At 67.3% G+C, this 54,901-nt stretch carries 53 protein-coding genes (1 of these 53 cut by a window edge); 28 read left to right on the forward strand and 25 right to left on the reverse strand.

Annotated features, from left to right (window positions below; all coding sequences use genetic code 11):
- Window positions 1-230: 230 nt before the first annotated feature.
- From AC5W54_RS17030 to AC5W54_RS17040, 3 genes are read right to left on the reverse strand one after another with little or no spacing between them, the layout of a single operon-like run.
- Window positions 231-1,088 (reverse strand): ThiF family adenylyltransferase, encoded by an 858-nt coding sequence (locus AC5W54_RS17030; protein WP_495963292.1) that lies wholly within the window; start codon window positions 1,086-1,088, stop codon window positions 231-233.
- A gap of 29 nt (window positions 1,089-1,117) precedes the next feature.
- On the reverse strand, window positions 1,118-1,828 hold the full coding sequence (locus tag AC5W54_RS17035) for a 2OG-Fe dioxygenase family protein (protein ID WP_495963293.1): 711 nt from the start codon (window positions 1,826-1,828) through the stop codon (window positions 1,118-1,120).
- 29 nt (window positions 1,829-1,857) lie between these two features.
- The gene (locus AC5W54_RS17040) at window positions 1,858-2,904 is read right to left on the reverse strand and encodes an iron-containing redox enzyme family protein (RefSeq protein WP_495963294.1); all 1,047 of its coding nucleotides are present in this window, start codon (window positions 2,902-2,904) and stop codon (window positions 1,858-1,860) included.
- On the opposite strand from AC5W54_RS17040, the gene AC5W54_RS17045 reads away from it, so the two are divergent.
- The 3 genes from AC5W54_RS17045 (at window position 2,882) to AC5W54_RS17055 (ending at window position 8,040) form a co-directional block, all read left to right on the forward strand.
- Window positions 2,882-3,352, forward strand: a complete 471-nt coding sequence (locus AC5W54_RS17045) for a hypothetical protein (RefSeq protein ID WP_495963295.1) — start codon at window positions 2,882-2,884, stop codon at window positions 3,350-3,352. The two genes, AC5W54_RS17040 and AC5W54_RS17045, sit on opposite strands and share 23 nt — an antisense overlap.
- Window positions 3,353-4,048: 696 nt before the next feature.
- Window positions 4,049-5,752: a VRR-NUC domain-containing protein gene (locus AC5W54_RS17050; RefSeq protein ID WP_495963296.1), complete on the forward strand. Its 1,704-nt coding sequence runs from the start codon at window positions 4,049-4,051 to the stop codon at window positions 5,750-5,752.
- The gene (locus AC5W54_RS17055) at window positions 5,749-8,040 is read left to right on the forward strand and encodes an ATP-dependent DNA helicase (protein ID WP_495963297.1); all 2,292 of its coding nucleotides are present in this window, start codon (window positions 5,749-5,751) and stop codon (window positions 8,038-8,040) included. Before AC5W54_RS17050 ends, AC5W54_RS17055 begins: the two co-directional genes overlap by 4 nt.
- A gap of 7 nt (window positions 8,041-8,047) precedes the next feature.
- On the opposite strand, the gene AC5W54_RS17060 is transcribed toward AC5W54_RS17055, so the two are convergent.
- Entirely contained in the window at window positions 8,048-9,865 is a 1,818-nt protein-coding gene (locus AC5W54_RS17060) for a monovalent cation:proton antiporter-2 (CPA2) family protein (RefSeq protein WP_495963298.1), read from the reverse strand.
- Between the two features lie 193 nt (window positions 9,866-10,058).
- Here AC5W54_RS17060 and AC5W54_RS17065 point away from each other — a divergent pair, with 193 nt between their 5' ends.
- Window positions 10,059-10,733, forward strand: a complete 675-nt coding sequence (locus AC5W54_RS17065) for a cupin domain-containing protein (protein WP_495963299.1) — start codon at window positions 10,059-10,061, stop codon at window positions 10,731-10,733.
- Here AC5W54_RS17065 and AC5W54_RS17070 read toward each other — a convergent pair.
- Window positions 10,730-11,539: a DUF2182 domain-containing protein gene (locus AC5W54_RS17070; protein WP_495963300.1), complete on the reverse strand. Its 810-nt coding sequence runs from the start codon at window positions 11,537-11,539 to the stop codon at window positions 10,730-10,732. The genes AC5W54_RS17065 and AC5W54_RS17070 overlap by 4 nt on opposite strands.
- A 104-nt stretch (window positions 11,540-11,643) precedes the next feature.
- Window positions 11,644-12,285: a DUF1326 domain-containing protein gene (locus AC5W54_RS17075; RefSeq protein WP_495963301.1), complete on the reverse strand. Its 642-nt coding sequence runs from the start codon at window positions 12,283-12,285 to the stop codon at window positions 11,644-11,646.
- A gap of 269 nt (window positions 12,286-12,554) precedes the next feature.
- Between AC5W54_RS17075 and AC5W54_RS17080 the strand changes: the two genes are divergently transcribed.
- Window positions 12,555-12,734, forward strand: a complete 180-nt coding sequence (locus tag AC5W54_RS17080) for a PLDc N-terminal domain-containing protein (RefSeq protein WP_495963302.1) — start codon at window positions 12,555-12,557, stop codon at window positions 12,732-12,734.
- A gap of 63 nt (window positions 12,735-12,797) precedes the next feature.
- On the opposite strand, the gene AC5W54_RS17085 is transcribed toward AC5W54_RS17080, so the two are convergent.
- The 5 genes from AC5W54_RS17085 to AC5W54_RS17105 form a co-directional block, all read right to left on the reverse strand.
- Entirely contained in the window at window positions 12,798-13,385 is a 588-nt protein-coding gene (locus AC5W54_RS17085) for a DNA polymerase ligase N-terminal domain-containing protein (RefSeq protein ID WP_495963303.1), read from the reverse strand.
- Between the two features lie 29 nt (window positions 13,386-13,414).
- Entirely contained in the window at window positions 13,415-13,627 is a 213-nt protein-coding gene (locus tag AC5W54_RS17090; RefSeq protein ID WP_495963304.1) for a DUF3565 domain-containing protein, read from the reverse strand.
- Window positions 13,628-13,991: 364 nt separating this feature from the next.
- Entirely contained in the window at window positions 13,992-14,297 is a 306-nt protein-coding gene (locus tag AC5W54_RS17095; protein WP_495963305.1) for a hypothetical protein, read from the reverse strand.
- A 252-nt stretch (window positions 14,298-14,549) separates the two neighbouring features.
- Complete coding sequence (locus AC5W54_RS17100) at window positions 14,550-15,806, reverse strand: ribonucleotide-diphosphate reductase subunit beta (protein WP_495963306.1); 1,257 nt, start codon at window positions 15,804-15,806, stop codon at window positions 14,550-14,552.
- Window positions 15,807-16,002: 196 nt separating this feature from the next.
- Complete coding sequence (locus AC5W54_RS17105; RefSeq protein WP_495963307.1) at window positions 16,003-18,885, reverse strand: ribonucleoside-diphosphate reductase subunit alpha; 2,883 nt, start codon at window positions 18,883-18,885, stop codon at window positions 16,003-16,005.
- A 355-nt stretch (window positions 18,886-19,240) separates the two neighbouring features.
- On the opposite strand from AC5W54_RS17105, the gene AC5W54_RS17110 reads away from it, so the two are divergent.
- A complete protein-coding gene (locus AC5W54_RS17110; protein ID WP_110282716.1) occupies window positions 19,241-19,954 on the forward strand; it encodes a winged helix-turn-helix domain-containing protein in 714 nt (237 codons plus the stop codon).
- Window positions 19,955-19,957: 3 nt separating this feature from the next.
- Window positions 19,958-21,574 (forward strand): ATP-binding protein, encoded by a 1,617-nt coding sequence (locus tag AC5W54_RS17115; RefSeq protein ID WP_495963308.1) that lies wholly within the window; start codon window positions 19,958-19,960, stop codon window positions 21,572-21,574.
- Here AC5W54_RS17115 and AC5W54_RS17120 read toward each other — a convergent pair.
- On the reverse strand, window positions 21,561-22,475 hold the full coding sequence (locus AC5W54_RS17120; protein WP_495963309.1) for a LysR family transcriptional regulator: 915 nt from the start codon (window positions 22,473-22,475) through the stop codon (window positions 21,561-21,563). The two genes, AC5W54_RS17115 and AC5W54_RS17120, sit on opposite strands and share 14 nt — an antisense overlap.
- Window positions 22,476-22,578: 103 nt before the next feature.
- On the opposite strand from AC5W54_RS17120, the gene metE reads away from it, so the two are divergent.
- The 4 genes from metE (at window position 22,579) to AC5W54_RS17140 (ending at window position 26,476) form a co-directional block, all read left to right on the forward strand.
- The gene (gene metE, locus AC5W54_RS17125) at window positions 22,579-24,876 is read left to right on the forward strand and encodes a 5-methyltetrahydropteroyltriglutamate--homocysteine S-methyltransferase (RefSeq protein WP_495963310.1); all 2,298 of its coding nucleotides are present in this window, start codon (window positions 22,579-22,581) and stop codon (window positions 24,874-24,876) included.
- Window positions 24,877-24,977: 101 nt separating this feature from the next.
- Complete coding sequence (locus AC5W54_RS17130) at window positions 24,978-25,397, forward strand: hypothetical protein (protein ID WP_495963311.1); 420 nt, start codon at window positions 24,978-24,980, stop codon at window positions 25,395-25,397.
- On the forward strand, window positions 25,394-25,723 hold the full coding sequence (locus tag AC5W54_RS17135; RefSeq protein WP_495963312.1) for a hypothetical protein: 330 nt from the start codon (window positions 25,394-25,396) through the stop codon (window positions 25,721-25,723). The genes AC5W54_RS17130 and AC5W54_RS17135 overlap by 4 nt, the downstream gene beginning before the upstream one ends.
- A gap of 150 nt (window positions 25,724-25,873) precedes the next feature.
- The gene (locus AC5W54_RS17140; RefSeq protein ID WP_495963313.1) at window positions 25,874-26,476 is read left to right on the forward strand and encodes an FMN-dependent NADH-azoreductase; all 603 of its coding nucleotides are present in this window, start codon (window positions 25,874-25,876) and stop codon (window positions 26,474-26,476) included.
- Window positions 26,477-26,592: 116 nt separating this feature from the next.
- Here the strand turns inward: AC5W54_RS17140 and AC5W54_RS17145 are convergent, their stop codons facing one another.
- The gene (locus AC5W54_RS17145) at window positions 26,593-27,669 is read right to left on the reverse strand and encodes a metal-dependent hydrolase (protein ID WP_495963314.1); all 1,077 of its coding nucleotides are present in this window, start codon (window positions 27,667-27,669) and stop codon (window positions 26,593-26,595) included.
- Between the two features lie 62 nt (window positions 27,670-27,731).
- Window positions 27,732-28,271, reverse strand: coding sequence for a DNA-3-methyladenine glycosylase I (locus AC5W54_RS17150; RefSeq protein ID WP_495963315.1), 540 nt, complete (start codon window positions 28,269-28,271; stop codon window positions 27,732-27,734).
- A 172-nt stretch (window positions 28,272-28,443) separates the two neighbouring features.
- Here AC5W54_RS17150 and AC5W54_RS17155 point away from each other — a divergent pair, with 172 nt between their 5' ends.
- A complete protein-coding gene (locus AC5W54_RS17155) occupies window positions 28,444-28,884 on the forward strand; it encodes a VOC family protein (protein ID WP_495963316.1) in 441 nt (146 codons plus the stop codon).
- Here AC5W54_RS17155 and AC5W54_RS17160 read toward each other — a convergent pair whose 3' ends face one another.
- On the reverse strand, window positions 28,885-29,289 hold the full coding sequence (locus tag AC5W54_RS17160; protein WP_495963317.1) for a DoxX family protein: 405 nt from the start codon (window positions 29,287-29,289) through the stop codon (window positions 28,885-28,887).
- 116 nt (window positions 29,290-29,405) lie between these two features.
- On the opposite strand from AC5W54_RS17160, the gene AC5W54_RS17165 reads away from it, so the two are divergent.
- Window positions 29,406-29,855 (forward strand): META domain-containing protein, encoded by a 450-nt coding sequence (locus AC5W54_RS17165; protein WP_495963318.1) that lies wholly within the window; start codon window positions 29,406-29,408, stop codon window positions 29,853-29,855.
- A gap of 87 nt (window positions 29,856-29,942) precedes the next feature.
- On the opposite strand, the gene AC5W54_RS17170 is transcribed toward AC5W54_RS17165, so the two are convergent.
- The 4 genes from AC5W54_RS17170 to AC5W54_RS17185 form a co-directional block, all read right to left on the reverse strand.
- Window positions 29,943-30,680 (reverse strand): phosphatase PAP2 family protein, encoded by a 738-nt coding sequence (locus tag AC5W54_RS17170; RefSeq protein WP_495963319.1) that lies wholly within the window; start codon window positions 30,678-30,680, stop codon window positions 29,943-29,945.
- 13 nt (window positions 30,681-30,693) lie between these two features.
- Window positions 30,694-33,558: a valine--tRNA ligase gene (locus AC5W54_RS17175; RefSeq protein WP_495963320.1), complete on the reverse strand. Its 2,865-nt coding sequence runs from the start codon at window positions 33,556-33,558 to the stop codon at window positions 30,694-30,696.
- Between the two features lie 320 nt (window positions 33,559-33,878).
- On the reverse strand, window positions 33,879-34,337 hold the full coding sequence (locus AC5W54_RS17180) for a DNA polymerase III subunit chi (RefSeq protein ID WP_495963321.1): 459 nt from the start codon (window positions 34,335-34,337) through the stop codon (window positions 33,879-33,881).
- Window positions 34,338-35,864: a leucyl aminopeptidase gene (locus tag AC5W54_RS17185; RefSeq protein ID WP_495963322.1), complete on the reverse strand. Its 1,527-nt coding sequence runs from the start codon at window positions 35,862-35,864 to the stop codon at window positions 34,338-34,340.
- A gap of 106 nt (window positions 35,865-35,970) precedes the next feature.
- Here AC5W54_RS17185 and lptF point away from each other — a divergent pair, with 106 nt between their 5' ends.
- The 12 genes from lptF (at window position 35,971) to AC5W54_RS17245 (ending at window position 46,004) form a co-directional block, all read left to right on the forward strand.
- Window positions 35,971-37,053, forward strand: a complete 1,083-nt coding sequence (gene lptF / locus AC5W54_RS17190; protein WP_495963323.1) for an LPS export ABC transporter permease LptF — start codon at window positions 35,971-35,973, stop codon at window positions 37,051-37,053.
- Window positions 37,050-38,114, forward strand: a complete 1,065-nt coding sequence (gene lptG / locus AC5W54_RS17195; protein WP_495963324.1) for an LPS export ABC transporter permease LptG — start codon at window positions 37,050-37,052, stop codon at window positions 38,112-38,114. Before lptF ends, lptG begins: the two co-directional genes overlap by 4 nt.
- 15 nt (window positions 38,115-38,129) lie before the next feature.
- On the forward strand, window positions 38,130-38,612 hold the full coding sequence (locus AC5W54_RS17200; RefSeq protein WP_495963325.1) for an RDD family protein: 483 nt from the start codon (window positions 38,130-38,132) through the stop codon (window positions 38,610-38,612).
- Between the two features lie 116 nt (window positions 38,613-38,728).
- Window positions 38,729-38,935 carry a (2Fe-2S)-binding protein gene (locus AC5W54_RS17205; protein ID WP_495963326.1) on the forward strand — a complete coding sequence of 69 codons (207 nt, stop codon included), beginning with the start codon at window positions 38,729-38,731 and terminating at the stop codon, window positions 38,933-38,935.
- Window positions 38,936-39,153: 218 nt separating this feature from the next.
- Window positions 39,154-39,636, forward strand: a complete 483-nt coding sequence (gene bfr / locus AC5W54_RS17210; protein ID WP_495963327.1) for a bacterioferritin — start codon at window positions 39,154-39,156, stop codon at window positions 39,634-39,636.
- A gap of 21 nt (window positions 39,637-39,657) precedes the next feature.
- Window positions 39,658-40,746, forward strand: coding sequence for an ABC transporter permease (locus tag AC5W54_RS17215; protein ID WP_495963328.1), 1,089 nt, complete (start codon window positions 39,658-39,660; stop codon window positions 40,744-40,746).
- A gap of 1 nt (window position 40,747) precedes the next feature.
- The gene (locus AC5W54_RS17220; protein ID WP_495963329.1) at window positions 40,748-41,527 is read left to right on the forward strand and encodes an ABC transporter ATP-binding protein; all 780 of its coding nucleotides are present in this window, start codon (window positions 40,748-40,750) and stop codon (window positions 41,525-41,527) included.
- 37 nt (window positions 41,528-41,564) lie between these two features.
- Window positions 41,565-42,485 (forward strand): MlaD family protein, encoded by a 921-nt coding sequence (locus tag AC5W54_RS17225; RefSeq protein ID WP_495963330.1) that lies wholly within the window; start codon window positions 41,565-41,567, stop codon window positions 42,483-42,485.
- 20 nt (window positions 42,486-42,505) lie between these two features.
- Window positions 42,506-43,111: an ABC-type transport auxiliary lipoprotein family protein gene (locus AC5W54_RS17230; RefSeq protein WP_495963331.1), complete on the forward strand. Its 606-nt coding sequence runs from the start codon at window positions 42,506-42,508 to the stop codon at window positions 43,109-43,111.
- 265 nt (window positions 43,112-43,376) lie between these two features.
- A complete protein-coding gene (locus AC5W54_RS17235; RefSeq protein ID WP_495963332.1) occupies window positions 43,377-44,438 on the forward strand; it encodes an ABC transporter substrate-binding protein in 1,062 nt (353 codons plus the stop codon).
- Between the two features lie 2 nt (window positions 44,439-44,440).
- Window positions 44,441-45,223 carry an ABC transporter ATP-binding protein gene (locus AC5W54_RS17240; protein ID WP_495963333.1) on the forward strand — a complete coding sequence of 261 codons (783 nt, stop codon included), beginning with the start codon at window positions 44,441-44,443 and terminating at the stop codon, window positions 45,221-45,223.
- Between the two features lie 19 nt (window positions 45,224-45,242).
- Window positions 45,243-46,004, forward strand: coding sequence for an ABC transporter permease (locus AC5W54_RS17245; RefSeq protein ID WP_495963334.1), 762 nt, complete (start codon window positions 45,243-45,245; stop codon window positions 46,002-46,004).
- An 18-nt stretch (window positions 46,005-46,022) separates the two neighbouring features.
- Here the strand turns inward: AC5W54_RS17245 and AC5W54_RS17250 are convergent, their stop codons facing one another.
- From AC5W54_RS17250 to AC5W54_RS17275, 6 genes are all read right to left on the reverse strand, one after another.
- Window positions 46,023-47,000 carry a tetratricopeptide repeat protein gene (locus AC5W54_RS17250; RefSeq protein ID WP_495963335.1) on the reverse strand — a complete coding sequence of 326 codons (978 nt, stop codon included), beginning with the start codon at window positions 46,998-47,000 and terminating at the stop codon, window positions 46,023-46,025.
- Window positions 46,997-50,197 (reverse strand): hypothetical protein, encoded by a 3,201-nt coding sequence (locus AC5W54_RS17255; RefSeq protein WP_495963336.1) that lies wholly within the window; start codon window positions 50,195-50,197, stop codon window positions 46,997-46,999. The genes AC5W54_RS17250 and AC5W54_RS17255 overlap by 4 nt, the downstream gene beginning before the upstream one ends.
- Window positions 50,198-50,424: 227 nt before the next feature.
- Window positions 50,425-50,649, reverse strand: a complete 225-nt coding sequence (locus AC5W54_RS17260; protein WP_102628062.1) for a DUF1653 domain-containing protein — start codon at window positions 50,647-50,649, stop codon at window positions 50,425-50,427.
- A 15-nt stretch (window positions 50,650-50,664) separates the two neighbouring features.
- Window positions 50,665-51,513, reverse strand: a complete 849-nt coding sequence (gene tcdA, locus AC5W54_RS17265; RefSeq protein ID WP_495963337.1) for a tRNA cyclic N6-threonylcarbamoyladenosine(37) synthase TcdA — start codon at window positions 51,511-51,513, stop codon at window positions 50,665-50,667.
- A gap of 35 nt (window positions 51,514-51,548) precedes the next feature.
- Window positions 51,549-52,322, reverse strand: coding sequence for a pseudouridine synthase (locus AC5W54_RS17270; protein ID WP_495963338.1), 774 nt, complete (start codon window positions 52,320-52,322; stop codon window positions 51,549-51,551).
- Window positions 52,323-52,437: 115 nt separating this feature from the next.
- Window positions 52,438-53,469 carry a GlxA family transcriptional regulator gene (locus tag AC5W54_RS17275; RefSeq protein WP_495963339.1) on the reverse strand — a complete coding sequence of 344 codons (1,032 nt, stop codon included), beginning with the start codon at window positions 53,467-53,469 and terminating at the stop codon, window positions 52,438-52,440.
- Window positions 53,470-53,622: 153 nt separating this feature from the next.
- On the opposite strand from AC5W54_RS17275, the gene AC5W54_RS17280 reads away from it, so the two are divergent.
- The 3 genes from AC5W54_RS17280 to AC5W54_RS17290 form a co-directional block, all read left to right on the forward strand.
- Window positions 53,623-53,895, forward strand: a complete 273-nt coding sequence (locus AC5W54_RS17280; protein ID WP_495963340.1) for a hypothetical protein — start codon at window positions 53,623-53,625, stop codon at window positions 53,893-53,895.
- Window positions 53,896-53,938: 43 nt separating this feature from the next.
- On the forward strand, window positions 53,939-54,349 hold the full coding sequence (locus AC5W54_RS17285) for a carboxymuconolactone decarboxylase family protein (RefSeq protein WP_495963341.1): 411 nt from the start codon (window positions 53,939-53,941) through the stop codon (window positions 54,347-54,349).
- Between the two features lie 277 nt (window positions 54,350-54,626).
- Window positions 54,627-54,901: the 5' portion of a SpoIIAA family protein gene (locus AC5W54_RS17290; RefSeq protein WP_495963342.1), read on the forward strand. It continues 145 nt past the right edge of the window; only the first 275 of its 420 coding nucleotides appear in the window; its start codon is at window positions 54,627-54,629; the stop codon falls past the right edge of the window.

A 54,901-nucleotide genomic window follows, 5' to 3' on the forward strand; every position in this document is an offset into this window, starting at 1 on the left:
TCGAATACATCGAGATGGAGTACAACAGCTGCCGGCTCCACTCGACCCTGGGCTACCAGACGCCGAGGGAGATTGAATTGGCAGCTGCGGCTTGAAAATGTGTCCGCTCTGGCTTGACCAGAACATTGCTGTCTCCTAGATCAATGTCGTAGCGCCCCTCGGCCTCCTGGAATACCCAGTCACGAATGCTGATGGTTTCCACCGTTACCGCCCCTTATGCGAATGACTGGTTATGCACTGCCAACCGATGTCGCACACTCCGATGATTCGGTGGCCCCGGCCTCGCCGGCACTAGCCTCGGTGAGATTTTCCTTGAAAGCGCCAGCGCGCAGGTCGAATTCATAGGAGTATGGCGTCGGCTTTAGCCCGGGCTCGATATTCAGGAGTTTCATAAGCGCCAGCATGGAGCCAAACGATGTGGCCATCAGGCAGGAGGCACTGAGGGAGGCGACCGATTTGGCCTCGAAATCCAGGCTCGGAGACTCTGTGTAGGCCTTGTACAGGCTGGACGGCGTGAGGCCCTGGCCGAACCGCACCAGCTGCTCTGTCTCGGACTGAGCGTCATTGATCCCGAAGAAGGACTCAAAGGTGATACCGTCGGGCTCGAAGACGTGCGCCGTCACCCCGAAGGCGACCGGACAGCAGATGATGACCGTGATCCCCTTGGCGCGTGCAGCCTTGTAGAGGAGCCGGCGCGGCGCCGCGACGAAAAAGTCCAGGGTATCGCATACCACGTCGACGCCCTCCAGGTACTCATCGATGTTGTCCTCTGAGAGGAAGTCGACCACCTGCACATCCATCTCGGGATTGATCGCTTTCAGCCGTTCAGAGAGCACTTGCGACTTCATCAGGCCGATGGTGTCGACGGTGCAGCCGAACTGGCGGTTCATGTTCTCGGGGCCGAAGGTGTCGGCATCCGCGATATTGATGGCCCCTACCCCCATACGCGCCAGACACTCAGCGTACGTGAAGCCGGTTCCCCCGCAGCCCGGGACAGCCACGCGCTTGCCCGCCAGGGCATCCAGCTCGGACTGCGACACAAGACCAATCATGCGGCTGAAGAGGATGTTGCGATCAAACTGAACCATTGCTGTTCACCTGTCCTATGGGTTTTGGATTATGACACTTCTGCTGCTGGTGACGGCTCACTCTTACCAACCACCTTTTTCTCGAAGTCGTCGCCATGCCATCGATCAGCCCAACGGGAAAAGGCAACGACGAAAATGTCTCGGTGGCCATCCTCTTCCACAGGCTCGATCTCGGAGACATAGTGGAACATGCGCCGGTCATCCAGCAGGGCTGCCTGGCCATCCAGCACAGTAGTCTTGAAGAAGGCCTCCCCCTCTCCCCCCACCGGGAGAAGGCTCATCTCGCCCCCTGTCACACGGTTCCGCCGGATGACGGCGATCATGACGTAATCATGCCCATCCTGATGGGGTCCCTCGGGGACCGTGACACCGACCAACTCCGAAGTCGTGATCACACGGTACTGGTGTACGTTGATCTGCCACTCGTCAGACGTATCGAGAGGGATCGACTTGGCGCCCGCGTCGATAAAAGGTGTGAAGTCCACTTCTAGAGGCTCATAGTAGCGCTTTATCCCACCGGCCACCTTGTTGTACTTCGGAAAGGTCATGTACGGGCGGTGCGGCAGCAGATGGAACTTCCACGCCTCGCCAGAGAAACTCATCTTATATTGAGAGAACCGGCGGTACCGGTTGCCATTCCCGATATAAGGGTCCGCCACAAGCCTGTTGAAACTTTCTATCAATTCCTCCCCAATTTCGGGGAGATCAATGATAGCGTATCCGCCCTCATTTAGAGCCATAATGCATCTCCATGAAACTCGGAATTCTATTATACAGATGCAGCTTCGCGATTCGTCTCGAAGTGCTTCAATAGCTGATCCAGATACCGAGAGGATGTACTCAAGCGAATGGCGGCACCAAGGGCGATATCCCGGCCAATTGCCGGATCTTCATCGACGAGAGGCGCAACGACATGGTTAAACCACCCATTTGCATGCTGCGTATCGATCACGATGTGCAGATCGTGATATTCGATACCGACCTCGGGGAGTTCATTGCGCCGCCAAGCTTTCACGACATGCTTGAACCGTCTTGGCGCAAGGTACTCAGTGACGCCGAAATAGCCGACTGCTTTGAAGTAGTGGCGCCGTGACAAGGCGAGGCATGCCGACAGGTTCCCCTGAACCAGAGCCTCAGGAAGCATCTCGTTTTTAATCCGCTGCGCACTGATGCCCAAGGAATACAGAGCAGACTGGAACAGATGAGAGTGCACTTTTTCAGGCTCTCCATTCCCCATCTCGTCCCAATAGTTCTGACCGAGCTCGAGCTTCTGATCGACAGGCAGGCCGATCTGCATGAGCGCCAGGATGTCGTCGAGGCGGGGGTCCAGGCTGGATTCCTGGATCAGATAGAATGCCAGGTCATCGGCATCTGCATGCTCTGAGATGTAGTCGTTGTATACGGGGTGAACACTAGATTTATGGCTGGAAATCAGTTTTTTAAGCCATTTCACATACTCCTTGCCATTGCGAGGATACGCCGCGAGACTGGACTCCGGAATCAAGCTGATTTCGTAGTCGAGCACTGCCTTTTCCAATACAGAGGCAATATCCCTAAGTATTGGCTGAATCTCGGCATCAATCTTGTCAACGGCAGCAGTTGAGAAGTCAAGATGGTAAATGGCTGCGAGGCATTTATGCACTTTCTCGTGGGCCTTCCAATCACCCTCCTGAAAAGCTGCGTCTGCTAGCTTCCTGCTACTCTCGTTCAGCTTTTTCCTTAACCTGAAGTTGTTATTGAAGTCCTCCCAGTCCTTCGGTGGGAGACACACGCTTTTTTCAATCCAATCCGGAATGTCGTCACTCAGCTGTATCATTTACCCTCCTCCAGCGTTTATCGAAAAATTCCGCAACAAAGCAGGATCAAGCCAGTGCAACAGCGCTATAGTTCCTGCTGGACAAGCTTTGTGTTATTTCAGGCGACTCTTTCGCCAGGCGCTGATTTATATGGGCATACGCCATCTGGATTTTGTCAGCTTCTTCTTCAAAGAATATTGCATCTTCTGGGCACTCGGGCTCGCATACGCCACAATCGATGCAAGTATCTGGACAGATGACGAGCATATCCCTTGCTTCTCGGAACGCATCAACTGGGCATACATCCACGCAATCCGTGTGCTTGCAGTTGACACATTCTTCTCCTACCACATACGCCATGTGCATCCCCCATTTATTCTGACAGCAACCTACCTGATGGGTAAGGTGCTGCACTTGCTCATTGAGGCCGCCCGCTCTCCGCAACTGATTTACCCAGCCTATAGATAAGTATTCGCTTATTCGATGGGTGATATCTCCTCCATGTGTACGTCATTGCATTAATGACGTATGGTCAATAGATGAGTGAAGTGTAATCCATAGCTTATGCAGGGAGTGGCCGATATCCTACAGAGCCAATCCCAGGATCCACCGCGGTTGATGGGCTCCGCCGCTCGAGGCCCCAGCAGGCACACAAAATCGGCAGGGGCGAATACTTCCCGGGATGTCGACGCCAGAGCTATAAGCCCGTAAAGGAGGCGCGGGTCTGTTCTTAGACAACCTTCATAGGTATTTACAAGGCAAGCCGGTCCGAGCGACATCTTCCTCTACCATCCGCCATGGCAATGCTGCACCGGCGGAAGGCTTAAATCTGTAAACCCACCATGTTGTTCACGGAAAGTTCGCCAGCAAAGGTCTTCAACCAGAAAATCCGGAGAAGTCAGCGGCAGTTTCCATCCGCTGGTAAGAGAATATCAACCAGATATTCCGGATGCCATAATTTGATCAGAAAGTCGAGGCGCTCGTAACCACCAAGGGGAACCGGCAAATTCCGCATTCGCTGTCGATGTGGATATCGATGATGGCTCTACCTCATGTGGTGGCAAGGTCGTGACTGGCTGACGGGGGATATCGGCGGACCATGCCGAAAAAGCGGGCCATCCTGTATAATCCGGGCAAGTCACTACTTTCGATGAATATCGGTAGATGAACAGTTCCTTGGATACCAGACCGGTAACGGCTTCCCTCGACGATCCCTTCTACTACCTGACGAACTTCCGCTTCGTGCTGGGCTGGGTGGCCGAGCGCCATGCCGACCTGCTGGGCGACCCCGAGCGTGCCTTCGTGACGGCCTTCGAAGCCCTGCCGCGGGCCGCCCGGGCGCTGCTGGTGCGCATGGTGATGCGCAAGGGTGAGCATTTCCGCGCCTCGAAGCTCGTCTATGGCGAGATCGGCGACACGGCTGCGGCGCTCGCTCCCCTGATCGAGGCCGGCTGGGTCGAGGCCGACCCCGAGCTGTCCCTCGACGAACTGTTTCGCCAACTGCGCCTGGCCGAGCTGCGCCGGGCGCTCGCGGGCGAGATCGCCGCGGCCGGCCTCGCCGGCACCGTCGGCAAGGCGACCCTGTTCTCGACGCTGGCGCCGCGCCTCACCACACCACGCCGCCTGAGCGACTGGTGGCCCGGGGCGCCGGACCGCGTGGTACGGCTGACGGTAATGGAGACCTGCGACCGGCTGCGGCTGATGTTCTTCGGCAACCTGCGCCAGGACTGGGCCGAGTTCGTACTCGCCGAGCTCGGTGTGCAGCGCTTCGAACGGGTCGCCTTCCCGCCCGAATCGCGGGCCTTCCACCGCCGCGAGGAGGTCGACGCCTACCTGCGGCTGCACCGCCTGCGCGAGCGGCTGGCGGCCGGCGAACCGCCTGCCGTCCTCCACGCCGAACTGCCAGCGGTGCCCGGGGACAATGCCTGGCTCAGGGAGCGTCGAAGCCGGCTGCTGCTGCAGCTGGGGGTGGCGGCCGAGCGCGCCGGTGAGGGCGAGCGGGCGCTTGCCCTCTACGCCGAGGCCGGACCGGGCGAGCCGCGCATCCGTCGCCTGCGCCTGCTGGAGCGAATGGGAGCGCATGGCCGTGCCCATGAGCTCGCCGAGCGGGCTGCCGAGGAGCCGATCGGCGAGCCGGAGCACCAGGCGCTGGAGCGCCTGCGCCCGCGGCTGCGACGCCGCCTGGGACTGCCGCCACTGCCGCGAGCGCCCGTCCCCGTGCCCGAGCGCTGGGATCTCGCGCTGCCCGGCCCGGCGGTGAGCGTGGAACTCGCGGTACGCGACCACCTGCACCGTGACGAGGCGCCGGTGCACTACGTGGAGAACGCTCTCGTCGCCGGCCTGTTCGGCCTGCTGTGCTGGGACGCGCTCTTCGCGCCCCTGCCCGGCGCCTTCTTCCACCCCTTCCAGGCGGCCCCGGCGGACCTCGGCCGCGAGGACTTCGTCGCCCGGCGTCGGGCGCGCTTCGACGCCTGCCTCGCCCGGCTCGAGGATGGCAGTCACCGGCAGGCGATCCGGGCCGCCTGGCGCGAGAAACAGGGACTGGCCTCGACCTTCGTGCACTGGGGCGTGCTCACCGAACCGCTGCTCGAGCAGGCGCTCGCCGCTATCCCGGCGACCGACCTGCGCCTCTGCTTCGGGCGGCTGCTGGCCGATCTCAAGGCCAACCGTGCCGGCCTGCCCGACCTGATCCAGTTCCTGCCCGAGGGCGACGATGCCGGGCGCCGCTACCGGCTGATCGAGGTCAAGGGGCCCGGCGACCGCCTGCAGGACAACCAGCGGCGCTGGCTGGCCTTCCTCCAGGGGCACGGCATCCCCGTGGCGGTGTGTCATGTGGCCTGGCGGGCCGGTGGGGAGAACGAACCGTGAGCGAGCCGCCGCGCTATCGGGTGGCGGTCAGGGCGCTCTGCGACTTCACCGCCCGGGAGGGCGATCTCGACCACCGCTTCACCCCCTCGCCCAGCGCCCGGGAGGGAATCGCCGGGCATGCCCTGGTCGCCGGCCGCCGCGGCGAGTGCTTCGAAACCGAGCTGCCGCTGTCGGGCCGTGTCGATGGCCTGGTCGTCGGCGGCCGTGCCGACGGCTACGACCCGGTGGCCAATCGCCTCGAGGAAATCAAGACCCATCGCGGCGACCTGTCGCGCATGGCGGCCAACCAGCGCGCGCTGCACTGGGCCCAGGTGAGGGTCTACGGCGCCCTGCTGTGTGCCGAGCGGGGCCTCGCGGCGGTGACCCTGGCGCTGGTCTACCTGGAGATCGCCACCGGCCGGGAAACGGTGCTCACCGAGGAGGCCACGGCCGAGTCGCTGCAGGCCTTCTTCGAGGCCCAGTGCCGTCGCTTCCTGGCCTGGGCCGGGCAGGAAGCCGGCCACCGCATCCATCGCGATGCGGCCCTGCGCGCGCTGGTCTTTCCCCATGCCGCCTTCCGGCCCGGGCAGCGCGAGCTGGCGGAGAGTGTCTACAAGGCGGCGGCCACCGGGCGTTGCCTGCTGATCCAGGCGCCCACCGGCATCGGCAAGACCCTCGGCACGCTCTTCCCCATGCTCGCGGCCATGCCGCGCCAGGGGCTGGACCGGCTCGCCTTCCTGACCATGAAGACCCCGGGGCGGCGCCTGGCGCTGGAGGCCCTGGCCCGGTTGGGTACCACCGGGAGCGGGCAGGAGGGCCTGCCGCTGCGGGTGCTGGAGCTCGTCGCCCGGGACAAGGCCTGCGAACACCCCGACAGGGCGTGCCACGGCGAGTCCTGTCCGCTGGCATCGGGCTTCTACGACCGGTTGCCGGTGGCACGTGAGGCGGCGGTGGCGCGGGGCTGGCTCGACCGCGAGGCACTGCGCGAGGTGGCGCTGGCCCATGGCCTCTGCCCCTACTACCTGGGGCAGGAACTGGCCCGCTGGTGCGACGTGATCGTGGGCGACGTCAACCACTGGTTCGACGACCATGCCCTGCTCCACGGGCTGGCCCGGGCCGACGACTGGCGGCTCGGGCTGCTGGTGGACGAGGCCCACAATCTGGTGGAGCGGGCGCGGGGCATGTACAGCGCCGAGTTCGATCAGCAGCGGCTCAACCGGCTGCGCCGTTCGGGGCCGCCGGCGCTGGCCACCCCCCTGGGCCGGGTCGCCCGGCAGTGGCAGCAGGTGATTCGCGACGCGGGGGCGGCGGACGAGGGCGCCGACGGCCGGCCGAGCTATCGTATCCTGACGGCGCTGCCCGGGGGACTGGTGGGGGCCCTGCAACGGGCCGCCGCCGCCATCAGCGACCATCTGGCGGAGCATCCGGAGGCGGCGAGCGTCGAGCTGCAGGAGCTGCTGTTCGAGGCGCTGGCCTTCTGTCGGCTGGCCGAGCGGTTCGGCGACCACTCCCTGTGCGACCTGACGCGCCGCGGGCGAGGCCGGACACGGCTGGGTCTGCGCAACCTGGTACCCGCCGACTTCCTGGCCCCGCGCTTTGCCACGGCCCACTGTGCGGTGCTGTTCTCGGCGACCCTGAGCCCCGGCCACTACCACCGCGACCTGCTGGGCCTGCCGGACGAGAGCGTCTGGCAGGCGGTGGCCTCGCCCTTCGCCGCCGAGCAGCTCGAGGTGCGCATCCGTGGCGACATCTCGACCCGGCTGAACGACCGCGAGGCATCGCTCGAGCCCATCGTCGACGAGCTGGCCACGCAGTATCGGCGACGGCCGGGCCACTACCTGGCCTTCTTCAGCAGCTTCGCCTACCTGGAGGCGGTGCTGGCACGCTTTCGCCGGCAGCACCCGGACGTGCCCGCCTGGGCCCAGACCCGCGGCATGCGCGAGGCCGAGCGCGACGCCTTCCTGGCGCGTTTCCGGCCGGGCGGTCACGGCATCGGCTTCGCGGTGCTGGGCGGGGCCTTCGCCGAGGGCATCGACCTGCCCGGCGACCGGCTGATCGGCGCCTTCATCGCCACCCTGGGGCTGCCGCCCTTCGATCCATTCAACGAGGCGCTCAAGGCGCGGCTTCAGGCGCGCTTCGGCCGCGGCGACGACTACGCCTACCGCCTTCCCGGCCTGATCAAGGTGGTGCAGGCGGCCGGCCGGGTGATCCGTGGCCCCAAGGACCGCGGCACGCTGGTGCTGCTGGACGACCGCTTCGCCCGCCGCGAGGTGCGCACGCGGCTGCCGGCGTGGTGGCGGCTCGGCTGAGGGCGTGTCATGGGGTGCGGTCGGGCACTTCCTCCAGGCGGGTGGCGATGTCCTCGTCGGCCTCGTAGAGGGCCTCGAGCTCCCGGGCCGCCTCCTGGATGGTCTGGATCAGCTTCTTCTCGTTGCCGAACACCTCGAGCTGGCGCAGCAGCGCCTGCTCGTCGTGGGGCCGGAAGGTGTCGATGGTGTGCTGGGCCTGCTCCCGGGGGATGCCCAGGCCGACCAGGGCGTCGCGGGTCAGCTCCAGGCTGGCGGGCAGCAGTTCGCGCACGATGTGGGTGACCCCGGCGCGCATCAGCAGATGGGCATGGTAGCGGTTTCTGGCCCGCGCATAGAGCCTGAGGTGGGGAAACCGACGCTTGACCTGCTCGACGATGCGCATCGAGGCCTCGGGGTCGCCCACCGCCACCACCAGCACCTTGGCGCGGCCGGCGCCGGCGGCCTCGAGCAGGTCGATGCGCGAGGCGTCGCCGAAATGGACCTTGTTGCCGTAGCGGCGCACGAACTCGACCTGGTCGGCGTTGATGTCGAGCACGGTATAGGGGATCTTCAGCCCCTGCAGGGCGCGGCCCATGATCTGCCCGAAGCGGCCGAAGCCGGCGATCAGGATCTCCGGCGACTCGTCGGCGGGGCGGTCGTAGACCGGTTTCGTGCCACGGGGGGCGAACAGCCGGCGCAGGCCATGGACGTGCAACTGGAAGAGCAGCGGGGTGGTCGCCATGGAGAGCGAGATCACCAGGATCAGCAGGCTGACCAGGGCCTGGTCGAGCAGCGCCGCGGCGGCGGCCGTGGAGAGCAGCACGAAGCCGAACTCACCCCCCTGGGAGAGCAGGACGCCGAGGTTGGTGGCCTCCTTCCAACTGCTGCGATAGAGCCGGGCGGCGAGCATGACGGAGAGTGCCTTGAGCAGCACCAGGCCCAGGGTCAGGGCGAGGATCGTCAACGGCATCTCCGCCAGCAGCCCGATCTCGGCCATCATCCCCACGGCCATGAAGAACAGCCCCAGCAGCAGCCCGCGGAAGGGTTCGATATCGGCCTCGATGCTGTGGCGATACTCCGAGTCGGCCAGCAGCACCCCGGCGATGAAGGCGCCCAGCGCCATGGAGAGCCCGGCCAGCTCCATCAACAGCGCCGCCCCGATCACCACCAGCAGCGCGGTGCCGGCGAACACCTCGCGGCTGCGGGTGGCGGCGGCGTAGTGGAACAGCGGCCGCAGCAGGTAACGGCCGCCGACGATCAGCCCGGCGAAGGCGCCGGCGGCGAGGGCTACCTCGCGCAGCAGCGGCGTGACACCGTCGGCCATCAGCGCATCGGCGGCGAGGATGGGGATCGCCGCCAGCACCGGGATCGCCGCCAGGTCCTGAAACAGCAGCAGGGCGAAGCCGTGACGACCGTGGCGCGTCTGCAGTTCCTTGCGCTCGCCGAGCAGGTGCAATACCAGCGGCGTGGAACAGAGCCCCAGGCTGAAGCCCACCACCAGGGCGGCGGCCGGCGGCAGCCCGAGCCAGCCGGCGGTCAGGGCGAGCACAGCGGTGGTGACGGCCACCTGCAGGCTGCCGAAACCGAACACCGCCTTGCGCATCACCCTGAGGCGGGCGGGCTTGAGTTCCAGCCCGATCACGAACAGCAGGAAGACGATGCCCACCTGGGAGAACTGCAGCACCCCCTCGGCGTCCGGCACCAGGGCCAGCACCGAGGGCCCGATGACCACCCCGGCGGCCAGGTAGCCGAGCACCTCGCCGAGCCCCAGGCGCTTGAAGATCGGCACGATCAGTACCGCCGCGGCGAGGAAGATCAGTACATTGAGCAGCAGTCCGATGGCCAAGGGCGACTCCTTGCGGGTGGCGGGGGGAACCCCCATTCTACCGATCAGGGGCTTGTCTTGGACAAGCAAGCCGCGGGCCAACCTGGCAGTCGTCCCCCGGGAACGTGCAGCGGGATGCCGGGGTCCGATAGCCTGAACGCCCCGTGCGGTCACGTCGCCGGCGGGCCGAAAGGGCCGAGAAGAGGAGAGCGCCATGCGACTCAATGCCGACTTTTCCCGACGGGCGGTGGTGACCCCCGACGCCTATCGCTGGGTGGCTTCACCCACGCCCGGCGTGGAGCGGATGATGCTGGATCGCATCGGCGAGGAAGTGGCCCGCGCGACCTCGCTGGTTCGCTATGCGCCGAACAGCCATTTTCCCCGCCACGAGCACGGTGGCGGCGAGGAGATCCTGGTCCTGACAGGCGCGTTCGCCGACGAGCACGGCCGCTATCCGGCGGGCAGCTACCTGCGCAACCCCATCGGTACCGCCCATGCGCCGAAGGTCGGCGCCGAGGGTGCGACCCTCTTCGTCAAGCTGCACCAGTTCTCGCCGGCCGACACCGAGCGGAAGGTCGTCGACACCCACACGCTCGCCTGGCGGCCGGGCGGGGAGCGCGGTGTCGAGGTGCTGCCCCTGCACGATTTCGGGGACGAGCGCGTCGTGCTGGAGCGCTGGGAGCCGAGCGTTCGCCTCGCCCCCCGGGAATATCGGGGTGGTGCGGAGATCCTGGTGCTGGCGGGTGACTTCCACGACGAGCATGGCCGCTACCCGGCCGGCAGCTGGCTGCGCTGCCCCCCCGGCAGCCGGCACGCGCCCGTCAGCGGGGCGGAGGGGGCCCGCGTCTATGTCAAGACGGGGCACCTGGCCCCCGCCGAGCGCGGCTAGAGACTAGGCAGCAGCAGCCAGGTCCCGCCGGCGATCAGCAGCAGGCCGGCACCGTACCCGAGCCAATGCCCCCTGGGCAGGGTCTTCTCCAGCAACACGAGCAGCGCCAGCCCGGCGATCCAGTACAGGTTCATCACCCCGCCGAAGAACAGCAGCAGCATCAGGAACCAGCAACATCCCAGGCAGTAGGCACCATGCTCCAGGCCCATGATCAGCGCCCCCCGTCGCCCGGAGCGCCAGTGGGAGGCGAGATACATCACCGGGTGGCGGCAGTGCCGCAAGCAGGTGCGCTTGAGTGGCGTGAGCTGATACAGGCCGGCGGCGACCAGCACGCCTGCGCCCAACAGCTGGCTGTCGATGACCATCCCCGGTGCCATCAACCCGGTGCGCACCAGGGCCCATTGCAGGACGGTGGCCGCGAGGCCGAAACCACCCCATGCCAGCACATACCCCAGGGTGAAGTTCGTGGTCGGCACGTGACGATTGCCGGCCTTGCGCTGCCGCGCATTCACCGCGGCAAACAGCAGGATCATGGGGGTGGCACTGGGCAGCATCATGGCGATCATCATGATCCACCACATGATGAACATCACCGCTCCGTAACCGGCCGACCAGGTCTCGGTCGGTGCCATGTCGCCCATCGCTGTCGCCATCCCGCTCATCCGGGTCATGTCGAGCGCCGACATGCCTGTGCCCGCGCCGGCCAGCAGATACGCCCAGCTCGCGGCGATCACCGCAACCAGCAGGGCCAGGACCACCCACTGGTCGCGGCGCAGGAGCTTCTCCACGGTTCTATCCAGTTCCATGACCCGTTCCTCCCGGCCAGGCGCGAGGGGCATGCGCCCGGCCTTCTCCGGAGACACCGCCCCCGTCCTGCCCTGGGCACGGGCGGGGTCGGTTCACGCTGCACTCAGGCATGCACGACACCCTGTGGTGTCCAGGTGACGCGGGCGAAGTGGGCATGACCCGCGGTCCATTCGAGCGGGATGCGCGCCTCGTGGGTCTTGACCGAGCTGCTGCCATACTCGGCCTCGTGATATTCGAAGCCCTCCGGCAGGGTGACCCGGGCCCGGTGGGGGTCACCGGTCACGGGGTTGCGGATCGGCTCACCGGTGGCCTCGATGAGGTCGGGAATGGCGATACGGCCGGTGCGCGCCTCCACGTCCGTCTGGAGGTCGATGGGCGTCACGAGGGGCTCGTAGTAGGTGTCGATCACATGGCTGAACACATTGAAGATGGTGGCGCCGGGCTCGGTTTCCTCGCCCTTGAAGAGCGCCGTCAGCGCCCGGCGCTGATCCTCCGTCGTGCGTTCGTCCAGGACCAGCTGCGCCTGCCCCCCGCCTTCATGAATGGGGCCCGGCCAGGCGAGCAGGCCGACGAACACCGTCCCATCGAGTGGTGTATCACCGAAGTGGCCGCGTTCGATGCGTATTCCGACCGCAGCCCGGCAATCGCCGTGGGTCGGCAGGGCATTGAACTGGCACGGACAGCTGAAATCGCAGTTGCAGGTCGTGAAGTCGATGGCCTCGATCTTCCAGTCTACGGGTGACATCTCGTCCTCCTGCGCCCTTGGGCGGCTCGGCAGTGCGATGAAGGCATCGCGGGTGGATGACATGGCCGGCGTCCCTGTCACCATCTTTAAGTCTGGAACATGTTGGCAGGGAGGGTAAGGGCCGAACTCATCACAACCGGTCCGTTTGACTCAGGGGGGGCGTCGAGAAAGGCTGGCGCCGGGGCGCATGACGGCCCGCAATTGTGGGGGGCCATGGGGATATGCTATCCATGGCCGGTCAACCCATGGAACTGCAAAGGAGCCTGCGTATGGGTATCGAAGTGACCGGCCTGCTGGGCCTGATCTGGTTGATCATCGTGGTCTGGGCCATCGTCAAGGTGGCGAAGAGCTCGGCGGGGCCAGTGGCCAAGCTGCTGTGGATCCTGATTCTGCTGTTCTTCCCGTTGATCGGGCTCATCGTCTGGCTGTTGCTGGGGCCCAAGGGGTAGCGCTTCCGCGGGCTTCTTCCTTTCGGGGAGGAACGGCTTGTCGAGGTGTCGAGGCGCTGGCCATCAATGTCCCTCTCGTGCCTGCCCCTCGTCGGCCGCGATCTGCTCCAGGGTGCGCCCCGAGAAGACGGATTCTGGCTCGGTGATGGTAGGGTCGTGCCGAACGTCCGCCGCGTCGTCGTCCAGCTTGACCAGCAGCCAATCCTTGCCCTGCGCGATCCGCGTGCGGATCAGGGCATAGCCGCCACGCAGCTTCTCGCCCTCCAGCCAGACAGTGGCGTGGCCGTCGGCGAGCTGCTCGACGACCGAGGGCGGATCCTTGCCTTCCTTCAGGTTACGGTAGTGGCCCCGGTCCCAGATAAGCACGGTGCCGGCGCCGTACTCGCCTGCGGGGATCACGCCCTCGAAGTTGGCATAGGCCAGCGGGTGATCCTTGGTGGGAATGGCCAGGCGCTTGACTCGCGGATCGGTGGAGGGCCCCTTGGGCACCGCCCAGGACTTCAGCACGCCGTCGACCTCGAGGCGGAAATCGTAGTGCCGGGTGGAGGCATCGTGAAGCTGGATGACGAAGATCGGCTCGCCGTCGTGCTGCTCGCGGCGGGCATCGTGCTTTCGCCGGGGGCGTTCGAGGGTGTCGTGGTGCTTGGTCATGGGAGAGGCGCTCGACCGAGACCTGTCGACTAGTCTAGGAGATCGTCCCGGGGCTCGCCCCGGTCGCACTTCACGCACTCGAGGGCCAGGCCGAGCCGTGAGCGACGGCCCGCCTCGCTGGTCACCCAAGGGCGTTCGGTCCAGGGTGGCTGGTGGCGGACGTGCTGGTGGTGGCCGCAGGCCAGCTCCGCCACCCAGTGACCCTCCTCGTCGCGGTGGTAGCCGACGATGGGCTGGCGCATGGTGAGGCTGGAGGGTCAGCGCTGGGGTGGGGCCTTGTAGTGGCCGGGCACCTTGATCCGCTCGCCGTTGGGTAGCCGGCGTACATGAGTGGGGACATAGATCCGCTTGATGACGCTCTTCTCCATGGAAGGCTCCTCTCCGTCACTTGTGAAAAGGCAGGACTCCTGCGAGCCGATCGGGATTTTCGAAGACGCTGATAGTCTGGGCACGAGAGCGGCGGTCTGGCAATACTCCCTCCGGGATAGGCTGGCCGGCCTGACGAGGCTTCCTGCCTGCCCCGGGGAGTGGGCGCCGTGCTGGCGCCCCGCCTCCTCCCGTCCGGGACCCTCACGGGAGGAGGCAACGGGCGGGGATGGCCCGGTCTCAGTGGTAGTGGCTCACCAGCCGGGTGAAGCGTACCGGCGGGCTGTACGCCTCGCCCTCGGGCGCGCGCTCCGGGGCCGGCCGGACCCGCCAGCCGCGCGAGCTTGCCCACTCCTTGAGCTCCCGGTAGTTGAGCAGCGGATACTCCCGCGAGTAGGGGTTGGGGGACGACGAGGGGAAGGCGAAGGCCACATGGGGGTAGTGGGCCAGGGCATCTTCGCTGTCGTGGGCGGCCAGCGCCCGATCCAGGGCGGACTGCCACGCCCGGGAGTCGCGAGGTGCTGCTACGGAACGAGTTGCATGCATCGGATTGCCCTCCGTTGATCTGCTTTTTCCGGGGCCATGAAAAACGCCCCGCCCGGCGTGGCCGGACAGGGCGTCATCATTGGGGGCGGCGGGATCGGCCCGAAGCGTTCGGGAGCCGTGGACCCGCCTGCAGGAGGCCGGTGGACGCCGGCGGCCTGCCGGGGCCGTGCGTCGAGAATCGGGGCTTGGTGGTCGACCATCACGAGCCTCCTGATGTCACGCCGGGGAGCGGCTCCCCGGCCGGGTCTTCGCTCAATCCCAGCTCAGCGCGCCGCCGACCTGGTACTCGGTGACGCGGGTCTCGAAGAAGTTCTTCTCCTTGCGCAGGTCGATGATCTCGCTCATCCACGGGAAGGGGTTCTGCGCCCCGGGGAACTGCTCCTTGAGGCCGATCTGGGCCAGGCGGCGGTTGCAGATGAAGTGCAGGTACTCCTCCATGATCGCCGCGTTCATGCCCAGCACGCCGCGGGGCATGGTGTCCCTGGCGTAGGCGATCTCGAGCTCGGTGCCCTCGAGGATCATCTGGGTGACCTCGTCCTGGAACTCGGGCGTCCACAGGTGCGGATTCTCGATCTTGATCTGGTTGATCATGTCGACGCCGAAGTTCAGGTGCATCGACTCGTCGCGCAGGATGTACTGGAACTGCTCGGCGACCCCGGTCATCTTGTTGCGCCGGCCCATGGAGAGGATCTGGCTGAAGCCACAGTAGAAGAAGATGCCCTCGGTGACGCAGTAGAAGGCCACCAGGTTGCGCAGCAGCTCCTGGTCGGTCTCGGGGGTGCCGGTGTTGAAGTCGGGGCGTGCCAGCGACTGGGTATGCTTGAGGCTCCAGGCGGACTTGGCGGCCACCGACGGCACCTCGCGGTACATGTTGAAGACCGCGCCTTCGTCCATGCTCAGCGACTCCACGCAGTACTGGTAGGCGTGGGTGTGGATCGCCTCCTCGAAGGCCTGGCGCAGCAGGTACTGGCGGCACTCGGGGTTGGTGATCAGGCGGTAGAGCGCCAGCACCAGGTTGTTGGCGACCAGCGAGTCGGCGGTGGAGAAGTAGCCCAGGCTGCGCTCGACGATGCGCCGCTCGTCCGCGGTGAGGCCATCCTGGCTCTTCCACAGCGCGATATCGGCGTTCATGTTCACTTCCTGGGGCATCCAGTGGTTGGCGCTGCCGTCCAGGTACTTCTGCCAGGCCCACTCATACTTGAACGGCACCAGTTGGTTGAGGTCGGCGCGCGCGTTGATCATCTGCTTGTCGTCGACCTCGATGCGCGCCGCGCCCATCTCCAGCTCTTCCAGGCCGGCGGCCACGTCGAGCTCCTCGAGCGACTTGCGGGCGCGTTCGAGGCGGCCGTTCTCCAGGGCCTGGTAGTGGCCGCGGCTCTCCTTGACCTCGGGGGGGGCCGCGGACGGCGCGACGGTGGGTTGCGGCTTGGCCTCGGGGGCCGGTGCCGGCTGGCTCGGTCGTTCGGCGACGGAGGTCTCGTCCTCGTGGAATTCGTCCCAGTTCAGCATGAGTCGTCCTGTTCTTCGCTGATGGCGTCAACGCATGACGCCGGTGGCTATATATTGGCTTCGGGCTTCGGGCTTCGGGCTTCGGGCTTCGGGCTTCGGGCTTCGGGCTTCGGGCTTCGGGCTTCGGGCTTCGGGCTTCGGGCTTCGAGCCATTGGCGGCTCGCTGCCCGAAGCCCGGGGCCGGCGCGGAGCGCCGTTACTGACAGGCCTCGCAGCCCAGTTCGTCGATATCGCCGGCGGAGGGCGGGCGCTGGCCGCCCTTGCCGGTCAGGAAGTCCTCGATGCCCCGTGGCTCGGCGGGCGTCGGGCTCGGCTCGGGCGCCGGGGCCCCGCCATTGCTCACCGCGTTGAGGGTGCCGCGGTCGACGGTGGATTTCTCCACCGAGGTGGCCCCCAGGGCGCGCAGGTAGTAGGTGGTCTTGAGGCCACGGAACCACGCCATGCGGTAGGTCACGTCGAGCTTCTTGCCGGAGACGCCCTGGATGTAGAGGTTCAGCGACTGGGCCTGGTCGATCCACTTCTGGCGCCGGGCGGCGGCCTCCACCAGCCACTTGGGCTCCACCTCGAAGGCGGTGGCGTACTTGGCCTTGAGGTCGTCGGGGATGCGCTCGATGGGCTGGGCCGAGCCGTCGTAGTACTTGAGGTCGTTGATCATCACCTCGTCCCACAGGCCGCGTTCCTTGAGATCATTCACCATCTGGGCGTTGACCACGGTGAACTCGCCGGAGAGGTTCGACTTCACGTAGAGGTTCTGGTAGGTCGGCTCGATCGACTGGGTCACGCCACAGATGTTGGAGATGGTGGCGGTGGGGGCGATGGCCATCACGTTGGAATTGCGCATGCCCTGGCCGGCGATCTTGTCACGCAGGCGGTCCCAGTCCTGGGTGGCGGAGGTGTCGACCTCGATGTACTTCTCGCCGCGTTCGGCCTTGAGCCTCTCGATGGAGTCGATGGGCAGCACGCCCTGGCTCCACAGCGAACCCTCGAAGCTCTGGTAGCGGCCGCGCTCGGCGGCGAGGTCGCTCGAGGCCTCGATGGCGTGGAAGCTGACCAGCTCCATGGAGCGGTCGGCGAATTCCACGGCTGCTTCCGAGGCGTAAGCGATGTCCTGGGCATAGAGGGCATCCTGGAAGCCCATGATGCCGAGCCCCACCGGGCGGTGCTGGAAGTTGGAGTTCTTCGCCTGGGGCACCGCGTAGTAGTTGATGTCGATGACGTTGTCGAGCATGCGCACGGCGGTGCGCACGGTCTTTCTCAGCTTGTCGCCGTCGATCTCGCCGCCGACGATGTGCTGGGCCAGGTTGACCGAGCCGAGGTTGCACACCGCGATCTCGTCGGCACTGGTGTTCAGGGTGATCTCGGTGCACAGGTTGGAGGAGTGCACCACCCCGGCATGCTGCTGGGGGCTGCGCAGGTTGCAGGGGTCCTTGAAGGTGATCCAGGGGTGGCCGGTCTCGAACAGCATCGAGAGCATCTTGCGCCACAGGTCCTTGGCCTTGACCCGCTTGTAGAGCTTGAGCTGGCCGGTACGGGTCATCTCCTCGTACTCGGCATAGCGCTGCTCGAAGGCGGCGCCGTAGAGGTCGTGGAGGTCGGGGCAGGTGGCCGGCGAGAAGAGCGTCCACTCCTGGTCGTCGAAGACGCGCTTCATGAACAGGTCCGGCACCCAGTTGGCGGTGTTCATGTCGTGGGTACGGCGGCGGTCGTCGCCGGTGTTCTTGCGCAGTTCGAGGAATTCCTCGATGTCCAGGTGCCAGGTCTCGAGGTAGGCGCACACCGCCCCCTTGCGCTTGCCGCCCTGGTTGACCGCCACGGCGGTGTCGTTGACCACCTTGAGGAAGGGCACCACGCCCTGCGACTTGCCGTTGGTGCCCTTGATGTAGGAGCCCAGGGCGCGCACCGGCGTCCAGTCGTTGCCCAGCCCCCCGGCCCACTTGGAGAGCAGGGCGTTGTCGCGGATCGCACTGTAGATGCTGTCGAGATCGTCGGGTACGGTGGTCAGGTAGCAGCTCGAGAGCTGGCTGCGCACGGTGCCCGCGTTGAACAGGGTCGGCGTGGAGGCCATGTAGTCGAAGCTGGACAGCAGCTCGTAGAACTCGATGGCCCGCGCCTCGCGGTCGTCCTCGTTGAGCGCCAGGCCCATGGCGACGCGCATGAACATCACCTGGGGCAGCTCGTAGCGCACCTCGTCCCGGTGGATGAAGTAGCGGTCGTAGAGGGTCTGCAGGCCCAGGTAGGTGAACGCCAGGTCGCGGCTGTGATCGAGTGCCGCGCCGAGACGCTCGAGGTCGAACTCGGCGAGCCGCGGGTCGAGCTGCTCGAACTCGATGCCGCGGGCCACGTAGGCCTTGAAGGCGGGGGCGTAGAGCTCGGCCATCTCCTGGTAGGTGGCCTCCTCGGCCACGCCGAGGAACGACAGCGCCTCGCGGCGCAGGTTGTCCTGCAGCAGGCGGGCGGTGACGTAGGTGTAGTTGGGCTCCTTCTCCACCAGGGTGCGGGCGGTCATCATCAGCGCCTGGGAGACGCCGTCGATGGTGACGCCGTCGTAGAGGTTCTTCAGGGAGTCCTCGACGATCTTGCCCGGCTCGACGTTGGCCAGGTCCTCGCAGGCGTCGAACACCAGAGTCTCGACCCGGCCCAGGTCCAGCGGACGGGTGCTGCCGTCGGCCAGGGTCACGTTCAGCGTCGGGTGCGGCTTCTCGATATCGCCGGCGGCGGCACGGGCGCGGGCGTGCTCCTCGCGGTAGAGTACGTAGGCGCGGGCAACCTTCTGCTCGCCGGCGCGCATCAGGGCCAGCTCGACCTGGTCCTGGATGTCCTCGATGTGCAGGGTGCCGCCGTCGGGCATGCGGCGCAGAAAGGCCTGGGCGATGGCCTCCGACGAGTGCCGGACGAAGTCGCGCACCCGCGAGGAGGTGGCGGCGTTGTCGCCCTCCACGGCGATGAACGCCTTGCTCATGGCCACGGCGATCTTGCCGGCATCGAAGGGCACCACGTCGCCGGTACGCTTGATGACGCGCAGGGTGCGGGGTGCAGTGACGGAGACGGATGTCTGATCCGGGGTTGCGGTGGTATCCATGGCGCCGAAGAGTCCCTGTCTGAGAGTCGAAAAACACGCGAGTGAAGCCGCTGTTGACAGCGGGTGAAGCGGTTGCTATGGCACAGTATATGGTGTGCGTGCCGTGACGAAACACAAGATAGTGTGCTTTTGTGGTCCCATCAAGTGGATAAGTTGTGGATGGCCTGTGACCATCCGGCGGGAGTTTCACGACGGCCTGTCAGGCCGCGTGGTTGGGCCTTCCGTCCCCGACTCAGCGGGTTTCGTGAAGGCGAAATCGTGGTTTTCGGGTATCCTTTAGCCAGTGGCGGTAGGCGACTCCTCTTCGGGTGGCTTGCCGTACCCGATCACCAGCCCATCAGGATGGATACAGAGGATGGATGACAGCTTGGAACCCCAGGAACAGGATCATGTGCTGATCATCGAGGACGATGAGCGGCTGGCCGGGCTGACCCGTGACTATCTGGAGGCCAACGGTTTCCGGGTCACGCTGGAGGCCGACGGTGCACGAGGCGTCGAGCAGATCCTGGCACTGCAGCCGGATCTGGTGATTCTGGATCTGATGCTACCCGGCGAGGATGGCCTGTCGATCTGCCGCCGCGTGCGCGCCGACTACCCTGGCCCGATCCTGATGCTCACCGCGCGTACCGACGACATGGACCAGGTGCTGGGCCTGGAGATGGGCGCCGACGACTACGTGCCCAAGCCGGTGCAGCCGCGGGTGCTGCTGGCGCGCATGCGCGCCCTGCTGCGGCGTACCGATCCCAGCGAGCCGGGGGGCGAGACGCGGCTGGCCTTCGGCAACCTCGAGATCGACAGCGCCACTCGTGAGGCCTGGCTGGAGGGCGAGCGCATCGACCTGACCAGTGCCGAGTTCGATCTGCTGTGGCTGCTGGCCAGCAATGCCGGCCGGGTGCTCACCCGCGAGGAGATCTTCTCCCAGCTGCGTGGCATCAAGTACGACGGCCAGGACCGCTCCATCGACGTGCGTGTCTCGCGGATCCGCCCCAAGATCGGCGACGACCCCAACCAGCCGCACCGCATCAAGACGGTGCGCAGCAAGGGCTACCTCTTCGTCAGGGACAGTTGATCCATGCGTCGAGCGCTGGGCGACAGCACCTTCCTGCGCGTCTATGTGTTGCTGGCACTGGCGCTGTTGTTGACCTTCGGCCTGGCGCTGCTGGGCCTGGCCATGGTCGACCAGGTGCGTCGTGAGCACCATCGCGAGCAGCTCGCCGACCCCCCCATGCGCCTGCTGGTCGAGAAACTCGCGATGTTGCCCCAGGAGGAGCGGGAGGCGTGGCTGGATCACCGCGCCGAGCGCCTCGACATGACCCCGACCCTCTATCCCGTCGACACCCTCATGCTGAACTACTTCGACCGCACCCGGCTCGAGAACGGCCGGGTACTGGTCACCTCCCGGGGCGAGCATGGCTGGCGTCTGCAGCGGCTGCTGCCCGGCGGCGATTGGCTGCTGGAGATCGATCTGGCGGGCTTGAGCGAGCAACAGCTGCGCGGACTCGCCGAACTGTTCGGCGATTGGCTGACCGAGGTGCAGGGAGCCGAACGCCAGCAGCGCCTGGCGCGGGTCTCCGGCGCGGGCATTCCGGTGACCCTGACCGACCAGGCGCCGGAAGGGCTGGATGCCCGTCAGCTGTCGCGGCTGGCCGAAGGCGAGGTGGTGATTCGCCTGTTGCCGGGACGCTGGTCCATCACGATCTATCTGGAGTTGACGGATGCCGGCAACGAGGCACGCTGGCTCGCCATCGGACCGGTGCAGGCCTTCGAGCCGATGCCCGGGGCGCTGCAGTTACTGCTGCTGCTGATCCTGCTCGGCGTGCTGGCCGTGATCATCTACCTCATCGTGCGCGGCGTGGAAGCGCGCATGGCGCGCCTCGAGCTGGCCGCCACGCGCATCGCCGGCGGCCGCCTCGACACCCGGGTCAAGGTCGAGAGCGGCGATTTCCTGGGGCGGCTGGGCATGGCCTTCAATGGCATGGCCACCCAGGTGCAGTCGCTGCTGCGCGCCCAGCAGGACATGATTCGCGCGGTTTCCCATGAGCTGCGCACCCCGGTGGCGCGCATCCGCTTCGCCGTGCAGATGGTCGAGGACATGACCGATGATCCGGCGATCCGCCGTCAGCTCGAGGGCATCGATGGCGATATCGAGGAGCTCGACGGGCTGATCGACGAGATCCTCACCTACGCGCGGCTGGGCAACGAGTCGGTCAACAGCATGGAACTCGAGACCTCGCTGGTCGACTGCCGGGCCATGGCCAACCGGGTGATCGAGGCCCTGAGACCGCTGCACGGCCACCTGCGCCTCGAGCTGGCCGAGGGGCCCGAGGTAGAGATCGATGCCGAACCCCGTTACCTGCAGCGGGCATTGCAGAACCTGGTGGCCAACGCCTGCCGGCATGCCCGCAGCCGGGTGCTGATCCGCCTGCATTCCGAGCCGCACCTGGTGCGTATGGACGTGGAGGACGACGGCCCCGGGGTGCCCGCCTCGGAGCGCCTGGAGGTCTTCAAGCCCTTCGCCCGCCTCGACGACAGCCGCACCCGCAGCTCCGGGGGCTACGGCCTGGGGCTCTCCATCGTGCAGAAGGTGATGACCTGGCACGGGGGCAGCGTCGCGGTCGACGACAGCCCGCAACTGGGCGGTGCCCGTTTCACCCTGTTGCTGCCGCGTCGCCCCGTCACGCCGGCTTGATGCCCTCGAGTACCGCGAACGACGTTTCCCGGGCGGTGCGCAGGAAGTCCTCCATCCAGGGGGCGTCACGGCTCTCCTCGCGAATCGCCGCGAACAGCGTGCTCCACACTCCCTTCTCGCCGAGCGCCACGGCGCTCACGTAGCTGCGCTCCAGGTACTCGGTCAGTGCCCAGTTGGGCAGGGCGCAGACCCCCCGGCCGCTGGCCACCAGCTGCATCATCATGATCGTCAGCTCGGCGGTGCGGACTTCCTTGGGCCTCACCCCCACGGGGTCGAGGAACTGGGTGAAGACGTCCAGCCGCGAATGCTCCACCGGGTAGGTGATCAGGGTCTCCTCGGCGAGGTCCTCGGGGCGCACGAAGGATTTGCTCGCCAGGGGGTGTTGGCGGGCCACCGCGAGCAGCCCCTCGTAGCGGAACAACGGCTCGTAGAATATTCCCGCCAGTGGCTGGGGATCGGCGGTGATCACCAGATCGAGCTGCTCCCGGGCCAGGGCCGGCAGCGGGTCGAAGTGGTGACCGCCGGGAATGTCGATCTCGACTTCCGGCCAGTGGTCTCGGAAGTGATCGATGGTGGGCATCAGCCACTGAAAGCAGCTGTGGCATTCGATGGCCATGTGCAGGCGACCCTGCTCGTTCCCGGCCAGGCGGGCCAGGTCGCGCTCGGCCATGCGCACCTGGGGCAGCACCTGCTCGGCCAGGGCGAGCAGCCGCTGTCCGGCCCGGGTGAACTCCACCGGGCGGGTCTTGCGCACGAACAGCGGGGTGCCCAGGCGCTCCTCCAGGTCCTTGATCTGGTGAGACAGGGCCGACTGGGTCAGGTGCACGCGCTCGGCGGCCTCGACCAGGGAGCCGGCGTCGCGCAGGGCGACGAGGGTGCGCAGATGGCGGAGCTCGAGCATATGAGTGAACCAATTTCATCTTCAAGATTAGGAAGTTTAGTTTGATTCACTAGCTGGGGCCAGCGAGACTTCGTTGCATCATTCATGAAGAAAGGATCACATCATGACCATGGCTCATATTGCCGGCTATCCGCGCATCGGGGCGAACCGAGAGCTGAAAAAGGCCACCGAGGCTTACTGGAAGGGGGAGATCGACCTCGACGCCCTGGAGAGCACCGGCCGTGAGCTGCGCGCACGCCACTGGGCGGCCCAGCGCGAGGCGGGGCTCGACCTGGTGACGGTGGGCGACTTCGCCTTCTACGACCAGGTGCTCGACGTCTCGCTGCTGCTCGGTGCGGTGCCGGAACGCTTCGCGGCCGACGACGAGGTGGCCCGCGGCGAGGTGACGCTGGATACCGCCTTCCGCATGGCCCGCGGGCGGGCACCGACCGGTACCCCGGCGGCGGCCTGCGAGATGACCAAGTACTTCGATACCAACTACCACTACCTGGTGCCCGAACTCCACGCCGGCCAGACCTTCCGCCTGGCAAGCTCGCGGCTGTTCGATCAGGTGGCCGAGGCCCGGGCCGCCGGCCACCCGGTCAAGGTCACCCTGCTTGGCCCCCTGACCTGGCTGTGGCTGGGCAAGGCCCGGGACGAAGGGCTCGATCGCCTGAGCCTGCTGGAGGCCGTGCTGCCGGTCTACGGCGAGATCCTCGCGCGGCTGGCCGAGCAGGGCGTGGAGTGGGTACAGCTCGACGAGCCGGCGCTGGTACAGGACCTGCCGCTGGTCTGGCACCAGGCTTTCGAGGCCGCCTACAGCGTGCTCGGCCGAGCCCCCGTCAAGCTGCTGCTGGCCACCTGCTTCGGCGGCCTGGGCGACAATCTCAACCTGGCGGTGAACCTGCCGGTGGAAGGCCTGCACATCGACGTGGTGCGCGCCCCGGAGCAGCTCGACACCGTGCTCGACCGCCTGCCCGCCTACAAGGTGCTGTCGGTGGGTGCCATCGATGGCCGCAACATCTGGCGGGCCGACCTGGCGCTGCTGCACGAGCGACTCGCGGCGGCCCGCATGCGCCTGGCCAGGCGGCTGTGGCTGGCGCCGTCGTGCTCGCTGCTGCACGTGCCGGTGGACCTCGCCGCCGAAACCGAGCTCGATGTCGAACTGAGGAGCTGGCTGGCCTTCGCCCGCCAGAAGCTCGACGAGGTGGTGACGCTGGCGCGCCTGCTCGACGGCCGTGCCACGGCTCAGGACCGAGAGCGCGTCGAGGCCGCCACCCTGGCGTTGCAGGCGCGCCGGGACTCGGTGCGCATCCATCGACCGGCGGTGGCCGAGCGCCTGGCCCGGGGGAGGGCGGCCGACGCCGAACGCGTCGGTTCCTACCCGCTGCGGGCAGCCATCCAGCGGCGGGTGCTGGAGCTACCGCTGTTTCCCACCACCACCATCGGCTCCTTCCCCCAGACGGCGGAGATCCGGGCGGCCCGGCGGGCCGTCAAGGCCGGCGAGCTGGAGGCTGAGGTCTACGAGGCGCGCATGCGCGAGGAGATCGCCCACGCCGTGGCGCGCCAGGAGGCGCTGGGGCTCGACATGCTGGTGCACGGCGAGGCCGAGCGCAACGACATGGTCGAGTACTTCGGCGAGCAGCTCGAGGGCTACGCCTTCACCCGCTACGGCTGGGTGCAGAGCTATGGGTCGCGCTGCGTCAAGCCGCCGGTGATCTTCGGCGACGTCAGCCGCCCCGGCCCGATGACGGTGCGCTGGAGCCAGTACGCCCAGTCGCTCACCGACAAGCCCATGAAGGGCATGCTGACGGGCCCGGTGACCATGCTGCAGTGGTCCTTCGTGCGCGACGACCAGCCCCGCGAGACCACCTGCCGCCAGATCGCCCTGGCCCTGCGCGACGAGGTGCGGGACCTGGAGGCGGCCGGCATCCGGGCCATCCAGATCGACGAGCCGGCGCTCCGCGAGGGACTGCCGCTGCGCCAGGGCGAATGGCAGGCGTATCTCGACTGGGCCGTGGAGTGCTTCCGGCTGACGGCGGCTGGGGTCAGGGACGAGACCCAGATCCACACCCACATGTGCTATTCGGAGTTCAACGACATCATCGCCTCGATCGCCGCGCTGGACGCCGACGTCATCACCATCGAGACCTCGCGTTCCGACATGGAGCTGCTCGATGCCTTCCGCGAGTTCTCCTACCCCAACGAGATCGGGCCGGGGGTCTACGATATCCATTCGCCGAACATCCCCGAGGTGGACTGGATGGTTCAGCTGATGGAGAAGGCGGCCGAGCGCATTCCGCTGGAGCGGCTCTGGGTCAACCCGGACTGCGGCCTCAAGACCCGCGGCTGGGCCGAGGTGGAGCCGGCGCTGGCCAACATGGTCGAGGCCGCGCGGGTGCTGCGGCGGCGTCACGGCTGAGCCCGGGCGTTGAGCAGGAGGGGGCGGTTGGCGGAGCACCAGGCATCGAGCGCTGGTATTCTGGCACCACTCAGGAACACGACACCCTGCAAGGAGCCGCCATGTCTCGTCCTTCTGCTGTTTCTCTTCTGCTGTTCGGTGCCACCCTGGTGCTTGCCGGCTGTGCCGCCAGCCCGGGTGGAGAGGGGGCGCGCCCCGAGGTCGCCGACCTTGCCGCCGCCGACGGCAAGGTCGTGCAACCCGCGGCGCCCCTGATGCCCTCGGCCTTCTTCGCCGGCGGCGCCGAGGCGTTCGTCGGCTGGCGCTGCGCCCCGGCCCAGGACCTGGTCACGGCGCTGCCCGATGACGAGCTGCGGCTCTGGTCGGCCCACGGCGCCTGGCGGTTGCCGCCGGCGGTGGTGGCCAGTGGGGCCCGTTATCAGCAGGGCGAATCAGTTTCTGGAACAAGGGCGAGGAGGCCGTGGTGGAGGGGCCCCGCGGCCGTCTCGACTGCACCCGCGATCAGGTACGCAAATCCTTGACCCGACGGGACCGTCCCGGCGTGATGTTCCATGCCCGGGGCAACGAGCCGGGCTGGGTGGCCAGCCTGCCCAGCGACGTGCCCGAGATCGACCTGCTGCTCGACTACGGCAGCCGGCAGCTGACCCTGCCGTATCGGGTCACCACCCTGGACAACGGTGCAGGGCGGATGATCCTGGCCAGCGGCCGGGCCGACACCCCGTTCGAGCTGCGCATCGAGGGGCAGGCCTGCTTCGACGACATGAGCGGCGAACCCTTCCCGGCCCGGGTGACGCTGACCATCGACGGCGAGCAGTACAGGGGATGCGGGCAGGGCATCGCCCCTTGACGCGCACGACCTGTGTTCGCTCGTGGCGCGCCTAACGGTCCCGAGCTTTCGCTTTTATCGAATGAATTGCGCGGATTTTTGCGCTTTTCGTTGTAAAAAAACCACCTAGAATGGCGATCATTATCCTGTTAACGACACAAGGAGATCGCCATGACCACCCGCGCCCTCGTTCTCACCTCTTCCATTCTCGGCGGTCACTCCCAGACCCTGGCCGGGCACTTCATCGATCGTGCCGCCGCACGCGACGACCTCGACGTGACCACCCGCGACCTGGTGGCCGAGGAGCTGCCCCACCTGGGCCTGGCCGAGCTCGGCAGCTGGCAGGTGGCGGCCGCCGAGCGCACGGCCGAGCAACGCGAACTGGCGGCGCGCTCCGATGGCCTGATCGGCGAGCTGCTCGACCACGACGTGCTGGTGCTGGCGGTGCCCCTCTACAACCTGGGCATCCCGTCCCAGCTCAAGGCCTGGTTCGACCGGGTGCTGCGTGCCGGCGAGACCTTCCGCTATACCGAGAACGGCCCCCAGGGGCTGGTCGAGGGCAAGCGGGCGGTGATCCTGGCGGCCCGCGGCGGCCAGTACGCCGGCACGGCGCTGGATAGCCAGACCCCGCATCTGAAGGGCATGCTGGGCCTGATCGGTATCACCGAGGTCGACGTGGTCTACGCCGAGGGTCTCGCCATGGGCGAGGGCCACCGCGAGGCCTCGCTGAAGGAGGCGAAGCAGGCCATCGATGGCCTGGTGGGACGCCTGTAGCCTCGACGACCGAGTGGAGCACGATACGCGAGCGGGGCGGCCATTCGGCCGCCCCGTCGGCGTATGGCACCCGCCGCCGGCCAGGATATCGAGCGCAGCAATAAATCAGCGCTTCCCTAACAGGCCTCGGCGCGCTCGACCACCCACTGCCCGGTCACGAAGTCGCTGGTGCACAGCGGTGGCTCGGGGCGGCGGATGCGCTGCACCAGCCGGCCGAGGGCCGCGCGGCGTTCGCCGTCGGCCTGGTCGGGGCTGGCCAGCTGCACGCTCTCGGCCACCGGCCGCCACGCCCCGTCCTCGTGGGTCGCCAGGGTGAAGGCGAAGGGGTGGAAGCCGGGGAAGCCCAGGCGCAGGTCGGTGGCCACCAGCGTCTCGTGGCCGTCGAGCTCGCGCACCTCGTAGCGCAGGAAGGGGCCGGCGAACCAGTCCAGGCGTCGGCCGCGCTCGCTCTCCAGGGCCAGCGGTTCCAGTTCGGCCCTCCGGGTATAGGTCTCCAGCAGCGGCGAGGTGGTACCGTCGAGCAGGCCGACCAGGATCTCATGGTGGGCGTCGCCGTCGATCACGGTGGCCCGCCACAGCAGGGTATTGAAGGGCGTCGGCTGCACCAGGCGCGGGGCGTCCTGCAGGTCGTGCTCGGCCAGCAGCGGCTCGAGGCGACTCTCCACCCACAGCCTGGTGCCGAAGGCGAAGACCAGGTAGGCGCTGGCCAGGGCCAGGCCCCAGCCCGGGCCGCGCCGGCCGTTGCCGGTGATCAGGGCCACGCCGAGGCCGAGCAGCAGCGGCAGGGTGTAGAGCGGGTCGATGATGAAGACGATGGGGTAGGCCGTGGGCCTGAGGTCCAGCGGCCACCATAGCTGGGTGCCGTAGGTGGTCAGGGCGTCGAGCAGCGGATGGGTGACCAGGCACAGCACATAGAAGCCCCACCAGTGCCACAGCGGGATCGCCCGGGCCGCGCGCAGTCGCCAGGTAAGCAGCGCCAGCAGGGTGCCGAGCCCGGTGAGCACGAACAGCGAGTGGGAAAAGCCGCGATGCTCGGTGACGCTGGCCACGGCATCGCCATAGTCGATCAGGGCGTCGAGATCGGGCAGGGTGCCCAGCGCCGCCCCGATCAGCAGCGACTTGCGGCCGAGCCGGCGCCCCAGTACCACACCGCCGACCGAGGCGCCCAGCGCCACCTGGGTGACAGGATCCATGGTTCAGCTCCCTGGCGAGTGTCGGCCTTGTGGTGATACGCCGGGCCGCGAGCGCTTCCCGCTCACGGTCGCCGCACCCAGGCCGGGCCGGCGGCCAGGATCCGGGCCTGCACCGGGCAGGCCTCGTGGTGGGCGCCGGGCAGGTAGCCGGTGCTCATCAGGAACTCCTTCACGATCTCCGGGCCGGTAAAGCGGAAGGTGCGCTTGAAGAGCTTCACCCAGTCGGCGTGGGGCCGGGGATGGTGCTGGTCGAGCCAGGCGCGGAAGCTGCCGTGCTCGTCGCGCAGCCGCTGGATCACTCGCGCATTATGGATCGTCGCCTCGACCTTGAGGCGGTTGCGGATGATGCCGGCATCGGCCAGCAGGCGTTCGCGTTCGGCCTCGCCATAGGCGGCGATCCGGTCGATCGCGAAGCCGTCGAAGGCACGCTGGAAGGCCTCACGCTTCTTCAGCACGGTGAGCCAGGAGAGGCCCGCCTGGTTGATCTCCAGCACCAGGCGCTCGAAGAGCGCGGTGTCGTCGGCGACCGGGAAACCGTATTCGTGGTCGTGGTAGGGGCCGTGAAACGGATGGCCCGGCGCCAGGTCACAATAATGGCTCATCGATGGCTCTCGATCTTGGCAGGGAAAGGTCGGATTGCCGACAATACCAGTCTACCTTATTACACCCCGGGAGCAGGCGTCATGACACACAGCCCCCGGCCGTGTCGACCGCCCTTCCGAGATATTCAACGCCTGCACTCGCCGATCCACGACCCAGGAGAAGGACATCGCCATGCAGTACCTGCACACCATGGTCCGCGTCAGCGACCTCGACGCCTCGCTGCACTTCTACTGCGACCTTCTGGGGCTCAAGGAGGTGCGGCGCAAGGAGAACGCGAAGGGGCGCTTCACCCTGGTCTTCCTCGCCGCGCCGGAGGACGAGGGCCGCTCCGCCGAGCTCAAGGCCCCGGAGCTGGAGTTGACCTGGAACTGGGACCCGGAAACCTACACCGGCGGCCGCAACTTCGGCCACCTGGCCTATCGGGTCGACGACATCTATGCCCTCTGCGAGAGGCTGCAGGCGGGGGGTGTCACCATCAACCGCCCGCCCCGGGACGGCCACATGGCCTTCGTCAGAAGCCCCGACGGGATCTCCGTCGAACTGCTGCAGAAGGGCGACGCCCTGCCCCCGAAGGAGCCCTGGGTGTCGATGGAGAATACCGGCACCTGGTGATCAATCCGGGCGCCAGGCCATACGCCCGCTGCCGAGGAAGACGATGGCCACGGCGCCGAACAGGAAGAGCCCCTGCAGTTCCAGGGCCCAGCCGCCGTTGCTGGTGAACTCGGTGAGCTGGTGCATATGGGCCAGGAAGATCGCCACCACCATGTTAATGGCCATCAGCAGGCCGGCGATGCGGGTCTGCCAGCCGATCAACGCCATCAGCGGGGCCAGCACCTCGCCGATCAGCACCCCGTAGGCGAGGAAGCTGGGTAGTCCCTGGGCGGAGAGGGTATTGCCGATCCAGGTCAGGCTGCCCGGGTTGAGCAGCTTGGTCAGGCCGTGGGGCAGCAGCAGGCCGGCTACCGTCAGGCGCAGGATCAGCTTGCCGAGGGCGTCGTTGTGGAGGGCATGGAGCATGACGGGATCCTTGTCGGGCAGCAGGGGGGAATTGTCTGCGGGCGCCGGCTGATGCAAGCTTGGCGCTCGGTGCCGAGCATCGGCATGAACCGCTGTGAAGCCTCAAGGAAGATACCATGACGATCAATCGCTTCGCCAAGCCGCTCGTCGTGCTGCTGGGGGCGCTCACGCTGGCCGCCTGCAGCAGCCGCCCCGCGCCCGACCCCGGCGGCCGGACGGCCGCGCTGGAGGGGCCGGTCGTGGGGCCGCGCTGGAACCTGCTGCTGGTGGGGACCGACGAGCGCCTCTCGATGCCCGAATCCCCTCATTTCGTGGTTGCGCCGGACGGCCGGGTGAGCGGCAGCGACGGCTGCAACCCGCTGAATGGCCGGGTGCGACTGGGCGAGGGCAATCGCATCGAGTTCACCGAGCTCGCGACGACCCGCCGCGCCTGCCCCCAGGCGGCCGATGCCCGGCGCGTCACGGGGATGATGGAGAACGCCTACCGCTACCTGATCGACCATGACCGGTTGGTGTTCTTCGGGCCGGACCAGCGGGTACTGGGCGGCTGGCGCCGCGCCGACTGAGAGCGCGCGGCGTCTTGTGCGTGGCAGCCTGCTTCCCGCAGAAGGCAAGCGCGGGCCGAGGCCCGCGCTTGCGCTTGCTGGCTTGATTCAGCGTCCGGGCAAGGCGTGACGCACCTTGATCATGCCGGCGGTGATCGCGCGTGAGAGTCCCGGGCCCAGCGGTGTGAGCAGGATCCAGGGGGCGATGACCAGGTTGATGGCCATGGCGGCGAAATAGATGTCGCTGAACCAGTGGGCACCGCTGAGGATGCGCGGGGCGCTGAGCAGCACGGCCGCCAGGATGCCCGCCAGCGCCACCTTGCGGCCGGCGAAGCGCCACATGAAGGCGGTGAAGAGCAGCAGGTTCACGCCGTGGTCGCCGGGAAAGCTGCTGCTGGAGCTGTCCTTGGTGGAGAAGCCCACCATCTGGGTCACCAGGTTGACGTCCTCGTACACCACCGTCGGGCTCGGATGGGTATAGGGCACCACCAGGCGGACCCCCTGGGCGATGAAGACCGCGGCCAGCAGCATGGTGATGCCGATCCCCCCCCAGCGCAGCATCCGGTGCCGAGGCTCCGGGTCGCGGTCGATCGCCCACAGGTAGATGCTCAGCAGTACCAGCAGGCTGAACACGTCGAACAGCCGGTGGTTGCTGGCGGCCACGATCGTCACCCACAGGGTGTTGACGTCCTCCAGCCAGGCATTGGTGAGGAAGAAGACGGCATCGTCGAGCTCGTCCCAGAAGGTCAGGCTCGGGTAGAGCCAGCTCGCGATCAGGATCGCCCCCAGCAGGTTGCATAGCAGGATGCGGCCGGGTGAGAAGGAGGGCTTGGTCAGCGTCATCATGTGTGGCGTTTCCTCACAGCGCGGCGATCTTGTCGCGCTGTTCGACCAGCAGGTTGCGGGTGGCCTGGAAGTCGGCGAGCTTGCTGCGCTCCTTCTCGACCACCGCCGCCGGCGCCTTGGCGACGAAGCTCTCGTTGGCGAGCTTCTTCTCGATGCCGCCGATCAGCTTGTCCTGCTTGTCGATCTCCCGGGCGAGCCGGCCCAGCTCCGCCTCCTTGTCGATCAGGTCGGCCATGGGCACCAGCACCTCCAGCTCGCCGACCAGCTGGGTGGCCGAGAGGGGCGCCTGGGCGGGATCGTCGAGCCAGGTGGCGCGCTCGAGCTTGGCCAGCTTGGCGAGGAACGGGCGGTTGGCCTCGAGCCGCTCGCGATCCGCCGGGCCGCCCTTGGTCAGCAGCACCTCCAGCGGCTTGCCCGGGGCGATGTTCATCTCGGCGCGGATGTTGCGCACGGCGACGATCACCCCCTTGAGCCACTCGATGTCGCGGGTGGCGGCCTCGTCGAGCTTGTCGCTTTCCGGCTGTGGCCAGGGCTGGTCCATGATCGACTCGCTGCCGTCGCCCGCGGCCTTGCCGGCCAGCGGTGCCACGCGCTGCCAGATCTCCTCGCTGATGTAAGGCATCATCGGGTGGGCCAGGCGCAGGATCGCCTCCAGCACGCGCACCAGGGTGCGGCGGGTGCCGCGCTTGGCCTCGGCCGAGGCCTCGTCATCCCACAGCACCGGCTTGGAGAGCTCCAGGTACCAGTCGCAGTACTCGTTCCAGACGAACTCGTAGAGCCCCTGCGACGCATGGTCGAAGCGGAACTCCTCCATGGCGCGGGTCACCTGGGCCTCGGTCTGCTGCAGGCGCGAGACGATCCAGCGGTCCGCGAGCGACAACTCGACGGACGCGTCGCCTTGCCCTTCGAGAGAGAGACCGGTGTCCTGCCCCTCGGCGTTCATCAGCACGTAGCGCGAGGCGTTCCACAGCTTGTTGCAGAAGTTGCGGTAGCCGTCGAGGCGGCCCATGTCGAACTTGATGTCGCGCCCGGTGGTGGCCTGGGAGAGGAAGGTGAAGCGCAGCGCATCGGTGCCGTGGGGCTCGATGCCCTCGGGGAACTCGTCGCGGGTGGCCTTGGCGATCGCCTTGGCCTTCTGGGGCTGCATCAGGCTGCCGGTACGCTTCTCGACCAGCGCCTCCAGGTCGATGCCGTCGATCAGGTCGATGGGGTCGAGCACGTTGCCCTTGGACTTGGACATCTTCTGGCCCTGGCCGTCGCGCACCAGGCCGTGCACGTAGACCTGCTTGAAGGGCACCTCGCCGGTGAATTTCAGGGTCAGCATGATCATTCGCGCGACCCAGAAGAAGATGATGTCGAAGCCGGTGACCAGCACGCTGGAGGGATGGAAGGTCGCGAGCTCCGGGGTCTCTTCCGGCCAGCCCAGGGTGCCGAAGGTCCACAGCCCCGAGCTGAACCAGGTGTCGAGCACGTCCTCGTCCTGGGTCAGCGCCACGTCCGCGCCAAGGCCGTGCTTGGTGCGCGCCTCGGCCTCGGTGCGCGCCACATAGACGTTGCCATCACAGTCGTACCAGGCGGGGATGCGGTGGCCCCACCACAGCTGGCGGGAGATGCACCAGTCCTGCAGGTCGCGCATCCACGAGAAGTACATGTTCTCGTAGTTCTTCGGCACGAACTGGATGTCGCCTTTCTCCACGGCCTCGATGGCCGGCTTGGCCAGCGTCTCCACCGCCACGAACCATTGATCCGTGAGCAGCGGCTCGATGACGTCGCCGCTGCGGTCGCCGTAGGGCAGAGTGTTGCTGACCGTCTCGATCCGCTCGAGGAGCCCCGCGGCCTCCATGTCGGCGACGATGCGCTGGCGGGCCTCGAAGCGGTCGAGGCCGGCGTAGGCCTCGGGCAGGGTCGGGTCGATGTCCGGCAGTGGCCGGCCCTGGATATCGAAGGCCTCGGCGCGCTCGAGGATCGCAGCGTCCTGGGTGAAGACGTTGATCAACGGGAGACCCTGGCGGCGCCCGACCTCGTAGTCGTTGAAGTCGTGGGCCGGGGTGACCTTCACGCAGCCCGAGCCCTTGTCCATGTCGGCGTGCTCGTCGGCGACGATGGGGATGCGCCGCCCCACCAGCGGCAGGATGATCTCCTTGCCCACCAGTGACGCATAGCGCGGATCCTCGGGGTTCACCGCCACCCCGGTATCACCCAGCATCGTCTCGGGGCGGGTGGTGGCGACGACGAGATGATCGAGGCCGGTGTCGGTGGTCACGCCGTCGGCCAGCGGGTAGCGGAAGTGCCAGAACTGGCCCTGCTGGTCGCGGTTCTCCACCTCGAGGTCGGAGATCGCGGTGTGCAGGGTGGGGTCCCAGTTGACCAGGCGCTTGCCGCGATAGATCAGGTCCTCTTCATAGAGGCGCACGAAGACGTCCTGCACCGCCTGGTAGAAGCCGTCGTCCATGGTGAAGCGCTCGCGGCTCCAGTCGACGCTGGCCCCCATGCGGCGCAGCTGACGGGTGATATGGCCGCCGGACTCGTGCTTCCACTCCCACACCTTGTCGATGAACGCCTCGCGCCCCAGGTCGTGGCGGCTCTTGCCCTCCTCGGCGGCGACCTTGCGCTCGACCAGCATCTGGGTCGCGATGCCGGCGTGGTCGGTGCCCACCTGCCACAGGGTGTTGCGGCCCTGCATGCGCCGCCAGCGGATCAGGGTGTCCATGATGGTGTCCTGGAACGCGTGGCCCATGTGCAGGCTGCCGGTGACGTTGGGCGGCGGGATCATGATCGAGTAGGGCTCGCCCTCGCCCGAGGGGGCAAAGCGGTTGTCGGCCTCCCAGCGCTCGTACCAGCGGGATTCGATCTGCTCGGGTTGGTAGGTCTTGTCCATGGGGGTCTGGATCCAGAAATGATCACCTCCGGCTAGCTTAAGTGGCCGGATGGCAGGAGATGGCGACGAAAAATGGCGGTAATTATAACGCGAGGGGGCACCTGGCGTCAGCCTCACTGCCCGCGCAGAGAGTGAGCCTCCAGCGTTGGCGGTCCCTTTGGGGTCAGACCCCGGCGGTGTCGAAGCCGCTCGTCATGTGCATGACAGAGGGCTTGCTGGTTCGGCTGGGGTCTGACCCCCAAGGGGCCATGCCGCCGACATATGCAGCGAAAATACCGCAAACGTCGAGCAAGACGGGCGGCCCGGAGGCGCTAACGTTGCTAGCCCTGGCCGCGCAGCTGATGGGCCTTCACCGGATACCCCCGCTGCTTGTAGGTCTGCCAGCACTCGCGCTTGGCAGTCAGCACCTGCTGGTGCTGGTTGATGATCTCGGCGACCCGCTCGAAGCGCGAGAACCACTCGGGGATGCCGGGGTGCAGGTTGAGCAGCGCCTGCATCGGGGCATCCGGCGCCGGCGGGCCCTCCCAGCCGATGGTGACCGGCACGTCCTGCCCCGGCTCGCTGCCGAGCAGGGGACTGTCCACCAGGGCGTGGGGCAGGTAGGCGTCGGGACGGAAGGTCCAGAGCCGGTCGTCCAGCTCCCGGGCCATGGCCTCGTCCTCGGCGTGCAGGTGCAGCCGGTAGCCCTTGCGCTGGATGGTCTCGGCCAGGCGGCAGGCGAAGCCGAGACGCGCGTCCAGGGTGGTGTCGGGCAGGATGTAGAAGTCGATGCGGGTCATCTACAGCTCGTTGCCGTTCTCCACGCTACGGGCCTCTTCCTCGCGGTCGAGCAGGTACTGGGTCAGCAGGCCGACCGGGCGCCCGCTGGCCCCCTTCTGCTTGCCGGAGGTCCAGGCGGTGCCGGCGATGTCCAGGTGGGCCCAGGGGAACTTGTCGGCGAAGCGCGAGAGGAAGCAGGCGGCGGTGATGGTCCCCGCCGGGCGGCCACCGATGTTGGCCAGATCGGCGAAGTTGGAGTCGAGCTGCTCCTGGTACTCGTCCCACAGCGGCAGGTGCCAGGCGCGGTCCCAGGCGGTCTCGCCGGCATCGAGCAGGTCCAGCGCCAGGTCGTCGTCGTTGGAGAGCAGGCCGGTGGCGTGATGCCCCAGGGCGATGATCGCGGCCCCGGTGAGGGTGGCGATGTCGACCACGCTGGCGGGTTCGAAGCGCTCGGCATAGGTTAGGGCGTCGCACAGCACCAGGCGGCCCTCGGCGTCGGTGTTGAGCACCTCCACCGACAGGCCCTTCAGCGTCTTGATGATGTCGCCGGGCTTGGTGGCGCGGCCGTCGGGCATGTTCTCGGCGGCGGCGACCAGGAACACCAGGTTGAGCTTCGGCTTGATGGCCAGGATCGCCTTGGCGGTGCCGAACACGCTGGCCGCCCCGCACATGTCGAACTTCATCTCGTCCATGGCCTCGCCGGGCTTGAGCGAGATGCCGCCGGTATCGAAGGTGATGCCCTTGCCCACCAGCACGTGGGGCGCCTCGTCGGGGCTCTCGGCGCCGTGGTACTTCATCACGATCAGCCGCGAGGGCTCGGCGCTGCCACGGCCCACCGAGAGCAGGCTGTGGGCCCCCAGGCGCTCGAGCGCCTCCTCGTCGAGGATCTCCACGCTGAGCGCGCCGCCGGAGGCCTCGCCCAGGGCCTCGGCCTGCTCGGCCAGGTAGCGCGGGGTGCAGACGTTGCCCGGCAGGTTGCCCAGGGTGCGGGTATAGGCGACGCCTTCGCCCACGGCCTTGCCGATGCGGGCCCCCTCGCGGGCCGAGTCGGCATCGCCGTTCTCGCTGACCAGCAGGGTGACGCGCTCGAGCCGGGGGGAAGGTGCCGGCTCCGACTTGAATTCATTGAAGCGGTAGACCGCACGCTGGACGGCCTCGGCGACCATGCGAGCCTTCCAGTCGCAGGTGCGGTCGGGCAGCGGCACGTCGGTGAAGGCCACGGCGGCGTCATCCACCCGCAGCCCGGCCAGGGCAGTGAAGGCGGCGTCCAGGGCCTTGCGGAAGGCGCCCTCCCGACACTTGTCACGTTCCCCAAGCCCCACCAGCAGCAGGCGCTCGGCGCTGACCCCGGGGGCGAAGGGAATCAGCTGCACGTTGCCCAGTCTGGCCTCGAAATCACCGCGCTCGATCAACTGGCCGATCAGCCGCTCGCTGGCATCGTCGAGCTTGGTGGCGGCGGGCAGCAGGTCGCCATCCTTGAACACCGGTACCACGATGCAGGCCGTCTCGGTCTTGACGGGATTGCCCGTCTGAACTGGGAATTCCATGGTGTCTCCACAAGACAAGCGTAGGGGGATTCTGGATAATGCCGGCTCTCGGCCGTGTCACGCCAGTGTACCCAAGGCATGGCCCGAATGCATGGAAGGCGGCAGCATGATCATCTTTCGTTACCTGACCCGCGAGATCCTGCTCACCATGGCCGCGGTGGCCGGCGTGCTGCTGCTCGTCATCATGGGTAGCCGCTTCATCCGCTACTTCACCGATGCGGCCGAGGGGGAGATCCCGGCGAGCATCCTCGGCACCCTGATGCTGTTCCATCTGCCAGGCTTTCTCGAGCTGATCCTGCCGCTGGCCTTCTTCCTCGGTATCCTGCTGGCCTATGGCCAGCTCTATCTCAACAGCGAGATCACGGTGCTGGTGGCCTGCGGTACCAGCCCCAATCGGCTGCTGCAGGTGAGCCTGGTGCCGGCCACCCTGGTGGCGATCCTGGTCGGGTTGTGCAGCCTCTGGTTGACCCCGGCGGGCGCCCTGCACAATGCGGTGACGCTCGAGGAGCAGCGCAGCCAACTCGACTTCTCGGCGCTGGCGCCCGGCCGCTTCCAGGACTTCGGCGGCGGTCGTACCGCCTACATGGAGTCCATGAGTGACGATCAGAGCCTGATGCAGGGCGTCTTTATCAGCGAGCGCCAGCGCCGCCGCGACGGCACGCCGGAAAGCACCGTCACCCGGGCGGCGAGCGGTTACCAGACCGTCGATCCGGATACCGGCAGCCGGTTCCTGGTACTGGCCGATGGGGAGCGCTACAGCGTCGACCCCGGGCGCTTCGAGGCCGAGCGGCTGGTGTTCGAGACCTATGCGGTGCGGCTCTCCCAGGCCGATGACATGCGCGAGCTCGATTCGCCGGAGTACGCCACCACGGTGGCCCTGTTCACCGACGATTCGCTGCGCGCCAAGGCCCAGCTGCAGTGGCGGCTCGGCCTGCCGCTGATGGTCTTCATCCTCACCCTGTTGGCCATGCCCCTCTCCCGGGTCAACCCGCGTCAGGGACGCTTCGCCAAGCTGCTGCCGGCGATCTTCCTGCATGTCGCCTACCTGAGCCTGCTGCTGGCGGCGCTGGATGCCATCGGGCGCGGATCGCTGCCGGCGGCGGTGGGAATGTGGCCGATCCACGGGGCCTTCCTGGCCCTCGGCCTGGCGATGATGGCCCGTGCCCAGCACAAGGGGATCAGCGGATGATTGCCGATCGCTTCGATCGTTACCTGGCCCGCAACGTCCTGGCCGCCATCATCGTGGTGCAGGTGGTACTGCTCGGCCTCGACCTGGTGATCACCTACATCAATGACCTGGACGACGTGGAGGGCGACTACGGTGCCTTCCAGGTGCTGCTCTACCTGCTGATGCGCCTGCCCTGGCGCTTCTACCAGTATGCGCCGGTGGGAGTGTTGATCGGCGCCCTGATCGGCCTGGGCAGCATGGCCTCGAGCAACGAGCTCACCGTGATGCGTGCCGCCGGCCGTTCACTGACCCGTATCCTCTGGGGGGTAATGAAACCGATCATTCTGGTGGTCGCCGTGGTGCTGTTCATTGCCGAGTACGTCAGTCCCCGCACCGAGCAGTTCGCCAGCGCCTGGCGCCTGGAGCAGATGCAGGGGGAGGGGGCGGTGCTCACCGAGCGCGGTGGCTGGCAGCGCGAGGGTGACAGCTATTATCGCTTCGGTGCCATCCGCGCCGACGACACCGTGCTCGACCTGACCCGTTACCGCTTCGAGGACAAGGTGCTGAGTGAGGCCACCACCGCCGAGCGAGCGGTCTGGCGGGAAGGCGGCTGGGTGCTCGAGCGGGTCGAGGTGACCCGCTTCGAGGACGAGCGCACCGAGGTGGAACATCATGACACCCGGCAGTGGGAGACCACCCTGACCCCCGAGCAGCTCAGCCGCCTGCTGCGGGCGATCAACAGCCAGGCGCCCAGCGAACTCTGGGCCTATGCCCGCTATCTACAGGCCCAGGGGCTTCAGGCCACCCAGCCGCTGCTCTACTTCTGGCAGAAGATGCTGATGCCCCTGACCATGGGCTCGCTGGTGCTGGTGGCGGCCTCCTTCGTGTTCGGTCCGCTGCGCAGCGTGGCCGCCGGCACACGGGTGTTCTACGGCGTGGTCACCGGCCTGGTGTTCAAGTACCTGCAGGACCTGCTGGCGCCGGCCTCCACCGTATTCGGCTTCTCGCCGGCCTGGGCGGTGCTGGCACCGACCCTGATCTGTGCGGGGTTGGGGCTCTACCTTTTACGACGAACCGGTTGAGGGTGTTTCCTCCCCATGCAACGACGCTTCGGCAATCTCGACGATGTCTGGCCCGCCGGCCTCGGGCGGCGGCTGGGCGCGATGCTCTACGACAGCTTCCTGGTGGCGGCGATCTGGCTGCTGATCACGGCCCTGCACCTGGTCGTCGTGAGGCAGGGGCTGGGCCTTTCGGCCGAGCAGGTCGGCGCCGGCCTGCTCCAGGTGATCAGCCTGCGGTTGCTGCTGCTGGCCGGGGCCTTCGCCTTCTTCGCCTTCTTCTGGGTCCGGGGCGGCATGACGCTCGGCATGCAGGCCTGGCGACTGCGGGTACAGACTCTCGATGGCTGCACCATCACCCTGGGCCAGAGCCTGGTGCGCTTCCTGGTGGGCGGCCTGTCACTGGCCGCCTTCGGGGTGGGCTATCTCTGGATCCTGTTCGATGCCGAGCGGCGCAGCTGGTCGGATATCGCCTCGGGCACCCGGGTCGTGGTGCTGCCCAAGCCGCAGCGGCGTCGCTGAGGCAACTTCGTTCTCATCCTTAGGTCGAATGAGAACAAATTTCTTCTTCCTATGCTTGCGATAGGCTATGCGAATCATTTACATTCGTCACGGTAATCAGAGCCGAGGTGAAGTCGATGTACGTGTGTCTTTGCAAGAGCGTGACTGACCACCGGATCCGTCAGGCGGTCGAGGATGGTGCGCGCAGCTGGCGCGAGGTGCAGCAGGAGACCGGCTGCGGTACCCAGTGTGGCAAGTGCGCCTGCATGGGCAAGACCATCACCCGCGACGCCGTGGTGAGCGAAATGGCGAGTTCCTCCGCCGACCTGGCCTACGCGGTCTGATTGCCTTCCGGCTTCCCTGGCCCTGAGCCACTTCCGCAAGACGTCAATCGCTATTATTCTTGTTGGCTTTTCTCCCCAACTCTTTGTCGCTGTTGGACTTTTTTGCTGTCATGGCCAATACTGCGGATTGTCCGTAGAGCGCCGATACGCTCGGACGACGGGCTCGCACCGTGCGTTGCCCCCTGACACCCGACCCAGACGACATAGGGAGAGACGCAATGAAAGGCGACAAGAAGGTCATCGAGCACCTCAACAAGGCGCTCGGCAACGAGCTGGTGGCCATCAACCAGTACTACTTGCACGCCAAGATGTACCAGGACTGGGGCCTCAAGGCGCTGGCCAAGTGGGAGTACGACGAGTCCATTGACGAGATGAAGCACGCCGACAAGCTGATCGAGCGGATCCTCTTCCTCGAGGGCGTGCCCAACCTGCAGGACTACGGCAAGCTGTTGATCGGCGAGAACACCCGCGAGATGCTCGAGTGCGACCTCAAGCTCGAGCAGGCCGGGCGCGACGACTACATCGCCGCCATCGCCCACTGCGAGAAGGTCAAGGACTACGTCAGCCGTGATCTCTTCCGCCATATCCTCTCCGATGAAGAAGAGCACATCGACCACCTCGAGACCGAGCTCGGCCTGATCGACAAGGTCGGCCTGGAGAACTACCTGCAGACCCAGATGCAGGAAGCCGGCGACGAGTGACCGCCGCCCCGCGGGATGGACGTGGACGCCGCCCCTGCCCCAGGCTTGAGCGTTGCGGGCGACCGGCTGCGGCTCGAGGGTGACTGGACCACCCTGACGCTGTCCCCGGTTGCCGAGCGCGCCCTGGCGCTGAGCCGTCAGGGGCCCTGGCGGCTGGAAGCCGGGGGCATCACGCGGCTCGACAGCAATGGCGCCCGGCTGCTGGTACTGCTCGGTGACGGCACCATGCCGGCCGGGCTCGACGCTCGCTGGCAGCCGCTTCTCACCCTGGTGCAGAAGGCCCTGCACGAAGCTCCGCAACATCCCCTGTCCCGTCCCGGCTGGCTCGAGGGCTTCGGCCGCCGGGTGCTTCTCTCGCTGGACCAGTTGCATCACCTGTTGGCGACCCTCGGCCAGCTGTGCCTGGCCCTGATCGCCCTGCTGCACGCGCCCCATCGTCTGCGCTGGCGCGAGACTCTCAACGTGGTGGTCACCAGCGGTGCTCTGGCGGTGCCGATCATCGCCCTGCTGGCCTTCCTGCTCGGCGGGGTACTTGCCTACCAGGGGGGTATCCAGTTGCGCACCTTCGGGGCCAACATCTTTATCGTCGAACTGGTCACCCTGACCCTGTTCCGCGAGTTCGGCCCGTTGATCACCGCGATCATCGTCGCTGGCCGCTCCGGTGCCGCCTTCACCGCCGAGCTCGCCACCATGCGGGGCAACCGCGAGATCGACGCCCTGCTGACGCTGGGCATGTCGCCGGTGGAGCGGTTGCTGCTGCCCAAGTGGCTGGGGCTGGTGATCGCCATGCCGCTGCTCACCGTGCTGGCCAATGCCGCCGGCCTGGTGGGCGGCGTGCTGGTGGCCGATCTCATGCTGGGGGTGGACTTCGATACCTTCCTGCGGCGCGTGCCCCAGGTGGTGGCCAGCCATCACTTCTGGGTCGGCATCGGCAAGTCGGTGGTGTTCGGCATGGTCATCGCCCTGGTGGGTTGCAGCGAGGGCATGCGCGCCCGGGGCGATGCCGAGAGCATCGGCCGCAACACGACCTCCAGCGTGGTGCAGTCGATCTTCTGGGTGATCGTGCTGGATGCCCTGTTCTCGGTCCTCTTCAACCAGCTGGGGTGGTGAGTTGGCCTCACATGACGCGAGCGTGCCGGTAGCGCTGGCGGGTCTGGAGACCCGCTTCGGCGACCTGGTGGTGCACCGGGGGCTCGATCTCGAGGTACGTCGCGGCGAGGCGCTGGGCATCGTCGGTGGTAGCGGCAGCGGCAAGTCGGTGCTGCTCTCGGTGATCAGTCTGCTCAAGGCGCCCCATGCCGGCCGGCTCAGGCTGTTCGGCGAGGAGGTGGACCTCGTCATGAGCGAGTCGCGGCTGATGCCGCTGCGCCGGCGGCTCGGGGTGATGTTCCAGCAGGGGGCGCTGTTCTCGTCGCTGACGGTGCTGGAGAACGTGATGCTGCCGCTCACCGAGCATACCCGGCTGCCGGCCCTCTTGATCGAGGAGTTCGCGCGGCTGAAGATTGCCCTGGTGGGGCTGCCGCCGGAGGCGGCCGAGCGCTATCCCCGGGAGCTCTCGGGCGGCATGCTCAAGCGGGCCGCGGTGGCCCGGGCCCTGGCGCTGGACCCGGAACTGCTGCTGCTCGACGAGCCCAGTGCGGGCCTCGATCCGGTCAGCGCGGCCGAGCTGGACGCCCTGTTCAACACCCTGCGCCGGGCACTGGGCCTGACCCTGGTCCTGGTGACCCATGACCTGGACTCGCTGTTCACGGTCACCGACCGGGTGGCCTACCTGGGCCAGGGGCGGGTACTCGAGGTGGCACCGCCGCGGGTGCTGAGCGAGAGCCGCGAGCCCGAGATCGCCCGCTACTTCGGCAATGCCCGGGCGCAGCGCTTCCGGGGAGAAGCCTGATGCCCGAGCGGGCCAGCGTTGTTCCGAGGAGAGCGCCATGCAGACCCGAGTGAATCCCGCCCTGGTGGGCGCCTTCGTGCTGGGGCTCGCCGCCCTGCTGGTGGCGATGGTGGTGTGGCTGGCCGGTGAGCGTGACCAGCACGACTATCTTCCCTACCGGGTCGAGGTGGAGGAGTCGGTGGCCGGGCTCTCCGAGCGTGCCACCGTCACCTATCGTGGCGTCGAGGTGGGTTTCGTTGAGCGTATCGCCCTCAGCGGTGACCTGGCGCGGGTCGTGGTTACCCTGCGGGTGGCGCCCGCCTACCGGCTGCGCGAGGGCACCAGCGCCACCCTGCGCAGCCAGATGCTCACCGGGCGCACCTCGGTGGAACTCTCCGGTGGCGAGGGCCCGGTGCTCGACCACGGCGCTCGCGAGCCACCGACGCTCGCCTACCAGCCCTCGCGGCTCTTCCAGCTCGACCAGGCCCTGGGCGATGCGCTCGACCGGGTCGATGTGATCGCCGAGCGCACCGCCAGCATCAGCGAGCGCATCGACGACCTGCTGAGCGACGAGAATCGCGAGTCGGTGAGCCGGCTGCTGGCCAGCATGACCCAGAGCGCCGAACGCCTCGAGCAGGTGCTCGACGACGACAACCTGGAGAGCTTCCTGGCGACGCTGCACAACCTGGAGGCGCTCACCGCCAGGCTCGAACGCTTCTCGGGCGGTGCCCTGGACGATCTCGACGGCCTCGGCGACGACACCCGCGAACTCCTCACCAGCCTGCGCGCCACCCTCGACCAGCTCAGCCGAGGGGCCGGCGAGAACCTGGCCATGACCGGCGAGCAGGTGCGGCGCACCCTGGGACGTTTCGACGACCTGGTGGAGCAGCTCGGTGATCTCACCCGCGAGCTGGAGCAGAACCCCCGGCAACTGCTGTTCGGCCCCGATCGCCATCCCCCCGGCCCGGGAGAGCGCTGAGCATCCACAGGGAGTCTTCCATGTTACCAAGGACGTGCCTGCATTGCCTTCGGCTGTCGTGCCTGCTGCTGCTCGCGCTGCTGGTCGGCTGCGTGACGCCCGGCAGCCGCGAAGCGGCGACGCCGTTACGGCTGGAGACCCCGGCGCCTCCCGCAGAGCGGTCGCAGCGCTTCGCGGCCATGAGCGTGGAGACGCCGCGCATCACGGCCGGTATCAGCGATACGGCGCTGCTCTATATCGAACGGGACTTCCAGCGGCGTCCCTATGTCCAGTCGCACTGGGGGGCGCCGCTGTCGCGCCAGCTGGGCGACCTGGTGGCCGACGAGCTCTCCCGCAGCGGGCTGGTCGGGGTGGTGCAGCGGAGTGGCGCGGCGGGCCTGCAGCTCGAGGTCGAGGTGCTCGAATGGCTGCACGATTATCGCGGCGACGCGCCCGAGGCACTCATCGCCCTGCGTACCACCCTGCGTGGCGAGCGGGGTGTGATCGCCCAGTGGCGCTGGAGCGAGCGGCGTGATTTCCGCCCAGCCGGGGCGGAAGCGGGCCTTGCCGCCCAGCAGGCGCTGCTGGAGGTCTGGCTCGAGGCACTGCTCGAACGGCTCGACACCCTGGCCGACGAGGCCCGTTGAGGTCCGTTGAGGCCCGTTGAGGCCCGCGTGAGCGCGTCGCCCGCCCTGCGCCGGCCAATGATCTACGCTGGTGCAGAGGCCTCTCGTCGCGGCACCGGCGAGGCCCCGCCCGGTGTCCCCCGCGATGGCCCCCCGCCATGGCCCCGGGGCGTACGTTCCCCCTATCGGTGCTGCGTCGGCCCATCCCCGACCGGGACGCGACGGGGTGGCAGGAAAGCTGCATCTCAACAATGACAACTCACATGGTTACGAGAGGGCTGGATCCATGAGTCGAATCTCTTCCCGCACGTCCTTGCTCGGGGCCGGCCTGGTGGCCGGTGCACTCGGTGCCTCTCTGCTCGGCGCCTCCCTGGCCCAGGCCGACGAGACCCGCATCCGCTTCCAGCTCGACTGGCGCTTCGAGGGGCCCTCGGCGCCCTTCCTGATGGCGGTGGAGCGCGGCTACTTCGCCGAGGAGGGGCTCGACGTGCAGGTGGATTCCGGCAGCGGCTCCGCCGGCGCCATCAACCGGGTGGCGTCCGGTGCCTACGAGATGGGCTTCGGTGACCTCAATGCCCTGGTGGAGTTCCTGGCCGAGAATCCGGAGGCGCCCGGGATCCAGGGCGTCTACGTGGTCTACGACGGCACCCCGGCCTCGGTGTTCGCGCGCAAGGATCGCGGCATCGAGTCGCCCTCGGACCTCGCCGGCAAGGCCCTGGCCGCCCCCGCCTTCGACACCGGCTATCGCGCCTGGGGCATCTTCGCCGCGGCCAACGAGCTCGATGCCGAGGCCGTCGAGTGGCAGAACGTCGACCCCGCCCTGCGCGAGACCCTGCTGGTGCGCGGCGACGTGGACGCCATCACCGGCTTCTACTTCACCAGCCTGCTCAACCTGGAAGGGCGTGGCATGGGCGAGGAGGAGCTGACCATCCTGCCGTTCCCCGACTACGGCGTACCGCTCTACGGCAACGCCATCGTCGCCAGCGAGGCCTTCACCGAGGCCAACCCCGAGGCCGTCGAGGGCTTCCTGCGCGCCTTCAACCGCGCGCTCGCCGAGACCCTGGCCGATCCGGACGGCGCCATCGAGTACGTCCGGAACCGCGATGCGCTGATCGACGTGGAACTCGAGACCCGGCGCCTCAAGCTCGCCATCGACAGCGTGATCGATACCGAGGATGCCCGCGCCAATGGCGCCGGTGCCGTCGATGAGGAGCGCCTGCGCAACGCCATCCAGCTGGTCGCCGACGCCTACGACCTGCCCTCGATTCCCGAGCCCGAGCGGGTCTTCACCTCGCGCTTCCTGCCGCCCCGGGAGGAGCGGATGATCTTCCCGGGCCAGGGAGACTAGGCATGGGGGAGCCCTTCGTCGCCTTCGACCAGGTGAGCCTGGCCTATGACGACTCCGGCAACGCCATCGAGGAGATCAGCCTGACTATCGAGGAGGGCGAGTTCGTCGCCTTCGTCGGCCCCTCCGGGTGCGGCAAGTCGACCTTCATGAAGCTCTGCACCGGCTTGCATGCGCCCACCGCGGGCCAGGTGAGGGTCGACGGCGCGCCGGTGGGCGGGCCGCTGAAGATCTCCGGCATGGCCTTCCAGAACGCCAACCTGCTGCCCTGGCGCACCACCCTCGACAACGTCCTGCTGCCGCTGGAGATCGTCAAGCCGTACCGCCACCAGTTCCGCCGGCGCCGTGCGGAGTTCGTCGGCTGGGCCCGCGACCTGCTGCGCACCGTGGGGCTCGAGGGCTACGAGGAGCAGTACCCCTGGCAGCTCTCCGGCGGCATGCAGCAGCGTGCCTCGATCTGCCGGGCGCTGATCCACCGGCCACGCCTGCTGATGCTCGACGAGCCCTTCGCCGCCCTGGACGCCTTCACCCGCGAGGAGCTGTGGTGCGTGCTGCGCGACCTCTGGGAGGCCCAGCACTTCACCGTGGTGCTGGTGACCCACGACCTGCGTGAGGCGGCCTTCCTGGCCGATACCGTCTATGTGATGAGTCGCCGGCCGGGACGCATCATCGAGCAGCGCCGCATCGACCTGCCGCGGCCGCGGGAACTGGCGACGACCTATGAGGAGCCTTTCACCTCACTGGTGCAGGCACTGCGCGCGCAGATCGGCGAGATCCGCAGCCGCTGAACGAGGAGGCGACATGTCAATGAGCGAGAAGACCCGTGAGCGCCTCGCCCCCTGGGCGGCGGTGGCGATCCTGGTGGTGGTCTGGGAGGCGGTGATCCGTCTGCTCGACGTGCCGGAGTTCATCTTCCCCGGCGCCTGGGCCACCGCCCAGGCGCTGGTGACCTTCGCCGGGCCCATCGGCATGCACTCCTGGCAGACCTTCTGGACCACCATGGCCGGGTTCGGCATCGGCGTGGTGGTGGGGCTGGCGCTGGGCTTCATCATCGGCTCGTCGCGCTTCCTCTACCACGCCTGCTACCCGCTGCTGGTGGGCTTCAACGCCATCCCCAAGGTGGCCTTCGTGCCGATCCTGGTGGTGTGGTTCGGCATCGGCTCGGTGCCGGCGATCCTCACCGCCTTCCTGATCTGCTTCTTCCCCATCGTGGTCAACGTGGCTACCGGCCTGGCGACCCTGGAGCCGGAGCTCGAGGACGTGCTGCGGGTACTCGGGGCACGGCGCCTCGACGTCCTGCTCAAGGTGGGGCTGCCGCGTTCGCTGCCCTACTTCTTCGCCTCGCTGAAGGTGGCCATCACCCTGGCCTTCGTCGGCACCGTGGTCTCCGAGACCGTGGCCTCCAACCAGGGCATCGGCTACCTGATGATGAGCGCCGGTTCGCAGATGCGCATGGCGCTGGTGTTCGCCGGGCTGATCGTGATCAGCGCCATGGCCATGGTGATGTACGAGCTGTTCGCACTGATCGAGAAGCGGATGACCGCCTGGGCCCACCGCGGCCAGCGCTGACACCGATCCACGGCATCGTCAAAAGCCGAACCGGGGCGGAAACTCGGACAGCGGCGGCTCCTTGGCCAGCCACTCCTCGGCCAAGGCCTCGGCTTGCTCGCGTTGTTCGGCGGTTAGCTGGTCTTGATAATCTTCCAGGATTCCCTTGGCCGTTCGATTATCGGTTTCTTCAACAACAGCATGTAATATCGCCCAACCTTTAACGCCATCCCGTTCGTTTTGGCATCTTTTTTCTGTTTCTGGATCAAAGAAACACCAGCCTGTAGCTAACCGGCCGTTCATATGTCCGGCCTCCGAAGCTCTGACAATCCACTCCCAGGCCTCGTCATAACGCCCCCGCTGGCTCAAGAGGGCCGAGAGGCGATTCATCGCCGGCGGGTAGCCCTGCTCGGCGGCCCGGCGATACCAGTCTTCGGCTTCCTCTCGCCGCTCGGCCTCGCTTGGGTAATCGCCATAGCCGTCATGAATCAGGTGGCCCATCCGGTACTGTGACTCCGCGTGGCCGGCCTCGCTGGCACGCTCGAGCCAACTGACGGTCTCCTCCGGCTGGCCGAATGAATTGTAAACATCGAACAGTACGCCCATGGCGGCGGCGTCTCCCGCCTCCGCTTGAGGCAAGGTCGCCTCCAGGGCGGCCTGACGCCAGTCGTCGCCCTTGTCGGGGCAGACATCGCCCAGGTGGCAGGTGCCTCCCTGATGCAACCGCAGCATGGCGTAGGGCTCGCCGTGCTCGGCGGCACGTCGGTACCACGCCAGCGCCTCGCGGGTCATGCCCATATGCCGCAGCCGGTGGATTTCGCCGAGGTAGTACATGGCCTCCGCATCGCCAGCCTCGGCGGCGGCTTCCAGGTAGGGCGGAGCCTGGCTCCGGAGATGGGCATTATAAAGGCGCATGCCCTCGTCCTTGGCGGCCTGGGTCTCGGCATCCAGCGCCCAGCCGCTGACCGGGCCAAGCAGCAGGAGGGCGAGTGCCAGGGCTTTATACCCTTTGATCATCGGGGTTCCTCGTAGATAACGCGCATGCCTCCCTGCCCATCGGGCAGGTATTCGCAATGGGTGTCGGCATGTCGGCCCAGACTCTTAGCGGCAGTGAAGTAGTCACTCCTCGCCCTTCTGACCACGGTATCGCCGGTACCAGAGTCAATTTGCATAAACCGATCCAATAGGTAGCGGTTACGGCAATAGCCGAGCCCGCGCACCGCATGGGTGCGTTGGCCGTGACGATCCAGCCGCAGCAGTGCCTTCTCGAACAGCCGGTTTCCCGGGTTGGGGCCGGAGGCCGGGCGAACCGGGCCGTAGACGCCGCCGAGCACGCCCTCGTGAATCCAGCCCACGCAGTTGGCGATGGCCATCTGCTGCAGGTCGCGCGCCTCGGGCTCGCTAAAGCTCGTCTGGATCCCAAGACCGCCAAGGGCACTGTCCGACGAACTGATCTCGAATGCGCGGGGTGGGCTGCAGAGCAGCCAGAGCAGCGCTCCCAGGGCCTCGGGGGTCAGCTGCTGGACCCAGGCACGCAACTGACGCTCTTCCTGGCCATCACGAGAGGTCAGCACATAGGCGATCTGGCCGGCGCGGTCCGTCTGCGCCAGCTCATCCCGCAGTTGCCGCAGCCAGGTGCGCCCCTTGGCCATCACCAGGCCGGCATTGAGCAGGGTCATCATTAGCACATAGCCGAGGTCGCTGAGCTCGTTGAAGGCCTCGTCATCCAGCCAGTCGACCCGTTCGAAACCACTGGCCACCAGGTCGCGGTGCAGCATGGTCAGCCACAGGTCCAGGTGGCGATTGTCGAGCTCCATGGTCACGCCGCCACCGACCCCCCGCCCGCAGAACAGGGCGGCCTTGGCCCGCAGCACGAACCTGCCGCCCCGCAGGCCGATATGAAAGTCGGTGTTCACGCCCCAGGCCCAGCCGCGTTCGCGGTGCCACGCGACCATGCCCAGGCTGCGCCACTCTTGCAGTTCGTCCAGCCGGTTGCGCCGGGTGAAGGCATCCACCGCCTGGTGCATGGGGGCGCGCATGGCGATGTCCTCGGGCGGTTCCCAGCGCAGCTCGCAACGATGCTCGATGCCGCCGCGAACTCCCACAAACGCGTTGAGCTGACCGCCGATGCCCAGACGGTGCACCGGCTCCTCGGCGGTAATGTTCGGTTCGCCGTCGAAGGAGAGGTGCAGCGCGCCGGACAGGGCCAGGCTGGCGCCGGCGAAGCCCTTGGCCACGGTCTCCAGGCGCAGGGCATAGCGGCCCAGGTCCAGCTCGCTGCCATCCTTGAGCGGCAAGTTGGCATGCAGCGCCTCGTCCTCTTCGGGCAGCTCCAGTACGCTCAGGGTTAGCTCGCCACGGGCCAGGTGGTAGGCCCCCTCGAGCTTCCATTCGCGGCGCAGGGGGCCCCTGGAGCTGGATGCTTCAATGCTGCCTTGCCGGGTCTCCCACTCACCTTCCGCAGTGGTGGTGTCGGCCAGGCGTAGCGGTTCGGGGAAGTCGAGGGTGATCAGCGATGACAGCTCTCCCCGGGTCAGCCCGATCAGGCGCAGGGCCTGGGCCTGCGCGCTGGCGTCGAACAGGCGCAGGGTATCCCTGGCGGGGCCGGTGAACAGCAGGCGCTGCAGGGTTTCGCCCCAGCGGGCCCTGGCGTCGTCGCTGGCCAGGCTGGCGATCTCGTAGCCCGCCTCGTCGAGATGGGCATAGAACGCCTCGGGCTGGAACAGGCCCAGGTCGTCGTCGTGCCATTCGCCGCGCCAGTCGATGGGCTCGCAGCCCTTGAGGTCGAGCCAGTGGGAGAGCACCGTTTCTGGGGCCTCCCACAGGGTCGCCGGGAGCACACCGTCGGCGTCGAGCAGCGGTGCGATGCGATTACGCTCGGCAAGGTTCATATAGTCCATCAGCAGGTGCAGGCTGATATGGCACAACTCGCGCTCGCCACCGGCGGAGGTGAATTCACGCAGTGGCCAGTCGTTGCGGACGAGCATGTCGAGGCGGCGCCTTTCGTAGCCGAAGGCGTTGCGCTCATCGGCCAGGTAGGCCTGCCAGAACAGCACGCGCCGCGGCCTCATGGCCTCCACGGCTCGCTTGGCGCGCTCGTGCAGGGCATCGAGCCGTTCGGTGAGCTCCTGGTAACGCTCACGCTCATCGGCGAACAGGAACAGCGGCAAGGCGGTGTGGCCCGCGGTGCCGGTCTGCCACTCCTCCAGCTTGGTCTCCACCGCCGCGAGCAGGTCGGCCTGTTCGCGGAGCAGGTCGTTGTAGTGGTCGAAGTCGCCGACGCCATCCCGCATGGTGGCGCCCGATGCGGAGGGGTTGGCCAGGGCGTATTCCGGCGTGGCGATCCCCAACGCCGCCAGCTGGAGGATACTTTCCAGATAGGCGGCGTAGAGGGTGCCGCTGCGCAGCTCCGCCATGCGGATCATCTCGGCGAGATGGCACTGCGCACTGGCGGCATTGGGCGTCTGCGTCTCGCAGCGCTCGAGGAACGCCTGGTACTCGGCGAGGACCTCCTGCAGGGTGAAGCGCCGCTCGCGGTCGTCATCCGCGGCGCGGTTCACGCCCGGCAGCAGGGCGTGCTGGCGCATGGCCTCCCGGCGGGTGCGACGGTAGGTCTCCAGGGCCTGCTGGATCTCACTCTCCCAGGGGCCGTAGTAGGCATCGCCGTCGACCACATAGCCCGCGTCACGCGCGGCCCGGCGTCCCGCATTGCGCAGGGCGTGCAGCTCATCCTCGAGGCGCCGTATCTCGGTGGCCTGCTGTTGGCGTTGGTAGCGCAACCGGCGGTGACGATCGTCGGCTTCGCGTCCGACAGGAGGAGGCGAGGTCTCGATGGTGGCATCCAGGCCGCTGTGCCACACGCGTGCCTTGGCCAGTTCCCGTTCCAGCTCGCCGTAGCGGTCGCGGTCGTCCTCGGGGAGGAAACTGTCGGGGGTGGCCGGCAGGAAGCACTCCATGATCCCGGCCTTCTCGGACAGCGTGGCGTTACGCTGTGCGGGATCCTCGATGCTGGCCCATCGGTGAAGTTCATGGGCGGCCTCGTCGAGATCCTTGGCGACGTCGCGGGTGAGTAGCCAGAATCGCCCGGTGCCGACGAGGTAGAGGATATCGACCCACTCAGGCGGCTGGCAGGGAAAGCGGCGTTCGCACTCACGGCCGCCGTCTTCTCGGCTCGGGATGAAAGGTGGCCATTCGGTAGCGGTTTGTTGTGACACTGCGACGCCTCCCCTGCGTCAGTTCACTTCCGTGTGGCGAGCGAACGCCTGCCGTGACGGCTCGGTATGTTGGGGACCCTATGCAAGTCAGCCGGGAAAAGGAATGGAGGAGGGGAAATTGACGATGGGGCTTACGGTAGTTGTCGGCAATATCCTACACGGAGTGTACCGGTGGTCACCGTCACTCTCTCGCGTGTCGCGTGGGAATCTGTGCCATGGATTCCTGCTCAGAACGCCTTCTCGAGCTCGAAGCGTGGCACTGGTTCGCCCTGGACCTCGACGGTCTCGGTGAACATCTCCAGCGGCCTCACCCAGAGGCCGTACTCGCCGTAGAGGGCGCGATAGACCACCAGCGGCTCCTCGGTCTCGCTGTGGTGGGCGACGCCGAGCACCTCGTAGTGGTTGCCCTTGTAGTGGCTGTAGATGCCGGGGACGGGAAGCGGATGGGTCATCTCGGGCTCCAGGAGTCAGGAGGAGGGGGTCGGGCCGGCGGAGGCCTGTTTCGCCAGCCGGGCCAGCACCCGGGAGGCGGCAACGAAGCCGAAGCTGCCGGTGACGAAGGTGGCCGCGCCGAAGCCCGCGGCGCAGTCGAGCCGGGTCGCCTCGACATGGCCGGGTTTCTGCAGGCACACCTCGCCGTCGCTGTCCGGGTAGACCAGCTGTTCGTCAGAGTAGACGCATTCCACCGAGAAGCGCCGCTTCGGGTTGCGCGAGAAGCCGAAGTCGCGGCGCAGCCGCGCGCGCACTTTGGCCAGCAGCGGATCGTGCTCGGTGCGGGCCAGGTCCGCCACCCGGATGCGGGTCGGGTCGGTCTGGCCGCCGGCGGCGCCGGTCACGGTGATTGCCAGCTTGCGCCGCTTGCACCAGGCGATCAAGGCGGCCTTGGCCAGCACGTTGTCGATGGCGTCGACCACGTGGTCGGCGTCCTCGGGGATCCGCTCGGCGAGGTTGGTGGCGGTGACGAAGGCGGTGTCGGCCACCACCTCGTGGCCGGGGTAGATGGCCCGGCAGCGCTCGGCCAGCACCTCCACCTTGGGGCGGCCGATGGTGCCGTCCAGGGCGTGGAGCTGACGGTTGACGTTGGAGACGCAGACATCGTCGAGGTCGATCAGCGTGAGCTTGCCGATGCCGGAGCGGGCCAGCGACTCCACCGCCCAGCTGCCCACGCCGCCCACGCCGATCACCACCACGTGGGCGTGGCGGAAGCGCGCGAAGGCGCGGGCACCGTAGAGCCGGCGGATGCCGCCGAAGCGCAGGCCATGATCGTCCGTGGTGGCGGCATCGTGGGCGCTGGAGAAGAGGGGCAGGTCGGTCATGGCGGTCGGTATCGGTCGCTAGTGGGAGGGTAAGCTCAGCCCGAGGGCTCGAGGCCGGTGCTGGCGTCGACCCGGTGCGCGGTGTCCACCGGCAGATGGCCGGCCCAGCCGAAACGCTGGAACAGCGCCGTCATGGTGGCATCCAGGGCGCAGGAGAGTTCCAGGCGATGATCCATCACCGGGTGGTCGAAGGCCAGCCCCACCGCGGCGAGCAGCAGACGCGGGCTGTCGAGGCGCTCGGCGAAGAAGCGGTTGTGGTTGCCCTTGCCGTGCTTGGCGTCGCCGATGATCGGGTAGCCGCGGCTTGCCAGGTGGCGGCGGATCTGGTGGCGGCGGCCGGTCGAGGGGCGTGCCTCCATCAGCGAGTAGCGACTCTGTGGGTAGCGGTCCACCTGCACCGGCAGTTCCACGCTGTCCAGTCGCCTCACCTCGGTCAGCGCCGCGAGCGCCGGCATCTCGGCCTTGGGGCGGCGGCCATCCTCCTCGCGCAGCGGGTAGTCGAGCCGCTCGCGCTCGGGGCCGATGCCGCGCACCACCGCCAGGTAGCGCTTGGCGACTCGGCGTTCGGCAAACGTCTCGCCGAGCCGTGTGGCGCTCTCCGGCGAGAGGGCGAACACCATGAGGCCCGAGGTGGGCCGGTCCAGCCGGTGCACCGGATAGACCCGCCGGCCGAGCTGGTCGCGCAGCCGCTGCAGCAGGAACTCCCGCGCCCCGCCGGCCAGCGCGGTGCGATGCACCAGCAGGCCCGCCGGCTTGTGCACGGCGACCAGGTGGTCGTCCTGATGGAGGATCGTCAGCGGTGAAGCCATCACGGTTCCGGGCGGTGGAGCGAGGCCGGCCATTGTCGCCGTATGGCGCGGCGCTGTCACCCATGCTCGGGCAGAACCCGGCCCTGCCCCGGGTGCTAGCGATGAACCTGCGCCGTCACCTCGGCGTGGCGGCCGGGATGGCGGGAAAGCGGAACTTGCGGCGGAACTCCCCGGGGCTCAGGCGGGTGATCCGCTTGAAGGTGCGCCGGAAGGCGGCCGTTTCCTCGTAGCCGACCTGCCAGCTGATCTCGTCCACCGGCTCGTCGCTGCCCTCGAGCAGTTGCTTGGCCTTCTCGATGCGCAGGTGTTGCAGGTAGTGCACCGGGGAATAGCCGGTCGCCTGCTTGAAGCGACGGTAGAAGGTCGGGCGGGGCAGCCCGCTGTGACTGGCCATCTCCTCGACCGAGACATCCTTGGCGTCGCAGGCATGGAGCCACACCTGGAGCTGCCGGATGGTGCCGTCGCCGTGATCGGTGGGCGGCACGAAGGGCACGAAGGGCGCCTGGCTGCGGGAGTCCCAGTGGTAGAGCAGGAACTTGCCGATGGCCTGGGCCGCCGTCGGGCTGACATGGCGCGCGATCAGGAATAGGATCAGGTCCTGCCAGGAGCTGGCCGCGCCCGACATGACGAGCTCGCCACGCTGGCCGGCGACGATCAGCAGCTCATCGATGCGCAGGCGGATATGCGGGAAGTTGCGGCGAAAGGTCGGGGCGAAGGCCCAGTGGGTGGTGGTGTCCAGCCCATCGAGGAGCCCGGTTTCGGCCAGCAGCAGGGCGCCGGCGCAGGCCGAGCAGAGGTCGGCCCCCTGGCGGTGCATGCGCCGCAGCCAGGCCACCGTGTCCGGATGCTGGCCGGTCTGCCACTCCTGATTCTCGAACAGCATGGACGCCGTGATCACGATGTCGGTGGCTTCCACCTCGTGCATGGCACGGTGGACCTCGAGCGGCAGGCCACAGGCACTGGGGAAGATGCCGCGCTCCGGGCCGACGATCTCGGCCTCGAAGAGCGGGGCGGCACCGGCATCCGGCCCCTGGATCACGGCATCGGCGAGGATCAGGGTCTCGTACAGGCCGTGGATGGGGGTGCCGGTGGACTCGGCGGGCAAGGCCAGCAGGCTGACCCGCCTGGGGAAAAGGCGCCTCTCCATGGTGTGTCAGCCCCGGTGAGCAGAATGGGCCGTTTCCGAACAGTCTGGCTCTCGCCGCTGGGCCCCGCAAGGCACATCGTGGGCACAGGAGGACGGCGGACGTCTTGTCGGCCGGAATCCTGTCCACCCACGATGAAACACGAGGAGACGATCATGTTCATCGCCATCGAGCACGACATCCACGACCCGGCCCGCTTCCAGCAGTGTGCCGAGCGGGTCTTTCCGCTGCCGGAGGAACTGCTGGTGCACCAGTTCTTCCCCGCCGACGACCTGAGCCAGGCTGTCTGCCTCTACGAGGCTCCCTCGGTCGCGCGGCTGCGCGACTACCTGGAACCGCTGCTCGGCGAGGCCAGCACCCAGCGCTACTTTGCGGTCGCCGAGGAGCCGGCGATTGGGCTGCCGGCCCGCCAGCTGGCCGGCGCGTGACGGGCGCTGCCCACCCAGACCACAAGCTGCATGGGAGGTCACCATGAAAACCACCCTGATTCTCACCACTTCGGCATGGCTCATCGCCGGCCTGGCAATCATCGGCCCCGCCCACGGCGAGGAGGCGCCGCCCTTCATCCAGGACACCTTCCCCGCCCAGGGGGTCGAGGCCGCCTGGCAGAGTTACCAGGCCGTCTTCCTGGACCCGGACGCGGCCCTGGACACCAGGACCAAGGAGCTCATCGCGCTCGGCGTGGCGGCGCAGGTGCCTTGTAGTTACTGCATCTACTACCACGCCAAGGCAGCCCAGGCGCAGGGCGCCAGCGAAGCCCAGATCCAGGAGGCCCTGGCGTCGGCCGCGCTGGTGCGGAAATGGAGCACGATGCTCAACGGCTCGCAGTATGACGCGGAGCAGTGGCGTCGCGAGGTCGATACCCTCTTCCCGGACGAATGAGGTTCACGGCCATCGTGACACTGGCACCCTCTCCGCCGGGAGGCCGCTGGCTTCGGCGTCGGCCTCCCGGCGGCCTGTTCTCTCCCATGCCGTGGCGGCGTTGAGCGGGTCAATGCCTGACCCTGGTGGACGATGCCGTGGGCTGCCTGACGTCCGTGCGGGGGGGGCCGGAGGTGTCGCCCCCGTGAACGCCCGGGTTCCGGCAGGGTGGCAGCGACGGGCTATGCTGAAAGCGACCGAGGCGCCCCGTTCCTCCCAGGACCCAAGGAGAACGTCCATGTTGGAATTCATCTCTCATCCGGCGGCCCATGTCGTGGCGATGAAGGCAGGCGGCATCGTGACGGCACGGGAACTGCAGCGCGCCATCGATGCCATCGAGGCCGCCAAGAAGGCCCACCCCAGAATCAGCATGGTGGTCGAACTCGATGACCTGCGCTGGATGACGCTGACCGCCTTGATGAAAGATGTCGGTTATGGCCTGACCCAGCTCGGCGACCTCAAGCATTACTACCGGGCCGCCGTGATCACCGACAAGGAATGGATCAAGCATAT

The organism is Halomonas sp. LMYGS-3 (assembly GCF_059509875.1).

What these genes read in the sequence shown, in the direction of transcription:
- AC5W54_RS17140 (WP_495963313.1), top strand. Translation starts at nt 25,874, where the DNA reads ATGACCACCCGCGCCCTCGTTCTCACCTCTTCCATTCTCGGCGGTCAC.
- AC5W54_RS17245 (WP_495963334.1), top strand. Translation starts at nt 45,243, where the DNA reads ATGAGCGAGAAGACCCGTGAGCGCCTCGCCCCCTGGGCGGCGGTGGCG.
- bfr (WP_495963327.1), top strand. Translation starts at nt 39,154, where the DNA reads ATGAAAGGCGACAAGAAGGTCATCGAGCACCTCAACAAGGCGCTCGGC.
- AC5W54_RS17045 (WP_495963295.1), top strand. Translation starts at nt 2,882, where the DNA reads ATGTCGTCACTCAGCTGTATCATTTACCCTCCTCCAGCGTTTATCGAA.
- AC5W54_RS17285 (WP_495963341.1), top strand. Translation starts at nt 53,939, where the DNA reads ATGAAAACCACCCTGATTCTCACCACTTCGGCATGGCTCATCGCCGGC.
- AC5W54_RS17080 (WP_495963302.1), top strand. Translation starts at nt 12,555, where the DNA reads ATGGGTATCGAAGTGACCGGCCTGCTGGGCCTGATCTGGTTGATCATC.
- AC5W54_RS17280 (WP_495963340.1), top strand. Translation starts at nt 53,623, where the DNA reads ATGTTCATCGCCATCGAGCACGACATCCACGACCCGGCCCGCTTCCAG.
- AC5W54_RS17110 (WP_110282716.1), top strand. Translation starts at nt 19,241, where the DNA reads ATGGATGACAGCTTGGAACCCCAGGAACAGGATCATGTGCTGATCATC.
- AC5W54_RS17130 (WP_495963311.1), top strand. Translation starts at nt 24,978, where the DNA reads ATGTCTCGTCCTTCTGCTGTTTCTCTTCTGCTGTTCGGTGCCACCCTG.
- AC5W54_RS17225 (WP_495963330.1), top strand. Translation starts at nt 41,565, where the DNA reads ATGCAGACCCGAGTGAATCCCGCCCTGGTGGGCGCCTTCGTGCTGGGG.
- AC5W54_RS17230 (WP_495963331.1), top strand. Translation starts at nt 42,506, where the DNA reads ATGTTACCAAGGACGTGCCTGCATTGCCTTCGGCTGTCGTGCCTGCTG.
- AC5W54_RS17100 (WP_495963306.1), bottom strand. Translation starts at nt 15,806, where the DNA reads ATGCTGAACTGGGACGAATTCCACGAGGACGAGACCTCCGTCGCCGAA.
- AC5W54_RS17235 (WP_495963332.1), top strand. Translation starts at nt 43,377, where the DNA reads ATGAGTCGAATCTCTTCCCGCACGTCCTTGCTCGGGGCCGGCCTGGTG.
- lptF (WP_495963323.1), top strand. Translation starts at nt 35,971, where the DNA reads ATGATCATCTTTCGTTACCTGACCCGCGAGATCCTGCTCACCATGGCC.
- metE (WP_495963310.1), top strand. Translation starts at nt 22,579, where the DNA reads ATGACCATGGCTCATATTGCCGGCTATCCGCGCATCGGGGCGAACCGA.
- AC5W54_RS17160 (WP_495963317.1), bottom strand. Translation starts at nt 29,289, where the DNA reads ATGCTCCATGCCCTCCACAACGACGCCCTCGGCAAGCTGATCCTGCGC.
- AC5W54_RS17205 (WP_495963326.1), top strand. Translation starts at nt 38,729, where the DNA reads ATGTACGTGTGTCTTTGCAAGAGCGTGACTGACCACCGGATCCGTCAG.
- AC5W54_RS17085 (WP_495963303.1), bottom strand. Translation starts at nt 13,385, where the DNA reads ATGACCAAGCACCACGACACCCTCGAACGCCCCCGGCGAAAGCACGAT.
- AC5W54_RS17275 (WP_495963339.1), bottom strand. Translation starts at nt 53,469, where the DNA reads ATGGAGAGGCGCCTTTTCCCCAGGCGGGTCAGCCTGCTGGCCTTGCCC.
- AC5W54_RS17030 (WP_495963292.1), bottom strand. Translation starts at nt 1,088, where the DNA reads ATGGTTCAGTTTGATCGCAACATCCTCTTCAGCCGCATGATTGGTCTT.
- AC5W54_RS17145 (WP_495963314.1), bottom strand. Translation starts at nt 27,669, where the DNA reads ATGGATCCTGTCACCCAGGTGGCGCTGGGCGCCTCGGTCGGCGGTGTG.
- AC5W54_RS17165 (WP_495963318.1), top strand. Translation starts at nt 29,406, where the DNA reads ATGACGATCAATCGCTTCGCCAAGCCGCTCGTCGTGCTGCTGGGGGCG.
- lptG (WP_495963324.1), top strand. Translation starts at nt 37,050, where the DNA reads ATGATTGCCGATCGCTTCGATCGTTACCTGGCCCGCAACGTCCTGGCC.
- AC5W54_RS17095 (WP_495963305.1), bottom strand. Translation starts at nt 14,297, where the DNA reads ATGCATGCAACTCGTTCCGTAGCAGCACCTCGCGACTCCCGGGCGTGG.
- AC5W54_RS17070 (WP_495963300.1), bottom strand. Translation starts at nt 11,539, where the DNA reads ATGGAACTGGATAGAACCGTGGAGAAGCTCCTGCGCCGCGACCAGTGG.
- AC5W54_RS17050 (WP_495963296.1), top strand. Translation starts at nt 4,049, where the DNA reads ATGAACAGTTCCTTGGATACCAGACCGGTAACGGCTTCCCTCGACGAT.
- AC5W54_RS17065 (WP_495963299.1), top strand. Translation starts at nt 10,059, where the DNA reads ATGCGACTCAATGCCGACTTTTCCCGACGGGCGGTGGTGACCCCCGAC.
- AC5W54_RS17035 (WP_495963293.1), bottom strand. Translation starts at nt 1,828, where the DNA reads ATGGCTCTAAATGAGGGCGGATACGCTATCATTGATCTCCCCGAAATT.
- AC5W54_RS17250 (WP_495963335.1), bottom strand. Translation starts at nt 47,000, where the DNA reads ATGATCAAAGGGTATAAAGCCCTGGCACTCGCCCTCCTGCTGCTTGGC.
- AC5W54_RS17175 (WP_495963320.1), bottom strand. Translation starts at nt 33,558, where the DNA reads ATGGACAAGACCTACCAACCCGAGCAGATCGAATCCCGCTGGTACGAG.
- AC5W54_RS17120 (WP_495963309.1), bottom strand. Translation starts at nt 22,475, where the DNA reads ATGCTCGAGCTCCGCCATCTGCGCACCCTCGTCGCCCTGCGCGACGCC.
- AC5W54_RS17185 (WP_495963322.1), bottom strand. Translation starts at nt 35,864, where the DNA reads ATGGAATTCCCAGTTCAGACGGGCAATCCCGTCAAGACCGAGACGGCC.
- AC5W54_RS17170 (WP_495963319.1), bottom strand. Translation starts at nt 30,680, where the DNA reads ATGATGACGCTGACCAAGCCCTCCTTCTCACCCGGCCGCATCCTGCTA.
- AC5W54_RS17075 (WP_495963301.1), bottom strand. Translation starts at nt 12,285, where the DNA reads ATGTCACCCGTAGACTGGAAGATCGAGGCCATCGACTTCACGACCTGC.
- tcdA (WP_495963337.1), bottom strand. Translation starts at nt 51,513, where the DNA reads ATGACCGACCTGCCCCTCTTCTCCAGCGCCCACGATGCCGCCACCACG.
- AC5W54_RS17155 (WP_495963316.1), top strand. Translation starts at nt 28,444, where the DNA reads ATGCAGTACCTGCACACCATGGTCCGCGTCAGCGACCTCGACGCCTCG.
- AC5W54_RS17200 (WP_495963325.1), top strand. Translation starts at nt 38,130, where the DNA reads ATGCAACGACGCTTCGGCAATCTCGACGATGTCTGGCCCGCCGGCCTC.
- AC5W54_RS17260 (WP_102628062.1), bottom strand. Translation starts at nt 50,649, where the DNA reads ATGACCCATCCGCTTCCCGTCCCCGGCATCTACAGCCACTACAAGGGC.
- AC5W54_RS17270 (WP_495963338.1), bottom strand. Translation starts at nt 52,322, where the DNA reads ATGGCTTCACCGCTGACGATCCTCCATCAGGACGACCACCTGGTCGCC.
- AC5W54_RS17090 (WP_495963304.1), bottom strand. Translation starts at nt 13,627, where the DNA reads ATGCGCCAGCCCATCGTCGGCTACCACCGCGACGAGGAGGGTCACTGG.
- AC5W54_RS17040 (WP_495963294.1), bottom strand. Translation starts at nt 2,904, where the DNA reads ATGATACAGCTGAGTGACGACATTCCGGATTGGATTGAAAAAAGCGTG.
- AC5W54_RS17115 (WP_495963308.1), top strand. Translation starts at nt 19,958, where the DNA reads ATGCGTCGAGCGCTGGGCGACAGCACCTTCCTGCGCGTCTATGTGTTG.
- AC5W54_RS17105 (WP_495963307.1), bottom strand. Translation starts at nt 18,885, where the DNA reads ATGGATACCACCGCAACCCCGGATCAGACATCCGTCTCCGTCACTGCA.
- AC5W54_RS17150 (WP_495963315.1), bottom strand. Translation starts at nt 28,271, where the DNA reads ATGAGCCATTATTGTGACCTGGCGCCGGGCCATCCGTTTCACGGCCCC.
- AC5W54_RS17180 (WP_495963321.1), bottom strand. Translation starts at nt 34,337, where the DNA reads ATGACCCGCATCGACTTCTACATCCTGCCCGACACCACCCTGGACGCG.
- AC5W54_RS17240 (WP_495963333.1), top strand. Translation starts at nt 44,441, where the DNA reads ATGGGGGAGCCCTTCGTCGCCTTCGACCAGGTGAGCCTGGCCTATGAC.